This is a genomic window from Rhizobium sp. Root1203, from assembly GCF_001424945.1.
In the GTDB taxonomy this organism is placed as follows: domain Bacteria; phylum Pseudomonadota; class Alphaproteobacteria; order Rhizobiales; family Rhizobiaceae; genus Rhizobium.
The window spans coordinates 57,672-114,096 of sequence record NZ_LMCW01000010.1; the positions used below are offsets into that span (position 1 = coordinate 57,672).

Here is a 56,425-nt window from a genome sequence, read left to right on the forward strand (position 1 = left end):
CGCCACAAGCGGTGAGCCATTGAGAACCGTTTGGACGTACATCGGCAGGAATGTCGTCAAACCCATAATAGACATGCTTGCGAAAAAGACAGCCACGTTCGCGAATGCTATCGGTCTCTTCAGCCAGAGGTCGGGAGCGACCATGGGTGCCTCGGCGCGACGTTCCTGCCGGATGAAGGCGACAATCGCAGCGATGGAGACGACCAGGGCCACTGAGGCGGAACTGGAAACCGTGGTCTCCATTTCGGTCAATGCAATCATCAGGGCAGCAATGGATGTCGCAAAAAGTGAAGCGCCAAGAACGTCGATGGAGACGGCACGTGTCCGTTTTTCTTCATTCAGGAACAGCACGAACCCTAATGCCGCGAGAAGTCCGACCGGTACGTTGATCCAGAAGACCCATGCCCATGGGAGGTTGTGAATGATGAGGCTACCGAGAAGCGGTCCGACTACGGCGGACAACGCCCAGACGCTTGCCAGGTAGCCTTGAACCTTTCCACGCTGGTTGCCGGGAAACAGATCCGCGACGACAGTCATTGCGACAGGTTGAACTGCCCCTGCGCCGATTCCCTGCAAAAGACGAAAAGCGATCATCGACGGCATCGACCATGCAAACCCAGCAAGCACGGAGGCAGCCAGAAAGAGCATGATGCCAATAAGGATCATCGGCTTGCGGCCATAAATATCCGCGAGTATAGCGCGGCGATCTGGATGAGAGGCCGTATTGCCTCACCCAACAATGTTCCCAGAGGATAATGCCGTTGCCTCACTCGAATGTTCTTGAATGCCTCACGTGTTGCTACGCTCGTGTCCCCGCACCTGTAGCAAGGTGACGGAGGTAGCGAAGCCGCTCGCGAGCGCGCCCTCAATAGCGCTGTAGCGAGCGGGCGGCTTCGCGGGCGGCCATCATGTTTTCCGCAGGTTGTCGAAGGGCGACCTGGTGGTAAGAGTCTCACCGCACGACCTCTACTATTTCAGTCTGCGGCGCGGTATCGGCGAATGGACCGAACACCAGCGCATGGGCCTGTGTACTGCGCCAGATCTTCATTCGACGCTGCACGGTCCGAATGAGGCCGTCGGGATATACGCCGGGGTAATTGACCTGCAAGCGTTCAAGCAACTCTCGCGAAGTTCGCCAAGGCTCCGCCTCGAACCATTCCTCGAGTTCAGCAGTGACGGAGAGTAGAGGATCGGGCCTGCGCCGCTCTCGCTTGGCCGCTGGCTTGGAACGGGCAGTCGGTTTCACTTCACCATCACGCCAAGCAATCCGCAAGCCAGACAGAAAGTCTTCGAGCGGTAATGCCGCGCCGTCGGTAGCAGGCGAACTATCAGGCTTGTCAGCAATTTCGACCAATCTCTCTTGTGCCAGGCGTATGTCGCGGAGCAGCCGGACCGGATCGAGCGTGAGGTACTTCGCCTTGAGCCGAAGGCATGTATCCTCCGGCGTGCGTGCGTCGTCAAGCAGCCGCTGATAGGGCGTGGCGGGACGATGATAGCGCTTGATCACCTTGGCTCCGTCACGGTGTTTTTCCTTCAGCTTGAATGATGGCTGAAAAAAATTCACGAACAACCGCATGGAGGAATAAAGCTTGGCCAGCTCCCGTGTGGCTCGCAGCCCCTCGAAGCGTCGGTACCCAACGATCTTGCGCACGATCGCGCCATTCTTCTGCTCGACAAATGCCTGGTCGTTCTTTCGGTAGGGGCGGCAACGGGTGAGTTCGATATTATCGCGCAAGCAATACTCATGAACGCTCTCGTTCATGAACACACTGTCGTTGTCGGTGTCGAAGCCCAGCAGCGGGAACGGCAGCAACTTGCGCATTTCGGCCAACGCAGTGATCAGTACCGTTTGCTCGCGAACCAACAGCGGCGCGCATTCCGTCCAGCCTGTGGCTATATCGGTCAACACCAGCGTTTGCGAGAAGGCACCCTTCGCGTACGGGCCGGAATGAGAAACGAGATCAGCCTCGACAAAGCCGGGTGCGGGGTCATCCCAATCCGAGAACGTTCGAACGGGAACACTACGCCGAATCGCTGTTGATCCTTTCCGGCGCCGGGGACCCGTGGCGCTCGCTTTGATATCCTTGAGGACCCGATCAATCGTCGCTGGGCTCATCGTCAAAAGTTGCCGGCGCGTCTCGCCATTCATATCGCCATGTCCATGACGTTCCATCGCTTCAATCAGTGTTGGCAACAGGGGGTGTAGTCGCTTGCCGCAAATTCGATCCGACGCCTCCCAAACAACGACGAGTGCTGCCCGCACGTCATCGCCGTAAACCCAGCGCCCTGGCCGAGGACCACCCTTCGCGGTTCGCGTTCTCCTCGCAGCAGTCGCATCGCATGCTTGCGATGAAAACCCGTGAGCGCCACGAACTCGTCTAACATCCTCGCCTTCTCGGCCCGCCCGCCTAACGCATAGCGGCAACTGATCGCCGCCACCAATTCCGTACGTGTCGCCATGCTTACCTTCCTCATCACAGCTCCCGAGGTTGATTCGTCGGGAGCAATTTAGATGAGGCAATAACCCATTCTCAGGGAGCAGTTCAGGCGAGGCAATGCGATTCTCATCCTGATTGTCGCGCAGCACGCGAGCTTGCCGAAGACTACGGCCGTCACCGTCTGGGTCAATAGGAATGCTGAAAACACCCAGGAATACAGGTTTATTTGTCCAAGCTGAGCGGCGATCTGTGGCATCGCTGTTGACACGATCGTTGCTTCGATGGCGATCATCGCCATGCTAGCCATTATCGCGAAAACGACGAGGCCGCGATGGGAGGTTCTTTCCGACATGGATGGCTTTCAGGCTATGGCGGCGGGCCTGGGGAATGGCAATTGGCGCCGATGGTAAGGTCGTTGCCGGAAGCCCTAACTACTCCCGTCGGACTTGGCAAGCGCCTCGTCCACCAGGGCGGAAAGGGTGAGACGATGCCTCGAGAATTGGTTTCCTGCCTGCATTTCGTTATCTCGTCTTCCTCTTGTCGTGTTTGCGTCTGGGCCGCTAATTGCGAGCGGCTTGGCGCTTGATCTGCTCGATGGCGTCGTTGAAGCCTTTCGGAGTGCCGCTCGAGCCTGCAAGCTTTCCGACCTTCACTTGATCGATCGGCTTGCCGACCACAAGCTTCGGAACTGCTGCCGCGAAGCGCTGCTGTAGCTCGAGCGATTCCGGCACATAGGCATGTGGAGTTATCGTGACTGCGGTGATCACGCCGTCCTTCAAGGTTGCCTTGACTGTGATATGCGATGGCTGGCCGCCATACTCGCCGGTGGCGGTGTAGACCCCATCGGCATACTGTTGGGATTTTCGACCCTGCGCGTCGGCGGTCGACGAGACCATCAACATCAGGACCGAGGCGAGGAGGACTTTTCTGGGTTCACTGGTCACGAGCTTCCTATCAGGTGAAGACTTCGCCTTCGAAATTTTCAGACATCTCGGCGCTGCCGTCGGCAAACATTCGGACGAAGGAGAAATCGAATCTCTCAGTCAGACGCGAGGCTGGAGCGAAGAACAGCGCTGTCGCCAATCCATCCGCCGTCGCGGTGTCGTTCGATACGACCCATGTCGCGATGACATCCGTGACGGGCCTCCCGGTCCGGCCGTCAACCATATGGTGCTGGCCGTCTCCCCAGGCCCGACGGTTGACCGCCGAGGCGCATAGCGAGGAATTTCGCAGTCGAGCAACACCCACGATCAGCTTGGGATCAAGCGGGTGTTCGAGACCCACTTGAAGAAGTTCGCCGCCGCGGTGCTCGATATCGCCGCTGGCGTCCACGGTAAAGGCGTCAAAGCCCTCGTTAACCAGAAGGCGCGAAATCAGATCGACAAGATAACCCTTGCCGACCGCGCCAAGATCAATTGTCAGCGGTCTGCGACTTCGCAGTATGTTGCCGACCCTGAGGACATCTCGTTTCCATATCGGGCGTTCCGTCGCATACGCGGCGATACCGCCCGCCAGCGGCCTCAGGGAATAATGCCTGTCGTAGCCGAGCAGTTCGAGATCGCGACCGACAAGCGGATCGACCGCGCCATCTGTTGCGAGATGGTGTCGATCGTAGAGGTGGAACATGTCAGCGTCATCCGACGGAAACTCGAATGCACTTCCGTGCTCTGCCACGGCGATGCAACTGATCAAAGAGTCCTCCCGAAACCTGGAATAGGTCCGGTCAAACCGATCGGCGAGGTCGCGGATGCGCCGCCGGAGCTGTTCCCCCAGCTTGGTCTCGGAGTCGATGGCGAAGCGCGTCCCGATAGCGTCGAAGGCGAACTGGGACATCGGACGCTCCACTCCTACAGGCCCGTCATCTTGAGGACAGCTTCTGGCAGGCGCTCGCCCTGAACCTCGATCCCCGAAAGAGCAACATCGATCTCATGCAGGTCGACAGCAGTGAGTTCAAGTTCGACAGCTGCGAGATTTTCTTCGAGACGGTGCTGTTTCGTGGTTCCTGGGATGGGAACGATCCAGGGCTTTTGGACAAGCAGCCAGGCCAGTGCCACCTGGGCGGGTGTCGCGCTCTTCTTTGCAGCAATCGCCTTCAGCAGATCGACCAGCGCGAAGTTCGCCTTGCGGGCTTCCGGCGTAAACCGGGGAACGTGGTTGCGGAAATCGCTCGCGTCGAATTTGGTGTTCTCATCGATCTTTCCGGTCAGGAAGCCAGCACCGAGCGGGCTGAATGGCACGAAAGCGATCCCGAGTTCTTCGAGGGCGGGAAGCAATTCGGCCTCAGGTCCGCGCCAGAAGAGGGAGTACTCGCTCTGGACTGCCGTCACCGGATGGACTGCGTGCGCCCGACGGATGGTCCCGACGCCGGCCTCGGACAAGCCGAAGTGTTTGACCTTGCCAGCGGCGACGAGGTCCTTGATCACACCTGCGACATCCTCGATCGGAACAGCCGGATCGACGCGGTGCTGGTAGAAAAGGTCGATCCGATCGGTCTTCAGCCGTTTCAAACTCGCCTCGGCAACAGCCTTAATGTGTTCCGGCCGGCTATTCGTTCCGCCGCTGCGCTCGCCTGTTTCCAGATTGATGTCGAAGCCGAACTTGGTGGCAACAACAACGTCGTCACGGATCGGTGCGATTGCCTCGCCAACCAGTTCTTCGTTGACGAATGGGCCATAGGCTTCCGCAGTGTCGAACAGGGTGACACCTCGCTCATGTGCAAAGCGAATGAGCTTGATCATCTCAGCCTCGTCGGCCGGTGGACCGTAAGCGGAACTCATGCTCATGCAGCCGAGGCCAAGCGCGGAGACTTCAAGGCCTCCAATGCTCCGGGTTTTCATAGTTATCTCCTGGTGGTCTTTTGCTGACGCGGGCTGCCAAGCTGCAGCGCGCTGATGATGGAATCTTAAACCTTGTCGATCGTTTCGATAACATGCAGTAATCGGGATGAAGCTATAAGGAGGCCTAATGAATGGCGCAGGAAAACTTCAATGATCTCGTCGCCTTCGTAACAGTTGCCCGTGAGGAAAGCTTCACCAAGGCGGCTGCCAAGCTTGGGGTTTCCCAGTCCGCGCTTAGCCAAACCGTAAGAAGCCTTGAAGAGCGTCTTGGGCTCAGGCTGCTGACCCGAACAACCCGTCGTGTGTCTCCAACTGTAGCGGGGGAGCGTCTTCTTAAAACTGCGGGGCCAAGATTTGACGAAATTCAGGCTGAACTCACAGCATTAACGGAAATGCGTGAGAAGCCTGCCGGTACGATCCGGATCACGGCGGGCGAGCACGCGGCCGTCTCGATTCTCGCTCCGGCCCTCGAGAAAATCCTGCCAGACAATCCGGATGTAACTGTCGAAATCATCGTCGACTATGGCTTGACGGATATCGTCGCCGAGCGTTTCGATGCAGGCGTGCGCCTCGGAGAGCAAGTAGCCAAGGATATGATCGCGGTGCGCATCAGCCCTGAAATGCGCATGGCCGTGGTCGGCTCGCCCTCCTATTTTCGCCAGCACCTTTCGCCGGAGACTCCCCAGGACCTGACCGCCCACAATTGCATCAACATGCGACTGCCAACGCACGGAAACATATTTCCCTGGGAGTTTGAGAAAGACGGGCGCGAACTCAGGGTTCGCGTCGAAGGTCAGCTTGTCTTCAACAATCTGGTCATGAGGCGAGAGGCCGCGCTTCGCGGACTAGGCCTCACCTACATGCCCGAGGATCAGATTATGGCGTATTTGGACACAGGCGACCTCATCCGGGTTCTCGAAGACTGGTGCCCACCGTTTCCGGGCTACCACCTTTATTATCCCAATCGACGACATGCCTCCGCGGCCTTTGGGCTCATCGTGGAGGCTCTTCGCGTTAAGTCGTAGTGCGCTAATCATCGAAACGTGATTGATAAGCAGGCCTTATGAGACATGCAACTTTCTCCCTCTAATCCGATCCCGATCGCTGGAGTATCTTCACGGTCATAGCGCCATGGGGATGGACATCATGCTAATACCACTCCGAAAAATCACTCTCTTCGTGTTGATCGCGACCCAGCTCGCAGCATCGAGCTGTGGGTAGAGGCTGTCAACAAACACGAGGAGATGCCAAACTTGTCCATCTTCCTGAGATCGGCATCCACGGAAACACACACTTCATGTTCTCCGATCTGAACAACCTGGAGATCGCGGATCAGGTCTTGAAATTCCTGGATCAGATCTTGAAATTCCTGGGCGAGAAGCATCTCGACTGAGCGTCCGACGAGTAGCAAACCTCCTCAACCTCCGGAAACAATGAACCATTTGTTCCCGAATGCATTTCCAGAATTAGAGAGCAGAATAGGGTCATTTGTCAGCATCCGCCGATACCTACGCGCAAAACACCTCCACGGTGGTCGTCCCTGCAAGAGCGGACGAACCTCAGGACAGAGCAAAGATCCTTACCTCCCTCCCGATGCCATGAAGTTGCTCCATCCGGGAGACCGACTTTATGCCGCTGTCACGCAGAATCTCTAAAACCTGGGTATCGCCAACGATCGCCTCCGTCGTCAGGATCACGTTGGGATCAGCAAGGCCCTGTACGCGGGAGGCGATATTGACGGTCTGGCCGAAGTAGTCCTGCCGGTCGTTCAGGCTGACAGCGAGACACGGCCCCTCATGGATGCCGATTTTCAGGAGAAGATCGTCGCTGCCGTGTTCGGCATTTAGCCGAAACATCGCCTCACGCATCCGCAGTGCGGCCGCCACCGCGCGGTCCGGACTCGGGAAGGTTGCCATCACTGCATCACCTATCGTCTTGACGACCGCTCCGGCCTCGGTGGCGACGATCTCGTGAAGAACCCTGAAATGCGCTCGCACCAGATCGAAAGCGGCAAGATCTCCGACGCGCTCGTAGAGAGCGGTCGAGCCTCTCAAGTCAGTAAAGAGGAACGTCAAGCTTGTGATCTTGAGGCGCTGGTCGACGTCAATCGTGTCGGTTCGATAGATGTCCCGGAAGCTCTGGTTCGTCAGTAGGCGCTTGGCTGTCAAAAAAGGGCGCCTGCGGCCCAGCAGGTCGTGCAGATCCTCTCCCGCGATGCAGACGTTCGGTACCACTCTGCGATCCGTGTGATTCTCGAGAGTGAGCCGCAATACGCCAGGACGAAGAGTGAGCGTCTCGTTGAGCGCATGCGCCCGACCGATGACCATTGAGAGATTTTGACGTTCGTCGGTGGGCTCCCCCTTCACGTCGATGAACTGCGCCGAGTGTGTCACCGCATCGAAGATGATGACGAACTGCGCCGGCAATTGCACCGAGACGAAAGCCTTCTCGCCAGGATCCAGTTCGATTATCTCCAATAGGATGCGTCCGAATCTCGCTTCGAAGTCGTCAGGCAGATCGACTCCGGAACTGAAGAAGATCTGGCGATAGTATTCCAACGGAGGTAGCCGGTCGGGATCGTGGGCACCAATCCTGCGCACTCTCGGACTGACCGTGAACGTTACCTCGACCATCTCGTCGAGGGTTGGTTCGTATCCCGCCGCGCAGAGCGCGCAATGGTACGTCTCCTGGACGACCCCCTTTAGGGTTGCTCCGGTGTCCAGGACGCCTCCGCATCCTGGACAAAGGACATTCCAGGTCATCTCGAACGCGCCAATGCGGGCCGCATGTAGAAGCGCTGCGATCGTTTTCTCTTCATCGAGATGATGCGTATCGGCGAAGGCGAGCGCATTTATGCGATTGAGATCGCGATCCGAGCCACGCGTGACGACGTTCTCGATGCACTCAACCGTGTGAGGGTCGGCCGCCTGTCTTAGGCTGGCAAAAAGCATGTCAACTTCGCTCATCAGACAAATCTCTGCGCGCATAGCGTCACGACGCCAGTCCCGGCACTATAACACGGGAACCTCCTGATAGAAATCTCGACGCCTGGACGCGCCCGCTTCTTTGATCTACCAGGAGTTTCTGGGGGCGCATTTCGTCCGGACTAGCTCTGAGCGTATATGCGGGGAGAGTCGGCGAGGTTCTCACCATCACACCGGCCGGCGATAGGTCGATCCGGACCTGATGATCCCCTGCAGGTCGGCTACTGCTTTGGCACTGCGAGGGCGACGATTTGCTGTGAGAAACGATCCCATTCTCCGAAGATGCGGACGTGTCGTTGGGCGGGTCCAATCGGATCGCGCCTAGCGGCACCAACATCTCATCTTGCGGAGTTGGCGAGAGGTGACGTAAAGCCTAGGCCGGTTGACGGGTGACGCCGGGCAGTGGTTGCTTTTGGGAGAAAATAGTGGATATGACCGACAATATGCCGTCCGATATTTATGCAATCGCCGACATCCACGGGCGCGCCGACCTTCTCGAAGCAATGCTCCGCCATATCGCTGTCGCCTCCCGCGAACGCCGATCGAAGCCGATCGTGATCTTTTTGGGCGATCTGATCGACAGGGGGCCCCGGAGTCCGCATGTGCTTGATCTTGTGGCCTCGACACTTTCTCTCTATCCCGGCTCGCGACTGGTTTTGGGAAACCACGATTTTTACCTGCGCGCTTTGCTTCGCGAGGAACTCTCCTACGAAGACGCCGTCAACTGGATGGATTGGGGTGGGGTCGCAACCGTAAGCGCCTATTCCGATCGCCCGGTGCCTGATTTCAAGGGTATCGCCGCTGACATTCGTGACGCCTTTCCGCACCATTCCCATCTGTTGGAGAACGCGTTGACGTATAAAGAGATCGGTCGCTTCTGCTTTGTTCATGCTGGAATCCGCCCGGGAGTCCCGCTCAGAGCGCAGACTGATTACGACTTGCGATGGATACGCTCTGGTTTTCTCGACCATATGGACGCTTTCGACCATATAGTCGTGCATGGTCACACGATCACAAGCTCATTGCGCCCCGAAGTTTACGCCAATCGTATCGCGGTCGATACCGCAGCGTATCGAACCGGTCGCCTGAGCGCTGCCGTCATCCGGCAAGACACATTGTCCAATTTTATCTGTACGCATCTGATTGCGAACGGAGAGATCGCAGTAGAAGAGTGGTTGCCCTGACGCATCAGGTCAGGGCGTTCATGTTTCGTGCAGCCGCCCCGAAGCGCCGATTTCCAGCAGCTTGGAGGATGATCTTAAAGCCGCCGCCGTCGTTCAGCGATCATCGTTCATGGCGGCCAGCAGCACATCATTGATGCGCTCCTGCCATCCTGGACCCTCCGCCTGAAAATAGGCGAGCACGTCGCTGTCGAGTTTCAGGCAGACTTGCTCCTTGACGTTCGGTGGCGCTCGCCGCTCGACGGCAGGTGGTTCGGCCAACTTCTTTGCAGGTTTGAACAAGGCTTCCGCGGCGTCAAGGGGATTGATCGGGCGGCGTGGTGCTCGTGGCATGGTTCTCTCCAATGTCCCCATCGATTAGTCAGGTAGTCTCTCTCGACGAGCTTGTCCATGCTGTGGCCAACAATGACGTGAGTCAAAATGATCTCGACCCGACACGGTACATCTGGATTTCGGTCCGACGCTGGCGCGCGCGAAGCTCGGATCAATCTTTGCCTGGCTCGACAGCAGCTGCGTCGTCATCATCCGTGGCACCGACAGTCAACCGTGCAAACGCGACCTCGCCATCGGTGATGTAATGGTTAACCTTTCCCGTCACCAATCGTGAACCAGACCGGTGCCACGCGACATCCCCGACCACGCCCTTTACTCTCAGCTCATCGACTATGTAGTCCCGCTCGGCGTTTGTATCCGAATCGGTAGCATGTGTAACTTGGAACGTAAGCCAGGTTAGAGAAAGGCCGGTATCTCTGGTGCCCGCCCCAACCCACAGTACGGGCTCGTCGGGCGACGGCTTGTCCTTATTCAACCAGAAGCTCGTTGAATTCATGTCGTCCTCTGAATGGGCGAGACCAAGGGCCCAGAATCGGATGTGGTGGCGCTTGCGGGGGCTGTCGTCGATGGGCTCTTGGAATCCAATGTCCTGCCGTCGCCCAAAGAGATAGAAAGTGCTGAACGGTGCGGTGGGATAGGCAGAGCCCTTCAAAAACGCTCGGATCATTCGCAACGAGCTTGCGGTCCCCAAACGATCGGCGGTAGACCAGCCTGCTGTTGCAAAGGCCTCGCAGAGCTGTTGAAGAGTTCCTATGAGGACGACGTTGACAGGATCGCCGGCCAGGCCATCAGCGGCGATCGTATATCTGGGGATGACCCCCCGATGAAGCACCTTCAGATACAACCGGACCACGTTCGGTAGAATGATATACGCAGCCACGCCATATGTAACGCACACCGCAAGAACCCATGGCAGTCTATGGTCAGCCGTATCAAAAACGACGAACACTATCAGCCAGACGCTCAGGACCCCAAGACAGAAGACCAGAAACCTCTGGAAAAGGCGCGTCAGCAATCTCATAACGCTTTCTCCGTCTAGCGTCTGGCGAACCTGCCGTTCGTCAGGGGGATTTTACACGAAAGTCTCCGAATGACATCGCCGCTGTTGCTCGTTGCAGGCGACCTCGTTGTTCCTCCGCTGTCGTGCCGGCGTCGAGCAGTCCCTATGGCCCGGCCTTGCAAGTCACGCGGCGGCCAATGATGCATCGTACACCATCGTCGCAGCCGCGAGATCCGCCAATGCCGTGCCAACCGCCTTGTAAAGGGTGATCTCCTCGTTGGACTGGCGTGCATGGACGTCCCGCCGGCACAGTTCGTCAAGCCTTGCGCACACCATCTCGGCGGAAAAAACGCCAGCCTTGATGGGCTGGACGAGGTCACCAGCTTCATGAAGGGCTTCGGTGGTATCGATATAGACTGCAGATCGCCGCACCGCGTCGTCATCTGCTTCACGCATCGCCGGCGTGAAACCGCCGATCAGGTCCAGATGTGTGCCAGGACGCAACCACTCTCCCTTGACCAGCGGGGCCGTTGCCAAGGTTGCAGCACTGACGATATCGGCGCCACGGACCGCTCGTTCGAGGTTGTCTGCGACGGATACACTCAGCCCCTGTCGCTCGAGCTTTCGCGCCAGTCGTGCCGCGTTCTCCGCGTCGATATCCCATATCACGACGTGCTCAATTCGCCGAACCGCCAGGTAGGCATCTGGAAGCAGGCTTGCCACGCGCCCGGCGCCGATCACCAGCAATCGACTGGCATCCTTGCGCGCAAGATAATCCGCCGCGAGTGCCGATGCTGCCACTGTCCTGCGCGTTGTGATGGAATTTCCGTCGATCAACGCAAGCTGCTCGCCCGTTCTCCCGTCGTAGAGCAAATAGGTCGAGGTCAATCCGGGAATTCCGCGGGCCGTATTTCCGGGAAAGACAGTGACTATCTTGATGCCCAGATAGCTGGAAGCGCTCTGCGGATCATGCCATGCAGGCATCAAGAGCAGGGTCGCATCCGGATCCCCGTCGGTGGCTATCGTGTGGTGATGCCGTACCGGCACAACACAACCTTCCGCAAATGAGCGCCGCAAGGTTTCAATCAAAGGAGCGAAGGGAAGAAGGGCGCATGTAGCGTCTGCATCGAAGCTGCTGATTCGCGCATCAATCATGAAATAAACTCCCGTGGAATTTGACCGACCGTCATTCAATCCGTCGCAACCTGGATTCGACCGCCTTGGGCGGCCGGCGCTCAATGAACTGGAGCCTTCCGCTCGAGCATCCGTGCATACTGGGTGAGCGGATAGCAGAGCAGAAAGAAGATCACTGCGACCAAGCCATAGACTTTGAAGGGTTCGAAGGTCGCGTTGTTTATTGCGTTCGCGGTTCTCATGAGTTCCTCAAATCCGAGGATGGACGTCAAGGCTGTGCTCTTGATCAATTGCACGAGGAAGCCGACAGTGGGCGCACGCGTGATGCGAAAAGCCTGCGGCAAAATGATGAGCCGCAGCTCTTGCAGGCGGTGTAGTCCAAGGCTCGCCCCCGCATCCCACTGGCCGCGTGGTAGAGCTTCGACGCCGCTTCGCCATATCTCCGCCAGATAGGCACTGGCGTAGAACGTTAGCCCGAACACCGCAGCCGTCCACGGCTCTATTCGAAAACCCAGCATCGGCAACCCGAAGAACATCAGGAAGAGTTGCATCAGGAGCGGTGTTCCCTGAAACAGCGCGATATAGCCTGACGCGAGGCGGCGCAGCCAGGGTGCTTTCGATATCCGGCCAAACAGGATCACCAGGGCGACGGCAGCCCCGCCAACAAAAGCGGCGATCGACAGGAGAACTGTCCAGCGTGTCGCAAAGGCGAGATTGCGCAGAATATCCCAGAACGTGAACTCAATCATGATACCCCGGCTCCTAGAAACCTGCGCCCGGTGGCAATGAGCAACCGCCGAAGGCCAGCAGACATCGCAAGGTAGATCATCGTCACGACAAGATATGTCTCGAAAGAACGGAAGGTGCGCGCTTGCAGGAGGTCGGCCTCCTGCGCCAGCTCTCGAACTGAAATCTGTGAGACGACCGCCGATTCCAGCATCATGATGATGATCTGGCTTGTCAGCGCTGGAAAGATGATGGTGAGCGCCTGGGGTAGGACGACCTTAAAGAACACGTGCCGTGGCTTGAGCCCAAGGGCGCGTGCCGCCTCGCTTTGTCCCTTCGGTATCGCATCTAGCCCTGCGCCGACGACCTCGGTCGTGTAGGCCGCCATGTTTAGGGTCATGGCGAGTATGGCGGCGGTCACGGGATCGAGACGAATTCCAAGTGTGGGAAGTCCGAAGAAAATGAAGAACAGCTGGACGAGGAACGGGGTGTTGCGGATCACTTCGACATAGATGCCGACAGCCCGCCGCAGCCAGCCGTACCGTCCTCTTCGCGCAGCTGCACCGAAGACGCTGAGCACCGTGCCGAAAACGGTGGTGCAGGCAATCAGCATAAGCGTCATGCCGGCACCATAGGCAAGCGCTCCCGCGCTGTCCCAAAGCCAGTCGAATCCAAGGCTATAGGTCATCGCCGCTCCTTGCGCGCGTGGGAGCGCTCATTGTGGTCAGTCTTTGAGGTTTTCAGGATTGAGCGGTGTCTTCAGCCAAGCTTTGGAACTTGCATCGAGTTTTCCCTCGGCCACCATCTTGGCAACGGCGTCGTTGACCGCCTTCTTCAGACCTTCCTCACTCTTGCGCAGAGCGATATGCGAAGGCGAGGTCAGGAGCTGGAATTTCTGTTCCGGCTTCAATGCATCCTGGCGGGCGAGAACCTGGGCACCAACGTCGTTGCCGACGACCATCAACTGGGTTTGGCCTGAAATGAACGCCTGTATGACCGAGTTGTAGTTCTCGAAGCGCTGGATTGTTGCCGATGCCGGCGCGGCAGCGGTCAAAGAGGTATCTTCCAAGGTGCCCCGATTGACGGCAATCGTCTTGTCGGCCAGATCGTCCTTGCTGCTGATTGCGAGTGCCGCAGGGGCGATGACCGCGATGTAATATGGAGCGTATGCAGCCGCATAATCGAGGACTTCCGCGCGCTCCTTGGAATACCCCACGCTCATCAGGATATCCACGCGCTTGTCGTTCAGATAGGCGATCCGGTTTTGCCCGGTGACACTTACCAGGTTGAGTTTCACCCCAAGACTGTCGGCAATGTCCTGCGCGACATCGATGTCGTATCCCTTGATGCTCATGTCGGCGCTGGCCGAAGAGAATGGAGGGAAATCGGAGAATATGCCGACGCTGATCTGGCCGGAGGCCTTGATGTCGGCGAGTTGGTCGGCGTGGGCCGATAATCCCACAAGAGCAAAGGCAGCGACGGCAGCAGCCGTGCATAGTTTTCTATGAATTGTCATTTTTGTTCCCCTTTTTTGGTTTTGTGGATGGTTTGAATGAGGTTTATTTCCGCATCAGGCGGCGCGCGTGTGCGGATGGACTAAGCATCGCAAGACATAGAAGTTCGAACAGGACCTGGGCGGCTACCTGCGCCGTATTGGTCGTCGGGTCGTATTGCGGCGCGATTTCCACAACGTCACCTCCTACCAGGTTGATCCCTTGAAAGCCTCGCAACATGGCCAGAGCTTCCCTCGGAAGAAGGCCTCCGACCTCAGGCGTTCCAGTTCCAGGCGCAAAAGCAGGATCCAGGCTGTCAACGTCAAAACTGAGATAGGTAGGGCCGGATCCAACAACCTCGAGAGCTCGGGCGATCACAGCCTTGATACCCATTTCAGCGACCTCTTCGGCGTGTATAACCGTCATGCCGGAGGCGAAAGAGAATTCCCAGAGATACTCCCCACCGCCGCGAATGCCGATCTGGATCGTGCGTCGTGGATCAAGAACCCCGGCAAGTACGGCCTCCCGGAAGGGGGCTCCGTGATGAAATTTCGAACCCTCGTAAGGCCCCGCCGTATCGCAATGGGCGTCAATATGGATCATACCCACTGGCGCGTTGGCCGCAAGCCCCTTGAGGATGGCGCCGGAAATCGAATGGTCGCCGCCTACCGACAGAGGTATCGCCCTGGTGCCGGAAATCATGCGGTAGCACGCTTCGATGTCTGCGTGACATCCAGCGAGGTCAAAGCGGCTTCTCATCGGCACATCGCCGACATCGGCAACCTTCATCTTGCCCATGGGCGCAACCCGGAGGACGTGTTCATAGGGTCCAACCCGCTCGATTGCACGAACCGCCCGCGGCCCCAGGCGTGCGCCGGCACGATTGGTTACACCGAGATCCATTGGCACACCGATCAAGGCGACATCCAACGTATCGAGAACCTCCGGTCGCAGGCCATTTTCAATGAATGGCGCATCAAGGAAGGTTGCCGGATCCGCAAACGGCCACTTGCGGCTGTCGCCGTCCTTGAAGACGCTTGCGGCAACTTCGCGAAAGTGTGGATCTTGCATTTCGCCGCCGGCTGCGTTGCCGAAGCGGTTGCGCAAGTCCTCCAGAAAATCCTGGTCAATCGTCAAGATACGCTCCACGGTTCAGATATCGTGGCGCCATCATTCGCTTTGGGGAGAACCCTTTGGAACCTCGAAAATTCAAGAGCGACTATAACGATTCCTGATACCCACACGCTGCATGCCGACGAGATACAAGGGGCACATATTCAGAAAATGTTATAGCCTAGAGACGTTTTTCCCACTACCGCCGGCAACAACGCCCAAGCAGTCTTCCCTTCGAACAAGAGGCCGCATCGTGACGGCCACAACAAGGGAACTGACCATGTTGCACAATATGACACGTCGACGTTTCATGGGATCTGCCGTTGCTCTTGGAGCTGCCGGAACGATTGCGGGGCTTGCACGGCCGGTGGCCGCAGGGACCAGCGCAGATCTTACAGCAGTCGAATGGGGCGGAGACGTTGTCGAAGCCATGAAGCAGGTGGCGGCCGCGCAGAACGGCGCGACATTCAACTGGGTCCTTCATCAGGGTGGGGCGGGTGCGATCCTGCCAAAGATAAAAGCGGCTTGGCCAAACGTCGATTTTGACTACGTCGCCGGATGGGAAGGCTCTTTCAACAGCATGGTCAAAGAAGACTGGCTGGAGACCATCAACCCCGCAGACATTCCCAACCTTGCCGACATCCCGGAAAAAATTATCATTCGGGATGCCAAAGGCAACATAAAGGCCGTCCCCCGCGCAGTCGGCGGCATGTATTTCGGGGCTCGATCCGACACTGCGCCTCTGGTCATCAAGACGATCGACGATCTTCTGAGCCCCGACCTGAAGGGCGCCATATGCTGGCCTGGTCCGACGCAGAGCATGATGCTGCAGATCGTGGCCCTCGCGCTCCACGCAGGAGGCAGCGAAACCAACATGGAGCCAGGCTGGAAGCTCATGAAAGAGCTTGCAAAATCGGGAAATATTGGCCGGGTCGCCGTAACTGACATCGATTTTACCAATTCCCTGACGTCCGGGGAAACCTCGGTTGGCTTTTTCGCTGAACCCGGCTGGGCGGCGGTGGCGAAAAACTTCCCCGTTACGCGCTTTACCAAGGATGCCAATTTCAAGGCATTCCTCTATCAGAGCGGCTTCGGTGTCTTGAAGAATAGACCAAATACGAAGGCGACCCTGGACTTTGTCAACTTCGCCATCAGCCCCGAAATGAACGCGCTCTACGCGAAGGTGGCGGGCGAAGCGCCGCTCAATGCCAAGGCAATGACGCCCGACAATCTGAAGCATCTCGCCTTCACGCCCGACGAGTTCGCACGTTCGGTCTACGTTCCCGATTACAATGTCGTTCTTGAGCAGCAGGATGCCTGGTCCAAGCGCTGGGAGCAGGACATCGCGCCGTTGCTCTGATCAATAGCGATGAGGTTCTCGGGGGCGCCATCGTGCGCCTTCGAGAGTTTTTTCTGACGCGTGTTGAGCGAGAATAGGCTGTGATCATGAACAAAGCCATGCGGCGCTCTGCCGCCATTTCGATTTCGGACTACCGCGACACGGTCATCGCACTTGGGCCTGCCCTGGTCGTATTCGCCTTCGGTTTTCTTTCGCCACTGATCAACCTGGCCATCGAAAGCTTGAAGCAATTCACACCGGGACGCGTGGGTTCCGTCGAAGGCGCCGTATCAACGGTCCAGAATTATCACGAGCTCGCAAACCAGGCGTTCGTGAACGTCTTGGTCACGACATTCTGGATCGGTGGCGTGGCAGCAATCGTCGGGCAGCTCGTTGCTTTTCCTCTCGCTTACTTCATCGTGCGGCGGCTTTCACCGCGTATGCGTACAGTCACGCTTGGGTTTCTCATAACGCTTGTGCTGTCGAGCGTCTTGATCAAGACATACGCGATCGAACTGACTTTCGGCTCGGTCGGCATCCTGCGGCCGCTGCTTTTAAGCGTGGGCCTTTCGCCGAATAGCCGTGAGTACATCAATCTTGTCGTTATCGCGGGACTGGTTCACTCGATCATACCTGTCGCGACGCTGACGCTGATGGGGGCGATGCAATCGATCGATCCGCGCCTCCTCGACGCTGCCCAATCGCTCGGTGCGCCCGGTTGGAAAGCTCATCTGTCGATTACGCTTCCGCTCAGCCTTCCCGCGCTTGTTTCTAGCACCCTCGTTTCGCTGACTTTTGCGATCAGTGCCTTCGTCATACCGATGGTGCTCGGGAGAGGGCGTGTCCTGTTCGTGTCGAATGTGATCTACACGCGCTTCAGCGACATCGCCAACTATCCGAGTGGAGCTGCGATCTCGCTCGTCATGCTCGCTGCAGCGCTTTCGGTGATCGCGTTCATAACGTTTGCGCAATCGTGGAGGGGCTCGAGATGATCATCCGTTTTTCCGGCAAGCGATTTGGCGACGGGATCGCCAGTGTTCTCGCCTACGGGGTGATCGGGCTCGGAGCAGCGTTTCTTGCGGTACCGCTGGCGATGACGTGCCTGATGGCGTTCGACGCCCGGTCCTATCTCGGTCCGTTGCCGCCTCCGGCACTGTCGCTTCACTGGTTCGAAAAACTTGTCTCCCAAGCGGAGATTCTTACCAGCCTTCGCACAAGCATCATTCTAGCGGTGTTGACCACGGCCCTGTCGGTCTCGATCGGGACAGCTGCGGCAGTTGGCCTCGTAAGCCGGAGCTTTCCAGGAAAGGCGGCGCTGACGTCGGCCTTCCTGTCACCTTTGGTCGTCCCTCCCGTCGTTATCGGATTTGGCTTGCTGCTGTTCCTCTCAAAGGCCGGTATCACCAATGGCTTTGCGCGCATGCTTCTTGGCCACGTGATTGTGACCGCGCCCTATTGCATAAGAACAAGTCTTGCCAGTCTTCTTGGCAGCGACAGGCGATTGACGGAAGCTGCGATGGTCCTCGGCGCGACGGAGCGCCAAGCGTTCTGGACGATCACGATACCGCTTATGAAGACCGGCATTATTACCGGGGCGATCTTCGCGTTCGCCATTTCCATGGACGACGTTTCAATCAGTCTTTTCCTGAGTGACCCGTCCGCCACGACCTTGCCTGTCACGCTTGTCAGCAACATGCGCGCTGCCTTCGATCTGACGATAGCTGCTGCAGCTGTGGTCTTGATGGCGGCAACTGTGCTGCTGATCGTTATCCTCGACCGGCTCGTCGGATTCGACAACGTCGTCGGCCAAGGTCTGTTTCGTTCATGAGGAGAGTACGATGATGTCTGCCGTTGAATTTCGAGGCGTCGGCAAGCGCTTCGGCGATACCGTCGCGCTCGGTGACGTATCCTTTTCTGTGGCGCCCGGCGAAACGATCGCGCTGCTCGGTCCGAGTGGTTGCGGCAAGACTACGATCCTTCGTCTAATCGCAGGATTTGAGCGGCCCGATAGCGGCACGATCACTATCGCGGGCAAGTCGATGGCCGGATTGAAACCTTACGAGCGCAATGTCGGTCTGCTGTTCCAGCACTACGCTCTCTTCCCGCATATGACAGTTGAACAGAATATCGGCTACGGGCTTCGCCACCGCGGCCACCCGACAGCAGAGATCCCCGCACGTGTTGCCGAAATGCTGGAGCTTGTGCAGCTATCGGGTTTCGGGCATCGACGTCCACATCAGTTGAGCGGGGGACAGCAGCAGCGCGTAGCCTTGGCGCGAGCTCTTGCGACACATCCCAGTCTCCTCCTCCTCGACGAGCCCCTATCTGCCCTTGATGCCAAGCTCAGGCACGAACTGCGCACCGAGCTGAAGGACGTTCTCGCTGCGGTCGGTTCAACCGCAATCGTGGTAACCCACGACCAGGAAGAAGCGATGAGCCTCGGGGAGCGCATATTTGTCATGAGCCGGGGCGCCATCATGCAGTCGGGCAAACCCGACGATGTCTACTGGCGTCCCAGTTCGCGCTTCGTTGCAGATTTCATGGGGAGAGCAAACTGGATCAGGGGATCCATCGTCGCTTCGAATGGAGCACTGTCCAGGTTTCGTTCTGACGCCGGGTGGGAATTTCCGGTTGCTTCACCCGGCAACAGAGGCAGCGTGCACGAGGTTTGCGTGCGACCCGAGAGCGTTGAGATATCGTCCTCGGCCAGCCCGACACCTAGCATGACAGGGCGGGTTGCAGAGATCGTGATGCTCGGTGCCTTCAGACATGTCTTCGTAGAACTTGCCAGTGGCGATCGCGTCGTCTCAGCCTGTCAGAACCGTCCGGACATTTCATTCGAGCGCGGGCAGGAGGTGGGTGTTTCCATGCCGCCACAAGCTTGCGTCCTGTTTGAGCGATAGGCGCGCAATTGCGGGCGCGACATGAAGCGAGCGTCTGACCCGCGAAACCCGGCTGCCCCGAAGCCGCAGTTGCGCCTGGACTGGAGATCGTTCAATGTCGCGCGCGGATGTGGATGTCACAAACGTCTAAACCAGCCGGGACGCTGTAGACACGCGACCCGTAGTACAGGCGAAAACGCGGTTATTCATGCTTGATCTCGACTCTTATCTGTTGCGGGCATTCCTGACGGTCGCAGAAATCGGGACCGTCAACGGCGCGGCGGCAAAACTGCATCGAACCCAGGCGGCGGTCAGCATGCAAATCCGTAAACTGGAGGAGCTTGTTGGCGTCACGCTTTTTTCCCGGTCTTCCAAAGGACTGGAACTGACGGCTCATGGTCAGATCATGGTCGCCTATGCGCGCGAGATCGTGTTGCTCAGTGACGAGGTCGGACGAAGACTGACGGGAAAGATGATCGAAGGCCGGATCCGCCTGGGGGTCGTGGAGGATTTCGCAGCCAGCCGGTTGATCGATATCCTTCGTGACTTCAGAGTTCAAAATCCGAAGGTGGACATCGACATTATTGTTGAACCAAATCGACGTTTGGCTGACATGTTCGAAGAGGGAAAACTCGATCTGGCGGTTTGCGATATTACCGTTCTCAGCAGGAAGCCCATCCTGATCTGGACAGAATATCTGACCTGGGCTGTGAGATCGGATTTTGTCGTTGATGCGAGCAGGCCTCTGCCGGTCATCATGTTTGACGACAGCTGCCCCTGGAATGTCCGGACCATAGCGACCTTGTCGCAAAGAAACATAAAATGGAAAACCGCGTGCGTTGCATCGACCCTCGTTGCGATGGCCACAGCCGTGCGGGTAGGAATCGGTATCGGCCCGATGCTTGCAGCCACGATTCCCGAGGGATGTCGCGCGCTCGACAAGGCGACGGATCTCCCTGGTGCCGTGCGCATCGAGATCGGTTTTTATGCACAGTCGGATGCGTCTGACGGCGTGCGGTATCTCGTTGAATTCGTCTCGCGACATACTGCGATGGCCGACCGGCCTTAAGGTCCCGTTATACCAGCAAAAAATAAATCGCCCTATTCAAGGGCCGCGATAGACTCCAGTTTGTCTATTCGGCGGGTTTCTGCCCGCAGCCGAATGAATCAGGGATTGCACGAACATGACGATGGGGAGAGCCGCTTCGGACGAGTTTTCTCCGGTCCAAACGATACAATTCATCGGGCTGACTGCCACCGATGCTGCGGGCGCTGGAGTTGGCGCGCAAACGAAAGAGATACTGCATCGCATCGACAACCTGCTCAGGGAGGCAGGAACAGACAAGTCGGAACTCATCCACGCCAATATCTGGCTACGCAATATCAAATCATTTTCCGAAATGGACGCAATTTGGGACGCATGGGTGGTGCCCGGTGGAACACCTCGCCGCACGACATTCGAAGACCGGGGTCTGCCCCGCTCGTGTGATGTGCGAGTCGACCTGGTTGCGTGGCGTCGAACAGAGGAGCATGACGGATAGACTGTCGTTTGCTGCTGCCTTGAAAATGGCGTTGGACCATATCTTTGCGCGGAGAGAAACAGCAAAGGTCGCCCCGAGGAGCAGCATCCGACGATCTGCTGGTGCACCGAGCTGTTCGACCCACTTGTCACGACTGTTTGGCAGTCGAGCATCTCAGGGCATGTTCCTTCTTTGGGCCGCGTCCGAAGACGAAGATGCTCGCTGCGGCCGACAGCCAGGCGGCGATCGCGCCGTAGAGCATAACCCAGCCAAAACCCTGCTGCAATGCCGCATGAACGACGGTATTCGATAGGCCGTGATCGGAAGACAGCATGCCGCCGGCTGATATTTTTTCCGCGAGCATTCGGAGATCGGTGTCGGAGACTTGACCGAGAAGAGAGCTTTGCAGCGAGGACAGCACGCCCTCGACAAGTATGAGACCCATGAGCGCGATGTTGATCGCGAGCGAAATCATTCGGGCGCTGGTGTCGATGCCCGAGGCCATGCCGGCTCGCTCTGCAGCGACCGCGCCGGTTGCTGCGTTGGTGACAGTTGTATTAGTGAAGCCAAGGCCGATGCCCGCCAACACGCAACCTGGCAGCATTGTCAGCCAGCCAGCGTTGGAAACGCTGCTGCCGAGCTTCATCATCAGGAAGCCGAGACCGATCGTGAACAAGCCGGCTGGAATGACGATCCCCGGACGCAGGCGAAGCATCAGGCGTTCAGCAAAGGGCGGCACAACGAGAGGTGGAAGCGTGTAAGCCAGCAAGGCGATGCTTGCCGCCACGCCGTCATATCCGAGGCCGGCCTGAAACCAGATTGGCAGATAAATCATGAACGGCCAGAAGCTGACGTTCATGCCGGCCGAGCCCAACAGTGCACCGGAGAAACTGCGGATGCGAAACACCGAAAAATCGAACATTGGCCGGGCGCTTACTCTTTCGGCGATCACGAACCCGATCAGACTGACGATGGCGATGCCGAGGATCGACAGGGCCGTCAGGCTGGCAAAGCCGAGTTCGGGGCCTTGGGTAATGAAATAGGCGAGGCTAAAGACCGCGGCCGACAAAGTGACAATGCCAGTTTTGTCAAGGCTATCGGCATTTGGATCGCGTGATTCCTGCACGCCGGCAAGCGCAAGCGCCATCGTCACCCCCGAAAGCCCGACGTGGACGAGAAATACCCATTCCCAACTCAAGACCGCGACCGTAGCGCCACCGACGATTGGGCCAAAACCGAGGCCGACCCCAAAGATTACGCCCCACCAGCTGAATGCGATCCCGCGCTGGCGGCCGGATTGGAACTGATGTGACAAAACGGCGATCTGGCAGATGAGCATTGCGCCGCCGGCCATACCCTGGAGTACGCGGGCAATGATCAATATCGAAACGTTGTCGGTCAGCCCGCAGATCAACGAGGCTAAACCGAACGCGCCGATACCGGCGAGGAAGATCCGCTTGCGTCCGTAGCGGTCGGCCAAAGTGCCAGCGGCCATCAGAACCGTTGTGACGGCGATGGTGTAGGCGTTCATAATCCATTGCAGCTGTTTGAAATCCGCGTCGAGCACTTTCTCCAGCGTCGGAAGGATTGCCGGAATGCTTGAAATTTCGAGGCCAAACATCAGCGATGAGAAGCAGACGGCTGCAAGCGCCAGTGCGCTGCGGCAGGTGACGGGTTGGTGCATATTCATGATCTTCCGATGTGGAGCGGAGCACGAGGAAGGCCAGTTTTCGCCATTCTATATGCTCCGCACGCATTGATATCGTGTAGGCAGGAGCACTCTACTTGGTACTTGATCACAACTAAATTATATGATTGGCTATTTCAGAGATAACAAAAACGGATAATAGCGATGGCGACGCTGGATATAGACTCGGTTCGGTCCTTTGTCGCGATTGCGGATTTTCAGAGCTTTACTCGCGCGGCGGAGTTCCTCGGAAGCACGCAAGGGGCGATCAGTGTAAAGTTGAAACGGCTCGAAGATAGGCTCGGTGTCAGGCTGCTCGAGCGGACGCCGAGGCAGGTTCGGCTTTCGGCGCAGGGTGCTGCATTTATCGAGGGCGCGCGTGAGTTTCTCGCTGCCCATGAACGCGCTCTGTCGGGGTTGTCGTCGACGCGGCGCCGATTTGGACTTGGCATCGCTGCTCATGTCGCCGGACCTGAAGTGCCGACATTGCTGGCGCGTCTTTATGCCCATGACCCCGGCCTCTGCATTGAGGTGCGGCTTGAAACGTCGAGAAACTTGCTTGGCGCTTTTGAACGGGGAGAGCTTGATGCCGTCATCATCCGGCGCGATGAGGACCGGCGCGACGGCGAGACGCTTGGGCCGGAACACTTCGGCTGGTTCGCTTCACCCAGTTTTGGACGCGCGCCAGGCGAGCCGCTTCGGCTGGCGGCGCTTGCGCCGCTCTGTGGTGTTCGTGATATCGCCACCCGCGCACTTGATGGCGTTGGTGTTCCTTGGGTCGAGGTTTTCGTCGGCGTCTCGACTGCCGTTAATGCGGCAGTCTCCGCGGGATTGGCCGTTGCCCCGTTCTCCTGTCGCCTCGCGCCCGCAGATACTATTGAAGTGAGCAAGCGCTTCGACCTGCCGCCGCTTCCGTCTTCGGAAATTGTTCTTCACTCGACCTTGACCGATGCGCGCTCCCGTAAAGCCTTGCAAACGCTTGCCGCTGCTTTCAGGGAGCGGCACGCGACGTCGATCGAAGCCGGGACCTCGGCTGAGAAGACCTGGCCGAGGATCGAGCTCTCGGCCTCCTGACCGCTGGGCGCTCAAAGCCGCCGGCTGCCCTCAGTGGCTTGGATTTCGGCATATCCCTGAATTGAGGGCAGGCCCGTTCCCTATCGACCTGAAGCTTGTTGAGACGCTCGCAATCCAGGGTTCCAGACGTTCACCGAGCGAAGCGCTACGGCGGCGCATGCCCGTCCGTCACGCGCTGCGTAACATTCCCGAACCAATAGCAAGCCGCAATTTCCAAAGTTGCCCATTGCATCGACTTGGATACTAATATACTACTTACCTAAGAGTGAGGCGGCGACCGGCGAGGCAGTCGTCAGAGGGAAGGATCTTGACGTGACGGGACAGACATCGTGAGCGACGTCCGCAAGAAGCGATCATTGGCAGGTGTCACCGATCTTTCGCATCAGCGCGCTGCCGCGCCGCGCGCAGCAACGCTCGTCTACAGTGCCCTCCGCGACGACATTATTTCGCTCCGCCGCAAGCCGATGGATCTTCTCAACGAGAAAGAGCTCGAAGCGCAGTTTGGCGTTAGCCGCACGCCCATTCGCGAGGCCATGCTGCGGTTGTCAGATGACGGGCTTGTCGATGTGTTTCCACAGTCCGGCACGTTCGTTTCCCGCATTCCGCGGCGCGCCCTCTACGAAGCTATCCTTGTGCGCAAGGCGTTGGAGGATACAACTGTCTCGATCGCCGTAGAAAAGATAACACCGCCAGGCATTCGCGCGCTCGAGCGCAATCTTGCCGATCTCAGCGCCTGCGTTCGCGACGATGATGTTGCGGTCTTCCATGTCGTCGATAACGACTTCCACAAGCTGATCAGCGACATCGCCGGCTTCCCCGGAATCTGGGCCATAATTCAGCAGGTGAAGGTTCACAGCGACCGCTACCGCCTTCTGACGCTGCCGCAGGAAGGTCGTCTGGCCCGCGTTATTGAAGAGCATTCCGTTGTCGTCGACTGCATAAGGAAGGGCGACAGGGCCGGAGCCGCCTCGGCCATGGGGTTCCACCTCGGCAAGCTGTTGCACGAGGTCGAGACGTCCGAAATCTGGGATCCCAAATATTTCATCGAGGATTCGAAAACTCCGTTGGCATCCGTAGACCGCAAGGAAAGAAATCAATGAAAATCGAAGTCCGCCACGCCTCCCATCCCGAGGCAGTCCGTGCTTTCGACACCGAGACGCTCCGCCGTCACTTCCTGGTCGAGACCGTCTTTTCGCAGGGCGAGATCCGGCTCACCTACTCGCACTACGATCGAATGGTGATCGGGGGTGCGACCCCGCTCGGCGCGGCGCTGGCGCTTGGTGCTCCGAAGGAGATCGGCCAGGAGACCTTTTTTTCCGAGCGTGAACTAGGGGCTCTGAACGTCGGCGGCGAAGGTCGCGTGATCGTCGGTGGCAAGGCATACGATCTTGCCAAGTATGACTGCCTCTACATCGGGAAGGGCGCCAAGGATGTCACCTTTGAGAGCGCCGATGCGGCAAATCCCGCCAAGTTCTACCTCGTCTCGACGCCCGCTCATGAGACACATCCGACCGTGCTCTTGACCCGCGACAAGGCCCGTCACCTAACGCCGGGCGAGGCCGCGACAGCCAACAAGCGCTCGATTTACCAGTTCATTCATCCAGAGGTTTGTCAGTCCTGCCAACTCACCATGGGCTTTACAATGATCGAGCAGGGAAGTGTCTGGAATACCATGCCGTCTCACACGCACGACCGGCGGATGGAAGCCTACCTGTACTTCGATCTCGAAAAGGAGCAGCGCGTGTTCCACTTCATGGGCGAGCCGCAGCAAACCCGCCACATGCTGGTCGCCAACGAGCAGGCGATCATCTCGCCGCCCTGGTCGATCCATTCGGGTGCCGGGACCAAAAACTACAGCTTCATCTGGGCGATGGCCGGAGACAACAAAAGCTTCACCGACATGGACCATATCGCCATTGCGGATCTGAGGTAGCACGATGGCCGCCAATCCATTTGACCTCTCTGGCCGGACCGCTCTCGTTACCGGCGCCAATACGGGCATAGGGCAGGGCATTGCTCTCGCACTCTCCGAGGCCGGTTGCTCGATCGTTGCCGTCGGTCGCTCCTCGATGGAGGAGACCGAGGCACTCGTTACCAAGGCTGGTGTCCGCTTCCACGCCATCAAGGCCGACCTTGGCAGCATCGCCCCGGTCAAGGACATCGTCTCCGAGACCCTTCGCGTATCGGGCCGCCTGGACATTCTCGTCAACAATGCCGGCGTCATCCGCCGCGCCGACGCGGTCGACTTCACCGAAGAAGACTGGGATGCGGTAATCGACACCAATCTGAAGACGGCTTTCTTCCTGTCGCAGGCAGCCGGCCGGCACATGATCGAGAAGGGCAGCGGCAAGATCATCAACATTGCATCGCTTCTCTCGTTCCAGGGCGGCATCCGAATTCCGTCCTACACAGCGTCGAAGAGCGGCCTTGCCGGCATCACGCGGCTGCTCGCCTGCGAATGGGCGGGCAAGGGCGTCAACGTCAACGCGATCGCGCCGGGCTACTTCGTCACCAACAACACCACGGCTCTGCGCGACGACCCGGATCGCAGCGCTGCCATCCTGGCGCGAATTCCCGCCGGACGCTGGGGCATGCCGTCGGAGCTTGGCGGTGCAGCGGTGTTCCTGGCGTCGAACGCATCCGACTATATCCATGGCACCGTGATCCCCGTCGATGGCGGTTGGCTCGCGCGGTGAATGGCTGACTGAGTTCGCGCGTCCGCTGGCCGCCTGGGAGGAGACATGCAGTACCAGTTCGATTTTGCGGCGCTGATGCCCTATTGGCGGGATTTCCTGTCGGGCGCGCTGACGACAATCGAGATCACGTTGTTTTCGGTGGTGATCGGCCTTGCGATCGGCATTGCCTGCGCCATTGCCCGCCGCTCCCATGTGGCCGTTTTGCGTGCAATCGTCGGCGTGTACATCGAAGCGGTGCGCAACACGCCGTTCATCGTCCAGATCTTCTTCATCTTCTTCGGCCTGTCTTCCGTCGGATTCCGTCTGCCCATCATCGCGGCCTCGGTGTTTGCGATGGTGATCAATGTCGGGGCATACACCGCAGAAATCATTCGCGCGGGCATGGATTCGATCCATCCGAGCCAGATCGAGGCGGCCGAGGCGCTCGGACTTTCGAGGTTCCAGATCTACCGCGACATCATCCTTCTGCCGGCGATCGAGCGCGTTTATCCCGCTCTGTCCAGCCAATTCATCCTGATGATGCTGTCGACCTCGATCTGCTCGCAGATTTCTGCCGAAGAACTGACTGGCGTTGCCAACAACATCCAGTCGAACACCTTCCGCTCGCTGGAAACCTATTTCGTTGTCGCTTTTCTTTATATCGCAATTACCTACCTGATGCGTGTCGCCTTCTTCGGGATCGGCCTCATCGCATTCCCGCGCCGCCGTCGGCTCGGGCTCGGAGTGTGAGGTGACGATGCTCGGCGCGTTTTCAACCAATCACCTCTTTTACCTGCTGGACGGTCTGCTTTGGACCGTGGTGCTTTCGGCACTCGCCTTTATCCTTGGCGGCATAGCTGGTTTCTTCGTCATGCTCATGCGCATCTCGCGCTTGCGCTGGCTGCGGCGCACGGCGCTGGTCTACATCCAGATCGTCCAGGGCACACCGCTCCTGATTCAGATGTTCCTCCTCTATTTCGGTCTCGGTGTCTTCGGTATTTCGGTGCCGCCGCTTGTCGCCGCCGGCCTCGGCATGATGGTCTATTCGAGTTCCTATCTCGGCGAAATCTGGCGCGGATCGGTGGAATCAATCGCCAAGACGCAGTTCGAGGCCGCCGAATGCATGGGGCTGACACGCTGGCAGGCGCTGCTTGACGTCATCCTGCCGCAGGCCCTGAAGATCGCCACGCCGCCGACGGTCGGCTTCCTCGTGCAACTCGTCAAGAACACCTCGCTCGCCTCTGTCGTTGGCTTCCTTGAACTGACGCGCGCGGCCCAGGTCATCAACAACTCCCTGTTTCAGCCCTTCCTGGTCTTTGGTATCGCAGCGCTTTTTTACTTCTGCGTCTGCTACCCGCTGTCGGTCTGGAGCCGTTCGCTTGAGAGGAAACTCAATGTCGGCCGCCGTTAAACTCACCAATGTCGTCAAGCGCTTCGGTGCCTTGGAGGTGCTGAAAGGCGTCTCGTTTGAAATCAACACTGGCGAAGTCGTCGCGTTGATCGGCCAGTCGGGCTCCGGCAAGAGCACAGCCCTCCGCTGCATCAACCGGCTGGAAACGATCCAGGATGGAACGATTGAAGTCTGCGGTCACCGCGTCGAGGATCCGAAGCTCGATCTGCGAGCCCTGCGCCGCGACATCGGCATGGTGTTCCAGAGCTACAATCTCTTCCCCCACATGACGGTCGCTGAGAACATCATGCTTGCGCTTCGTCGCGTGAAATCGATACGCAAGGAAAAAGCCTTTGAGATCGCCAGACAGGTTCTCGCCAAGGTCGGCCTGTCGGAAAAGATCGACAACTACCCCGAACAGCTCTCCGGAGGCCAGCAGCAGCGCGTGGCGATTGCCCGTTCGCTCGCCATGCAGCCAAAAGTAATGCTGTTCGACGAAGTAACATCGGCGCTCGACCCGAAACTGACCGGCGAGGTGCTGAGGGTTATGGAAGATCTGGCGCGAGGCGGGATGACGATGATCGTCGTCACCCACGAAATGGGCTTCGCCAAGCGCGCCGCCAATCGTGTCATCTACATGCATACCGGAAAGGTTTGGGAGACGGGTGGGGCTGATATCCTCTCGAATCCGCAAACTCCGGAATTGAAGGAATTCATGGCCGAAGAGCTTTGAATCTGAGGAGGAGTACCTGCGCCAAGCGCAGCATCAATCAGGTAAACGAGAGAGGAGTCTCATATGCCGACAAAGTTGATTTCGAAACTGGCTTTTATCGCAGGAGCGAGCCTGTTAGCGCTGGCATCGGCTGCAAATGCGGACGTGCTCGACAATATCAAGAAGGCGGGCAAGGTGCGCATCGCGGTGGCGATGGGTATTCCGGAATACTCCTTCGTTGACGAAAACCTGAAGCCAACCGGCTCGGACGTCGAAACCGCAAAGCTGATCGCACATGATCTCGGCGTGGAGCTGGAACTGGTCGAAATTACCAATGCCGCCCGTGTACCGTCAGTCCAGACCGGAAAGGCCGACATGGTCGTTTCGTCCCTCGGCATCACCGAGGAGCGCAAGAAGGCGATCGACTATTCCGTTCCTTACGCAACTCTGGCCCTCGTCGTTGCCGGACCGGCCGACGTTGCAATCAAGGATTATACAGATCTGGCTGGCAAGCGCGTCGGCGTGACGCGGGCGACAACGAACGATCAGGATATCACCGCAAAGGCCAAGGATGCCGATATCGTCCGCTTCGAAGACGATGCGACGCTGATCACCTCGGTTGTTTCCGGCCAGGTCGATATCCTGTCGAGCCAGTCGGCGGTCATAAACGGCATCAATAAGAAGATGGCGAGCAACCCGCTGCAGCTGAAGTTCACGCAGAAAGAGACCAATCTCGGCATCGGTATCCCGAAGGGCGAAAATGAGTTGAAAGGCTGGCTCGATCAGTGGGTGAAGGTAAACTTTGACAACAAGGTTCTCCGTGACATCTACCGCAAGTTCCACAACGCCGAACTTCCGGACGACCTTACAGCGCGCCAGTAGTTGCAACGAGAGCGCCGCGGCCGTCGGCCCGGCGCTTTCAAGCGGACAACGCCGAGCTGGCCGGCCGAGCCGAAGCGGCTTCCGTCGTCGCCACCCTAGGCGGGCGCTGGATGAGATCACGTTCGGACAGGTTGGGCGCTCGCCTGCCAATTCGTTGGCCACAAGGAGAAACTGGAAAAATCCTCGTGTTCGCCATCCCCGTCGCGTCCAGTTGACACGACCGCGATCTCGGAAGGTGAATGATGTTATGTGGCCTTTGTTCCATGACTGAGATAACCAGGCGGCCCATCTTGGTTGTGCATTTGGCAAGTATGGGCCATGCGGTATCTAGGCCTTTTCCGAAATCCGCAACACATGTGCCGTGCGCGACTCTACAACAGCGGATGACTTTTAGGATTTCGTGGGTAGTGCCCGCCTCTTCGAACTCTGCCAGTAGCTTATCGGCCTCAGTCCTAATGCTGCCTGCCATCTCCGCCAATCCTTGTTCAAAAGGCGCTGCGCGCCGCTGCCGAAAGCGACCTTTCGGGCAGGTTCAAGCGGCTTGCTCCGGTGATCACGCGTGAACGCAGGCGGCGGGCCTTTCGTGCCGAGCAGTCGTTCCCCATTTCCGAATTCGGCCACAAGGCCTTCGATCAGAGCGATCTCATCGGCCGCTTGATCGTCCTGGTAGATGAACCGCCATTCTACCCGATAGAGCGCCCATGCGGTTTTCCGATCGATGCGGCAGGCACGATTTCAGCTGTCATGTTCCTACTCCCGCCTCCCAAAGTTCCTTTTTTCTCGATTTCGCAGCAGGCGAGACACAGCCGACGATCCGGCAGATACTTGTCCTCGCCTTTCACGACTTGCTGGCCGATCTTGAGGACGACTTCCGACGGCTTGCCGCAACGCTGGCAAGGGCCATCCTTTACTCCTTGGCCTTTCCGAGTTCTTCTACCGGAACACCGAGAGCGCTCGCCAGTGAATGTCGTCCGAGATCAGGCATTGCTGCCAGTCCGGCGGCGACGGCTTCCTGCCACGATTTCCCTCGTTCCCAAGCCTCAATGTAGGCATCGGCAAGCATGTCGCCTTGGCGGGTCTCCACGAGCGCCTGTGAGAGCAGCGAGGCTTGCAGGAGGTCCTTGTCTCGGTGGCTGCTTGGCCCGCTTATCGGCCTCCACAGCTAAGTCCACCACATGATCCCACAGGAACGCATCGATGAGGTAATCGGCACCATCAAGCTTCATCTCGACCGGGACCCACAGCTCGCGGGCTAGATTTTTATTCTCGGGTTCGATCCGATCGACGACCTTTTCGAACACGCGGTTTGCTATCTCAACGAGAGCGGCTCTTTCGTCTGCCTGCAATGGCTGCGCTTCAATTGCGGCATGGAGCCCGGGGATCAGGAAAAGTTCGCCAGACAAGTTGTTGCGTTCGCCGACGTCGCCGAACCGCCCGTTCACCGCCGCAGCGATAGAGGTCAAGCATGCGTCGGACGATGCGATCATAGGGCAGTAGCGCGAAATTTCGGTCTCCACCGACTTCTGAGAGGGATGTCGCACACCACAGTTGCGTTTTGATCGAAGCCGTCATTTGATGTGCACGTTGGTCACGGGGAGACAAATGGACGGCACTCATCTGTTCGAGCTGGTGATCGCGATGTTTCTTGCGATCATCGCACTGCATTATCTCGCCCATCGACTGGGGTTGCCGCCTTCCGTCGCGCTGCTTGCAGGCGGTGCCACTCTGGCCTTCGTCCCTGGGCTGCCAGCTATCACCGTCGATCCCGAGCTAGTGCTGGTCATATTCCTTCCGCCGCTTCTGTTCGACGGTGCCTGGTCCATCGCTGTCGATAGGCTGAAACGCCACATGTTCGGCATTGCCTCGCTCGCAGTCGGTGCCGTGCTCTTCACAACCGTGATCGTGGCTCTTGTGACCCATGTTCTCATGCCGTCGTTGCCGTGGGCCGCCTGCGCGGCGCTCGGGGCCATCGTCTCTCCGCCGGATGCGGTGTCGGCGCGTGCGGTCCTGGAGCACGTTCGCCTGCCGCGACGCCTTCAGATTCTGCTGGAAGGCGAGAGCCTGCTGAACGACGCGAGCGGATTGGTCCTCTTCCGGTTCACGGTCGCCGCCGCAGCGACGGGAGCGTTCAGCACAGGCAGCGCTGCTGGGACCTTTGTTCTACTTGCCGTTGGAGGTGCCATCGTAGGTAGCCTCGTCGGCTACGCTTGGGTCAAGCTTGTCCGGCGACTACGTGACGACTACCTTATGATCGCCGCGACGACGCTGCTTTGCTGGGTCGCCTATCTGCTCGGAGAGCAACTTCATGTGTCCGGTGTTATCGCCACTGTCACAGCGGGTCTGATAGCCTCGTGGCACCAGCACACCGTGATGTCGGCGGCGACGCGCATGCGGGGCACATCCTTCTGGACGGTTCTCGTCTTCCTCATGGAGGCGACTGTCTTCATTCTGATCGGTCTATCGCTGCGCGACATCGTCGACCGCGGCGGCGGTTTCGGCGCGCTGATCGAAACCATGGCGTTTCCGGCACTTGCAATTCTTGTCGCGCTTGTTGTGGCCCGTTACCTGTGGGTCTTCGGCACCGATCTCGCGATCAGGCTGGCGAACAGACTGCGACTTGCAAGATCGGTTCCGCTGGGACCGAGGGCCGCGACGGTTCTCGGATGGGCAGGCGTCCGCGGCGTGGTCACACTTGCACTCGCCCTGAGCCTGCCCGACGACTTTCCCGGGCGAGACTTTATCCTCGTCATGTCGTTTGCCGTGATCATGGGGACGGTGCTCGTACAAGGCACGACACTTGGAACTATAATCTCCTGGGCTGGTCTGGGAGAAGCTGAAGCCGAGCGTGCGCCGATGACGATGAGCCAGGCGGAAGCGGCAATGGCTCAGGTTCAGTTCTCAAAGGTCAAAACTCTGGCCTACAATGGTGAAGGCAATCTGATCCATCCGCAACTGCTGAAACGGTACGAGCACCGAGCGACGGCCATCGTCGACTATGCCGAACGCACCGACGACTACGCGCCGATGCTGCATGCTCATTTCGACGTCGTTCTGGAGGCGGTTGCCGTCGGTCGAACAGAACTCATACGGCTACATCGCTCAGGGCAGATCGATGACGAGACCCTTCGCGAACTCGAGCGGGATCTCGACCTGGAAGAACTGAGCGCCATCTCCGCAAAGGCCTGAAACTGGCCTAATTCCCGCTGACTAACAGTCTCCATTGGCCCGCAGGCATGAGAACCGAGTGCCACAGCGATCTCCCTCGGCATCCACAAGGCGGTCGCATCCAGGCGCCGATATGCGCCGTAGCCGGCGAACGTCACGCTTGCCCCATGCTTCTTGAGCAACTCCGCGCGGACATAACTACCTTATCGTCCACACGCCGGGCACTCGACCTCGATGATCGGATCCCGCGCGTCATTAGGCAGTGCGTCAATGGCAATCCGTCACGAGCGACAAAAATCTTTTCAATAAAGCCGGTGACTTTACGAGATTCGGCTACGTCACTGATTCATCGAAACAATCTTCAATCCAACTAAAATAATGGGATCGTTTTCCTATTTTTGGGCGTATTGACTCTGATTTCCGGAAGGAACAGAAAGGGAACAATCACAGTCAAGCGACATGATGTCGTCAATGTCAACGCGATCTGAACAGGATTCGTGATCGATGTCCGCTGTCCGCGAGCACGTCATAGCCGATCTTCGGGCACGCATCAGCGCCATCGAGAGCCATGCAGTGAAGAAGCGCGGATGCCTGGAGTTCGGCGTTCCGGAGATCGATGGTGCACTCCCGGGAGGCGGGCTCGCCCATGGCGCATTGCACGAGTTCGCTGGCGGCGGGGCAGGTACAGTCGACGGGGCAGCCGCAGCCCTGTTTGCCGCCGGAATAGCCGCGCGGACGAAGGGGCCGATCGTCTGGTGCCTAACACGGCCGGACCTCTTCTTCCCGGCTCTGGCGCAAGTGGGCCTGCATCCCGACCGGGTGATCTTCGTCGAGTCCGACAAGGAAGAGGACGTGCTGGCGAACATGGAAGAGGCGCTGGCGCACGGAGGTCTCGGCGCCGTGGTCGGCGAACTCGTCCGGCTTCCAATGACTGCCTCGCGCCGTCTGCAGCTTGCGGCCGAACGCACGGGAACCCTGGCGTTGGCGGTCAGGCGATGGCGACGGCAGACTGAAGCGAATGACTTCGGCCAGCCGACGGCCTCGACGACGCGGTGGAGGGTCAGTGTGCTGCCGTCCGAGGCGCTTCCGGTTCCCGGTGTCGGTCGGGCGAGGTGGTTGCTGGAATTGATGCGCGTGAAGGCGGGCGAGTGTGCTGAGTTTTGCGTAGGAGCATGTGATGACAAGGGTCGTATCGATCTATCTGCCCGACCTGCCGACGGATCGCATTCGTCGAGCCGATCCATCTATTCCGGCTGAACAGGCGATCGCGGTGATCGCAAAGTCGGGATCGAAGCGCTGGGTCTCCGCTGTCGACGATGCGGCGAAGAAGTCAGGCGTCCATGTCGGCATGCAAGCCGCCAAGGCTCAGGCGCTTTTCCGTGGGCTGACGATGATCGACGCGGATCCTGCTGCGGATGCCGCCGCACTCGAACGGATCACCTTCTGGGCACTGACGCAGTATTCGCCGATCGTCGCCGTCGATGGTCATGATGGCCTCGTTATGGACACTGAAGGTGCCGACCATCTTCAGGGTGGCGAGGAGCCAATGCTGGCACGTATCGCCAACCGGTTCCGCGCCAAGGGGCTGGCTGCGCGGGTGGCCATCGCCGACACATGGGGCGCGGCAAACGCATGCGCCCGCGCGGTCACCCGCGAAGTCGTCATTGTTCCCAGAGGCGAAACCGTAAGAGCGGTCGAGAAGCTTCCGCTCTCGCTGCTCCGGCTGCCCGACAAGGTCGTCGGAGATCTTCGAACTCTCGGCTTCAAGACTGTCGGTGAACTCGCCAATACACCGCGCGCACCGCTGACCCTTCGCTTCGGGCCGGAAATAGGTCGCCGCTTGGACCAGATGTTCGGCCGAATGCCGGAGCCTATCGATCCCATCCGCACCGACGAACTGATCGAAGTCAGCCGTTCGTTCGCCGAACCCATCGGTGCCGCCGAGACCATCAACAAGTACGTGGGCCGACTGGTCGTCCAGCTTGTCGCAGAACTGCAGAAGAAGGGTCTCGGGGTTCGCCGGACGGATCTCATCGTCGAGAAAGTCGACGGCACCCGGCAGGCAATCAGGGCAGGGACCGCCAAGCCTGCGCGCGATGTCGCCTGGCTCACGAAGCTCTTCAAGGATAGAACCGAGAAGATCGAACCCGGCTTCGGCATCGAGAAACTCACGCTCGTCGCCGTGATGTCCGAGGTGCTCGATGAGACGCAGACGTCGTCATCGCTCGTCGAGGAGGAAGTGATCGACCTCACGCCGCTGATCGACATCTACGGCAACCGCGGTCAACGCGTCTATCGCGTCGCCCCCGTAGCTTCCGACGTTCCGGAACGTTCGGTTCAGAGGATCGGCGCCGCATCCGACCCAGTGGAGGCCGCTTGGGTCAATCACTGGAAGCGACCCGTCCGCCTTCTGGCACGACCGGAGCAGGTCGATGTGATGGCGCTGATGCCTGACCATCCTCCTGCTTGGATCATGTGGCGTGGTAAGCGCCGCAAGGTGAAGAATGCCGACGGCCCTGAGAGGATCTTCGGCGAATGGTGGGAACGCAACTCCGAAATGGCCGCTGTCCGCGACTACTTCGTCATTGAGGATGATACGGGCGAGCGTCTGTGGATTTTCCGTTCTGGCGACGGCGTGGATCCCGAAACCGGGAACCATCGGTGGTTCATGCACGGGATATTCGGCTGATGAGATACGCCGAACTCCAGGTCACGACGCATTTCTCCTTTCTGCGCGGGGCGAGTTCGGCGCAGGAACTGTTCCAGACCGCGAAGTTGCTGGGGATCGATGCTATCGGGGTCGTCGATCGGAATTCGCTTGCCGGGATCGTCCGTGCGCTCGAAGCGTCTCGATCGACTGGGATCCGCTTGGTCGTCGGCTGCCGTCTCGATCTGCAGGACGGGATGTCGATCCTCGTCTATCCGACGGATCGCGCCGCCTATTCCCGGCTGACCCGCCTCATTACGTTGGGGAAGTCCCGCGGTGGCAAGAACAACTGCATCCTGCACCTTGAGGACGTCATCGCATACTCGGACGGGATGCTCGGCATTCTCGTGCCGGATATGCCGGGCGATGTTTGCGCGGTCCAACTCCGAAAGATGGCGGAGATTTTCGGCGACAGGGCATATCTCTCGCTCTGTCTCCGGCGGCGGCCGAACGACCAACTGCGCCTCCATGAGCTTTCGAACCTTGCAATGAAGTTCAGGGTGAAGACGGTCGTCACGAACGACGTGCTCTTCCACGAGCCGGGCAGGCGGCAACTTCAGGACGTCGTCACCTGCATCCGGCACAATACAACCATCGACGCGGTCGGTTTCGAGCGCGAGCGCCACGCCGACAGATATCTGAAACCTCCCGAGGAGATGGAGCGGTTGTTCTCGCGCAATCCGGAAGCGCTCCGGCGAACGATGGAGATCGTCGACCGCTGCAAGTTCTCGCTCGAAGAGCTGACCTACCAATATCCAGAGGAAGCCATTGTGCCAGGCAAGACCGCTCAGGAATCCCTGGAGCACTACCTCTGGGAATGCGTGCCGATCCGATATCCAGAGGGCCTCCCGCCCGACGTCCTGAAGACCGTCCGTCACGAACTCGACCTGATCCAGAAGATGAAGTATGCGCCTTACTTCCTGACCGTCTTCAGCATCGTCAAATATGCCCGCAGCCAAGGTATTCTGTGTCAGGGGCGCGGATCGGCGGCGAATTCGGCCGCCTGCTACGTCCTCGGCATCACGAGCATCGACCCGAGCACGAATGATCTCCTGTTCGAGCGCTTCGTATCGCAGGAACGGGACGAGCCGCCGGATATCGATGTCGACTTCGAGCATGAGAGGCGCGAGGAGATCATCCAATGGATCTACAAGACCTATACGCGAGAGAAGGCTGCTCTCTGTGCGACGGTCACCCGGTATCGGGCGAAGGGTGCGATCCGGGATGTCGGCAAGGCGCTGGGATTGCCCGAGGATGTGATCAAGGCTCTGTCGTCCGGCATGTGGTCATGGTCGGAGGAGGTTCCTGATCGCAACATCCGCGACCTCGGCCTGAACCCCGACGACCGCCGTCTTGCACTGACCCTGCGGCTGGCACAACAGCTCATGGGCGCGCCGAGACATCTCGGCCAGCATCCTGGCGGCTTTGTGTTGACGCACGACAGATTGGACGATCTCGTACCGATCGAACCCGCGTCGATGAAGGATCGCCAGATCATCGAGTGGGACAAGGACGATGTCGAGGCCCTGAAATTCATGAAGGTCGATGTGTTGGCATTGGGTATGCTCACCTGCATGTCGAAGGCATTCGACCTCATCCGCGAGCACAAGGAGGTCAATCTCGATCTTGCAAAAATCGAGCAGGAGGACCCGAAGACCTACGCAATGATCCGGAAAGCGGACACGCTTGGAACCTTCCAGATCGAGTCCCGCGCGCAGATGTCGATGTTGCCGAGGCTTAAGCCAAAGACGTTCTACGACTTGGTGATCCAGGTGGCCATCGTGCGGCCGGGACCGATTCAAGGTGACATGGTGCATCCATATCTTCGCAGACGCGAGGGTAAAGAAAAGGAGGAATACCCGACGCCCGAGCTGGAAGCTGTCCTCAAGAAGACGCTCGGAGTGCCGCTGTTTCAAGAATCCGCGATGCGCGTGGCGATGGTCTGCGCCGGGTTCACGGGCGGGGAGGCCGACCAGCTGCGGAAAAGCATGGCTACCTTCAAGTTCACGGGCGGCGTCTCGCGGTTCAAGGACAAGCTGGTGTCCGGCATGATCAGGAATGGCTACACCCCGGAGTTTGCCGAGAAGACGTTCGGGCAGCTCGAAGGGTTCGGGTCCTACGGTTTCCCGGAAAGTCATGCGGCATCGTTTGCTCTCATCGCCTACGCGTCCAGCTTCGTGAAGTGTCACTATCCGGATGCGTTCTGTGCCGCTCTGTTGAATTCCCAGCCCATGGGTTTCTATGCTCCCGCGCAGATTGTCGGATGTGCCAAGAACCATGGCGTGCAAGTTCTCCCAGTGTGCGTGAACCGATCTCGCTGGGATTGCACGCTTGAACGCGTCGGCAACGGCGACCGCCACGCAGTCCGTCTCGGAATGCGGATGGTCAAGGGACTGGCCGTCGCCGACGCCGCCCGCATTGTCGCCGCCCGGATGAACAATGAATTCGAGAGCATCGACGACATGTGGCGGCGTTCGGGCGTCCCGTCCGAGGCTCTGAAGCAGCTCGCCGATGCCGATGCCTACCTGCCGTCTCTGAAACTCGAACGCCGTGACGCCATCTGGGCGATCAAGGCTTTGCGCGACGAGCCGCTGCCACTGTTCGCGGCCGCTGCCGAGCGCGAGATGAAAACGATCGCCGAGCAGCAGGAACCGGAGGTCGCACTCCGGCCGATGACTGACGGACACAATGTCATCGCCGACTACAGCCACACGGGGCTGACGCTGCGCGAGCATCCGCTCGCTTTCCTTCGGAAGGATCTGCAGAAACGAAACATAGTCACGTGCTCGGAGGCAATGAACGCCCGTGATGGCCGCTGGCTCATGACCGCGGGTCTCGTCCTCGTCAGGCAGAAGCCAGGATCGGCGAAAGGCGTGATGTTCATCACCATTGAGGACGAGAGTGGTTCTGCCAACCTTGTGGTCTGGCCATCGCTGTTCGAGAAGCGCCGCCGAGTGGTGCTCGGATCGTCGATGATGGCGATCAACGGGAAGATCCAGAGGGAAGGCGACGTCGTCCATCTCGTAGCGCAGCAGCTATTCGACCTCTCCGGAGACCTTTCAGGACTGGCGGATCGCGATATCGATTTCAAGCTTCCGACGGGCAGGGGAGACGAGTTCGCCCACGGCGGCGGGCCGGATCCACGCGACAGGCCGAAGCCTGCGGTTCAGCCGCGCGACATCTTCATTCCAGATCTGCATATTGACACCTTGAAGGTAAAGGCGAGGAATTTCCACTAGGGGTTTTGTCGCCTCGCTGTGCAAACGGGAGCCGCGACTCGACGGTTTCCATAGCTCAAGAACTTGCTACAGCATCCCCCTCGACTTCAACGAGCAGATCCGGTCGCACAAGACCGGAAACGATCACGAGCGTGGAACTGGTTTTACGTGTCCGAGATGAGCCTTTCGAATTTCGGCGAAAGTTGGAAAGTCGTCACGGTTCGTCAGAAATACGGTCGTCTTGACCAAGTTCTCGAACGTCATGCCCGCCTCATTCTATACGGCTCGCAAGTCGATGAAAACCGCATCTGATTGGGCCGCGATCCCGGGTAGGACCTTGCCGACCTCATCGGCACCCGATCACCGAGGTGATGTCGGCACGGCAACTCCGATCTGCTCGAGTATCAACGGAGATGGGATTTCCGTCCCAAACCCGTTCAGAACCGAGCATCTTCAAGTGCGCAAAATGGATCGACTGGATTGTTGCGGTTCCAAGGCACCCGACCCAGAAGTGCATCAACGACGGCACGTTGCATCGTCTCCGTGGTCGTATACGCATTAATGTAGGTCGGCACTCGCGGAGCATCATAGAGAAGATATGGATAGCCGAACGAAATCATGACCGTCGGAATGTCATGCCAGTACCGGCGCATGGCTTCGCCAAAACCGCCGGTGAGCTTCAGCCAATCTAGGAATACACGGCCACGCGTGAGGAGTGTCTCATCACCGAGAATATAAAGAACCAGATCAAAATTCCGGGGATCTGGATTACTATTCGGCGTATGAACCGTAACCTGAAACCCCTCTTGGGCCAGCACCGCAGGAAGCGCGAATTGCAATGGCTCACGTAGGAAAGGAATGACGATATCGCCGGAAAAGACCAAAACGCGCCTGTGATGCTCCAAGCTCAGCGGTAAGGTTCCCCTGACATCTTTGACGAGAGTTGGGATGCGGCGGGCCAGTGTTTCAGAAAATGCTACATTGGCGGTGTGGTCAGTGGTCGGTACGGTTTGCGGTCTGTGCAGGCCGATCGCGGCCTTTAGACCGAGTTGCCGTATGAGTGCCTCGTCGATGCGCGATGCAGTCAAGCGACCATCGGCCAGCGCAGTTTTCAGGTATTGGATATCTGCTTCCCAGTCGTCGGAAAAAAGGATGACATCGCAGCCGGACGCGATGATTTCGGGTAGATGTTCTGAGCGCTTCGACCACGATCCAAGCCCTGCCATCGGTGTGGCGTCGGAGACGATCACCCCATTGAAGCCAAGACGTTTGCGCAGAAGCTCTTCATTGAGAAGGCGGCTGATTGAGGCAGGCCGGAATGCTTCTTGCCCGGCGTCTTCGAGAAACGAGCGTACGAATGCCGGGAAAGCAATATGCGCGGACATCACCGATAACACGCCGGCATCAATCGCACGGCGGTAGAGGCGGCCAAAGCTGTCTTCCCAGGTTTCCAGATCAAGTGGATTGACAGTGGTCACAAGATGCTGATCGCGATCATCAAAACCTTCCCCTGGCCAGTGCTTGACGGCAGACGCAACCCCGTATCGCTGAAACACCTCCATCTGCCGGATCGCGTGCCGCTCGATCGTGGCGACGTTGGAGCCAAAGCCACGGGTTGCCACGATCGAACTCCTGAAGGCGGCGTTGATATCAAGGACTGGCGTGAACGACCAATTGATGCCCGAGGTGCGAGCTTCCTGCGCCATGATCCTGCTGACTTCTTCGGTCGCGGCCACGTCATCGAGCGCCGCAAGTCCCAATGGATTGGGCATCTCGGCCGCACCTGTTAGGCTGAGCCTACTTCCTTCCAGATCTGCGGAAACGAGTAGCGGCACGGAAAGCGCATCGTTCAGCCTCGCTATGAGTGCCCGCTCGGTCTCAGCGTCCGCGCCGCTGAAACGGGTAATACTTCCGGGCCGGAAGAGCATTATGCGCTCTATCTCGGCGGGATCGTTACCGAAGAGCACAAGGTTGAAGAGTTGCGAAAGCCTGTCATCCTCTGAAAGACCTGAGAGGGTTTTCCTGACCCACTGGATGTCTTGCTCATCGAGATTGTATGGCGCGCGCCTGAGGTCATCAAATGTCATTGCCTTCAGCCTTCGTTTATTTGGTCGGGTCGGTCCAAGTAACTGACTGTGAGTTCACACTTAATCGCGAATTTCGAGCTTCGAGAGGTTAACCGTTACGACGGATTTGCGCGAGAAGTTTCTGGCGGAAGACTTCGGCGGGCGTTTTGTAACCGAGGCATTTGCGTGGTGTCGCGTTCAGGTGATTGCAGATCTCGGTGAGATCGAGCGCTTCTGGATCTGAAGCCTTAATTTAACCGCAACATTGTCATCGGATCGGTCGCCGGGATGCGACCACAAATAGCGCATCCCCGCTCGAAACGTTCTCAGAACACGATGTTGTCGGCGGATCAGATTCACCTTGTTCGTGTCCTTGCCGCCCATCCAGACCGAGAACCCGCGACGGAGGAAGTCGGCAGCTTCCGTCTCTGATCGCACGCGGATGGCGTTGCTAGCCAGGTGCTGGGCGCGGCCAAGCTTGGGGTCGGCAAGCGGGAACGTGCCGTCACCGTAGCGGTGGGGAACGGACGACCACGGAAGCGAGCTACGGACTCCGGGACAGCGGTGCAATATCCGTCCTCCCGGAGTGCCTTTTTTGGCGATTTCTAAACCGATTGGGCTGCGAGGGAGATCTCCGCGGCTGATCAGCGTTTTTCGGCGAAGGCTTCGGTAAACTCCGCCACAATCGCCTTGATGAGGCGCCCCGTGATCCTGTCCTTCTGCCATAGCGCGGTCATCTTGACAGGCGAGGGCCGCCATTCCGGCAAGACCCGGACGAGGTCGCCAGCGGCCAGCGCGCGGTCGATCATGAAATCCGGCAGGTTGGCGACGCCCAGACCTGAGACCGCAGCGTCGATGAGGATAGTCTGACGATTGGCGGCGAAGCCGATCTTGGGATGCACCTTCGCCAGGTTGCCATCGTTGTCTCTCACATCCCACTCGACCAGATCGCGCCCGATCGCCAATGCGGGAACGGCGTTGAGGCCCGGCCCCCGTTAACCTTTGCTTAATTTCTACTTTGACTTTTCGCCTTTGAAATCGATAACTCACGCCACGGTGATGCGCGTGCCAGCGTCGAATGGAGACCTTGTCCAGGAAACAGTAGTAGGATCCGTCACGATACGAGAAAGCCCCGATTCCGGCAGCAACTCCGGACATCCCATGAAGTTTCGCCTCTCGAAAGTCTGCAGGGAGGTAGTGTCTCCAGTAGGCACCGAAGCCATCCTCGAAATCGCGATCCTCCGCACGATGTCGTTTGCTTTCAAGAGCTCCCGAGCATCAATAAAGGCAGACGCGACGGCTGCTACTGGATCACTTGGGATCGCCGGCGTGCATCAGTCTCCTCTGGCGTCAGCCCCATGAAGGCGGTAATCCACCGCCTTCCCCCGTGACATGAGCTCCAGTCTCAGTCGATGGCCCCCGATTGTTGCGTCTTACGCAATAAAATAGAAATTATTAGCGCAATTGTAGTTGAGCGGATCTGACGGCAGTATCCATCCATCAGACGAACACAGTGTCGCCTGAAGCTTTCAATGACGAAGTCGCAGGACGCAAGATGACTGAGAATTTCACTTCCATGACGCGCCGAGGCGCATTGCTCTCCGCTGGCGCTGCTGTCGCCGCCGCGGCCACTTCCCCCGCTTTCAACTTCGCAGTGAATGCTGCGCCCACCGCCAACAATACAACCGAAGGACAAAAGACAATGGCCTATGTGACCACCAAGGACGGCGTTGAGATCTTTTACAAGGACTGGGGTCCGAAGGACGCGCAACCGATCGTCTTCCACCATGGCTGGCCGCTGTCGTCGGACGACTGGGACGCGCAGATGCTGTTCTTCCTGTCGAAGGGTTTTCGCGTCGTCGCCCATGATCGCCGTGGCCATGGCCGCTCCGCCCAGGTCGCAGACGGTCACGACATGGATCACTACGCGGCCGACGCCTTTGCCGTCGTCGAGGCGCTGGACCTAAAGAATGCCGTGCATATTGGCCACTCCACTGGTGGCGGCGAGGTTGCGCGGTATGTGGCAAAGCATGGTCAGCCCTCCGGCCGCGTCGCCAAGGCAGTCCTGGTCTCCGCCGTGCCGCCGCTGATGCTGAAGACGGATGCCAATCCTGAAGGTCTGCCGATCGAAGTCTTCGACGGTTTCCGTTCGGCACTCGCGGCCAACCGCGCGCAGTTCTTTCGGGATGTTCCGGCAGGCCCGTTCTACGGCTTCAACCGTGATGGCGCGACGCCCCTGGAAGGCGTGATCCAGAACTGGTGGCGGCAGGGCATGATGGGCGGTGCCAAGGCTCATTACGACGGGATCAAGGCCTTTTCGGAGACCGACCAGACGGAAGACCTGAAGGCGATCACTGTCCCGACACTCGTCCTGCACGGCGAAGACGACCAGATTGTTCCGATCGAGGACTCGGCGTTGAAGTCGGCCAACCTTTTGAAGAACGGTTCGCTCAAGACTTATCCGGGCTTCTCGCATGGCATGCTGACGGTCAATGCCGATGTGCTGAATGCCGATCTTCTGGCGTTCGTGCAGTCCTGACCGAACTTTCTCGGAGCCGCGATGCGAAAGCGATCGCGGCTCCGATCTCGTGAGACGCGTGCTTTATTTCGGAACAAGATGATGATGCTGACACCGGAGCTTGTTGCCTTGACGTTGCGAGACGTCCTGGACGATGGCCCAGAACCGGGCTGGACACCACTCTCCGAGGCGGAACTTGACTGTCTCGTCGACAGGATTGAACGAGAGGTAGACGGCGAACCGATTTGGGTCTTCGCTTATGGTTCCCTTATCTGGAATCCTGAGTTCAAGCCGATAGCCCGAATGCGAGCATCCGCATATGGATGGCACCGATCGTTCTCGCTGAGGATCGAACGTTGGCGGGCAACCAGCGAACAACCAGGCCTGATGATGGCTCTCGAACGCGGCGGGCGGTGTGATGGCGTGGTACTCCGGTTATCGGAAGAGCGTCGCCGCCAGGATCTCCGTGCGCTCGTGGCGCGCGAGCTCAAGTACCACGAAGTCGCCGACATGGTCCGGTGGGTTCGTGTGCAGACGCCTGAAGGCATGAAGAACGCCCTGACGTTCTGGGCAAGTACGAGACGATCCGGCCTCACCAAGCCATTGCCGATCCCGACCACCGCGGAGCTCATCGCAAACGCCTGCGGGCAAGGCGGATCGTGCGCGCAATATCTGCACAACACGATCGTTGATCTTGAGGCCGAGGGGATCCGAGACCGAAACCTCTGGCATCTGCAGGCGTTCGTGGCCGAGCGGATCAAGGCAAAGCAAGCAGCCTGAGGTCGTCGTCCTAACTGAGCGTCAATCCAGCATGACCATGTGCGCCGGGACCTGCTCTTCGAAGAACTTCGAGAAGGATGCGATCCGGGGTGGCAGGGCCTGATATGGGGGATAATAAAGCGTCAGCCACAACTCTGGGGGTGCCCACCCTTTAAAGACCTGTACTAGGCGTCCGGTGCGCAGGTGTTCGGCAATGTGAAACCCCGGTAGCATGGCAACGCCCGCACCGTCGGCGGCCATGTCCGCCAGAACCTCGCCACTATTGGCGCTGAAGGCCCGACCTGCCGAAATCGTCATGCTGGATCCACCATCCGACAGCACCCAGTTCTCGCGCCGGCTCTCACCGCTATAGGCGAGGCAGTCATCGGGTGTCAGTTCGTTCGGGTGCTGCATTTCGACGAACCTGCTGCCGGGAGCAGCGATCAGGATCCGCGGCACCACCCGGATCTTGCGCCAGATCGTAAACTTGTCGGACGGCTGGGACGAGATGCGGATCGCCAGATCGTAGTCGTCGTCCACGATGTTCACCAATCCATCGGACAGCGAGATCTCGAAGCTCATCTTCGGATATCGTTCCTTGAATCCTGAAAGGATCGGCGGCAGCACTGCCTTGCCGAACCACGTTGGCGCACTAATCCGAAGCCGTCCCTCATCGGCCTTGTGCGCGTTCATCACCTCGCGCCGAGCGTCTTCGAGCGCCTTCACCGCGGGCTGGATCTGCGCGGCAAAGATCGCGCCATCGGTCGTCAGGGAAACCTGCCTCGTGGTGCGCACAAAGAGCTGTACGCCGAGTTCTGCCTCGAGCGCGGCGATGGCACGCGTGACGGCTGCGGGTGTCATGTCCAGTTCGCGGGCTACCTGGGCGAAGTTCCGCTTCTCGGCGGCAAGCAGGAAGGTTCGAAGGGCTTTGTAATCGTTCATATCATTGTTTCAAATTTGGCAATTCAATCACAAGAAATATTGCAATTCTGCGCGGTGATCAATGGGCCTACATTCATATCAACACTTGAACACCCAACGCTGATTGAAAGGCACTGACATGATCAAGGACATCAAGGGACTTCACCACGTAACTTCGATGGCATCGGACGCGCGGCAGAACAATCGCTTCTTCACCGACACGCTGGGTCTGCGCCGCGTCAAGCAGACGGTCAACTTCGACGATCCGAGCGTCTACCACCTGTACTACGGTGACGAGAATGGTTCCGCAGGCACGGTGATGACCTACTTCCCATTCCCGAAACTGATGCTTGGTCGTCCGGGCGTGGGTGAGGTCAGTGAGACGCAGTTCTCGGTTCCAAAGGGCTCGCTGAAGTTCTGGCAGGATCGCTTCGCGGCTCAAGGTGTCGACGGTCTAGAAACGGATACTGTCTTCGGCGCCAACCGTCTTCGCTTCATGGGCCCAGATGGCGACGGTCTTGCGCTGATCGAGTCCGCCGACGACAACCGCGCGCCATGGCGGGCGGATGGAATTCCCGACGATGCGGCCATCCGCGGTTTCGCCGGTGCTCGCTTCAGCCTGCATGACACCGCAGCTACGGAAGAGCTTCTCGGCTTCATGGGTTACCAGCGCGCCGAGAAGGAGGGCGACGTGACTCGCTTCATCATCCCCAATGGCAACGGAGCGGATTCGATCGATCTCGCATCCCTGCCGAAAATGCCCTTCGCGCGTCAGGGGGCGGGATCGGTTCACCACATCGCCTTCGCCGTCGATAACCGTGAGAAGCAGCTCGAGGTGCGCAAGGCCTTAATGGACACGGGGTATCAGGTCACGCCCGTCATCGACCGCGACTATTTCTGGGCGATCTACTTCCGCACGCCGGGTGGCGTTCTGTTCGAGGTTGCCACGAACGAGCCGGGCTTCAATCGCGATGAAGACACGGCTCACCTTGGGGAAGCGCTCAAGCTACCGGGCCAATATGAAGCTTTCCGCGATCAGATCCAGGCAAATCTCGAGCCACTGGCTGCCTGACAATACCCCTCAAAACTGATGGCATTTCGTATTTTGGACGCCGCACACATAAATTTCGATGGAGAGATGACAATGGATCAATTGGGAGCGATCAGAGCCTTTGTTCGCGTCGTCGAGGCCGGATCCTTTGCAAAGGCTGCAGACACGATGGGTGCGCCACGGTCGACCGTGAGTAAGCTTGTTCAGGATCTCGAGGCAAGCTTGAGCCTCAAGCTGCTCGAACGCACGACACGTTCAGTCACCGTGACACCTGAGGGAGTTGCTTATTACGAGCGCGCCATTCGCCTGATCGCCGATTTCGACGAAATGAACAATGAGGCGACCCGTGGGCGCCTAGCCACCAGGGGAAAACTTCGGGTTGACGTAGGAGGGACCTTCGCGAATGCGATTCTGATCCCTCGGTTGCCAGAGTTTTACGCGCTCTATCCAGAGATCGAGCTGCAGCTTGGTGTAACAGAACGTCAGGCCGACATCGTCGAAGAGGGCATAGACTGCGTCATCCGTGCCGGCGATCTGCCCAACGCATCTCTCGTTGCGAGGAAGTTATGTAGCGTTGAGATAGTGACCTGCGCAACCCCGTGGTACCTCGAAAAACACGGCGTGCCAGCTTCGCCATCGGATCTGCAGCGTGATCATATTTTCGTGCAGTACTTTTTTGCACGTAGTCTGAAAGCTGCACCCGTTCGACTGATGAAAGGCGATGAGAAAATAGAGATCTACAGCCCCATCAAGCTCTCCACCAGTGATGCCACGGCGCATTTGCATGGAATATTAGCAGGACTGGGTATCGGGCAGACATTTGAGTTCTTGGCACGGCCCCATATCGCTCGTGGCGCCCTGGTCCCAATCATGAACGATTGGGCGCCACCACGTTATCCTGTTCACATCGTAAGGCCAGCGGGCCGGTTTCCTAGCGTTAAGTATCAGGTCTTTGCAGACTGGGTTGCGGGCGTGTTTTCTGCCTACGACGATGATACCGGCACACCGTAGTGGCTTTGTCCATATCCATGGATAGTTACTCCACAATGACGGGCTTCTCCCATCTCTCCTTCGAATATATTCCCACGGCTGATTTGATCCATCGTCGGACAGCGCGGAGTGGGTGATGGGCCTATCCTGTGTGGGAGTGTGCCGTGACATGGCGGTCGTCTCCTGGTTCGGCGGCCTATAAAATTGAAGCAACGGTTGTTGAGAGTAAGCAGAAGACAAAGTAATCGCCAATGGAACCCCTGCGCGTAGAGCGTACTCACCATCTAGTCGCGTCAATGCTCAATGGCAGACTGCCACGCATGTCACGGCTCACACCCCGCTCTCCTGTCGTCCACGGGCCGTCTCGCCCCAAGCGAATTCGGCCAAATCGCTCCACGCCGAATAGCGTGAACAGCGACACTGCAACCTACCTCAGGGCCTCCTGTCCGAATGATTGTGCGACGTCCGCAGGTCAACCGAACGTCAGTAATTATTGCGATAAAGGCAACTCATTCGCAATTAATATTGCAATTTTGCATGAGTGCAAATCACGCTACGTTTCCTTTCAGCAGCCGAGGCAACGAGTGAACGGAAGCATCGGTTTCGACCTACTCAGGGCCTTATGAGGCGTGTTCCAGGACATGGTGTCCGTTCGACAGGCCCTGCCAAGTTTATAACCAGCCGCATTAGCGGTCCAAACAACCGAAGAGGAAAATCTCATGTCCAAGCTCGAAGTTCTCACTCCCGCCAACAGCCAGTTGATTTTCATCGACCAGCAACCTCAGATGGCTTTTGGCGTTCAGTCGATCGACCGCCAGACGCTTAAGAACAACGTCGTCGGTCTGGCCAAGGCAGCAAGGATCTTCAACATCCCGACGACCATCACCACCGTCGAAACAGAAAGCTTCTCCGGCAATACCTTCCCGGAACTTCTGGCGGTCTATCCGGAGAACGACATTCTCGAGCGCACCTCGATGAACTCCTGGGACGACCAGAACGTGCGCGATGCGCTGGCGAAGAACGCGGCAAACGGCCGCCGGAAGATCGTCGTCTCCGGTCTGTGGACGGAAGTGTGCAACACAACCTTCGCACTCTCGGCTCTGCATGATGTTCCGGATTATGAGATCTACATGGTCGCGGATGCTTCCGGCGGCACGTCCTCAGACGCGCACAAATACGCGATGGACCGGATGGTTCAGGCAGGCGTGATCCCGGTCACCTGGCAGCAGGTCCTGCTCGAGTGGCAGCGCGACTGGGCCCGCAGGGAAACCTACGATGCTGTCACCACCCTCGTGAAGGAGCATTCCGGCGCATACGGCATGGGCATCGACTACGCCGTCACGCATGTCCACGGTGGCGAAGAACGCGTCAAGCACGGCAAGCGCATCGGCCCAAATCCCGCCAATTAAGGGTCTGGCCAGACCGCTCCGATAACCCGTCGGAGCGGTCTTTCCGTAATCGTGAAGGACAACCAATGAAAATCTATCTCCTGTCTCTCGGCGCAGGTCTGCTGGTCGGCATCGTGTACAGCCTCCTGAACGTCCGCTCGCCGGCTCCGCCTGTCATCGCCTTGGTCGGCCTTCTCGGCATTCTCGTCGGTGAACAGATCATCCCTTTCGCAAAGACCTTGTGGAGCAGGGAGCCAGCAGGCGTTTCATGGATTCATCAGATCAAGCCGCACATGTTCGGCCACCTACCGAAGGGCAGCGATCGGATCGACCTCGCCCATCAGGCAGAGGCGAAAGCGGAGGAGCGGAGCTGATGACGACTCGTCGATCCTTTCTTGGGGGCGCGTCGAGCCTGGCGTTCTCGAACCTCTTCTCCCCGGCGAAAGCCGCCGATGCCAACCAGACCGGAGTAGACACCATGCATCCCGACCTGATCCTCCATAACGGCCGCGTGACGACCCTTGACCGGGCCAATCCAAACGCCACGGCGATCGCCATCAAGGATGGCCTGTTTCTCGACGTCGGATCCGACAGCGAGATTATGGCGCTGGCTGGTGCCAACACGAAGATCGTCGACCTCAGGGGCAAGCGCGTCCTGCCGGGCCTGATTGACAACCATACTCACGTTATTCGCGGCGGCCTGAACTACAACATGGAACTGCGCTGGGACGGCGTGCGCTCGCTCGCAGATGCCATGGGCATGCTGAAGCGCCAGGTGGCGATCACGCCCGCGCCGCAATGGGTGCGCGTCGTCGGCGGATTCACTGAACATCAGTTTGCCGAAAAACGCCTGCCGACGATCGAGGAGATCAATGCGATCGCTCCCGATACCCCGGTCTTCCTGTTGCATCTCTACGACCGGGCACTCCTGAATGGCGCGGCGCTGCGCGCCGTCGGCTACACCCGCGATACGCCGAACCCGCCGGGTGGTGAAATCACCCGTGATGCCAATGGCAATCCGACTGGCATGCTGCTGGCCAAGCCGAATGCAGGCATTCTCTACTCGACGCTCGCCAAGGGGCCGAAGCTTCCTCTGGACTATCAGGTAAACTCGACCCGCCACTTCATGCGCGAACTGAACCGCCTTGGCGTTACCGGAGTGATCGACGCGGGCGGCGGCTTCCAGAACTATCCGGACGACTACGAGGTCATCCAGAAGCTGTCGGACGAGAACCAGATGACGGTTCGTCTTGCATACAACCTCTTCACGCAGAAGCCCAAGGAAGAGAAGCAGGATTTCCTAAACTGGACGCAGTCGGTCAAATACAAGCAGGGCAACGACTATTTTCGCCACAACGGTGCTGGCGAGATGCTGGTCTTCTCCGCTGCCGACTTCGAAGACTTTCGCCAGCCGCGCGCGGAAATGGCACCGGAGATGGAGGGCGAGTTGGAAGAGGTCGTCCGGGTTCTCGCCGAGAACCGCTGGCCCTGGCGCATGCATGCCACTTATGACGAGACCATCTCCCGCGCGCTCGACGTGTTCGAGAAGGTCGACAAGGACATTCCGCTCGAAGGACTGAACTGGTTCTTCGACCATGCCGAAACCATCTCGGATCGCTCGATCGACCGCATCGCCGCACTCGGCGGTGGCATCGCCACTCAGCATCGCATGGCCTATCAAGGCGAATACTTCGTCGAGCGATACGGTCACGGCGTGGCCGAGGCTACGCCGCCGATCCGCCGCATGCTCGACAAGGGTGTGAATGTCTCCGCAGGCACCGATGCGACGCGCGTTGCTTCCTACAATCCATGGGTTTCGCTGTCGTGGATGGTCACCGGCAAGACTGTCGGTGGAATGCAACTCTATCCGCGAGCCAACTGCCTCGACCGGGAGACCGCGCTGCGCATGTGGACTGAGAAGGTCACGTGGTTCTCCAATGAAGAGGGCAAGAAGGGCCGCATCGAGAAGGGCCAGTTCGCCGATCTGGTGGTGCCGGACAAGGACTTCTTCTCCTGCGCCGAGGACGAGATTTCGTTCCTCACCTCGGAACTGACCATGGTCGGCGGCAAGATCGTCTATGGCGCAGGCGACTTCAAGACGCTCGACGAGAACGACATCCCGCCCGCGATGCCCGACTGGTCTCCCGTGCGCAAGTTCGGCGGCTACGCGGCCTGGGGCGAACCGGAGGGCGCGGGCGCTCGATCCTTGCGCCGCACCGCCATCTCCACATGCGGATGCGCCAGCGATTGCGGCGTGCACGGCCACGACCATGCCGGAGCTTGGACCTCCAAGCTTCCAATCGCCGACCTCAAGGGATTCTTCGGCGCATTCGGTTGCTCCTGTTGGGCCGTCTGACGAGCCTGGCTCGGGTGGCATCCAGCCACCCGAGCATCACTTCATAATTGCCCATTTTGCAATTAAATCGAAACTATTGCTGCAATTGTTGGCGCCGCTGCAACCAGTCAATATCGCTCCATCAAAAGCAGCCGCTCGCGGCGTACATGCAGGAGCAGATTATGACCCACCTATCCCCCACGTCGAACCCGATCCTAAGCGGCCTGACGCGCATGTTGGCCTCTCCGATCACGCGAACCGTTTCGCTGCTCGCACTCTGCGCTGCCTACATACAGGGTCCGCTTACCAAGATCTTCGACTTCAACGGCGCACTGACTGAGATGGATCATTTCGGTCTTCATCCTGCCGCATTCTTCGCAGTCGCCGTCATCGTGTTCGAGCTGACGGCTTCAGCCATGGTGGTATCGGGCTTGTTTCGCTGGCTCGGAGCGCTGGCGCTCGCTGGCTTCACGCTCATGGCAACGTTCATCGCCCTCCGTTTCTGGGAGATGGCTCCCGGCATGGACCGCATGATGGCGACCAACGCCTTCTTTGAACATGTTGGCCTCGCTGGCGCATTCCTCTTCGTCGCCGCATTCGACCTCACCAAGGGAGCAGGCAAATGAGCGCTGCAAAAGCATCCGGCGGAACCTTCGCGCCACTCGCACAGCCTGTGTTCGCGGTTCTCTGGATCGCCACCGTCCTTGGCAATACCGGAAGCTTCATGCGCGACGTCGCAAGCTCCTGGCTGATGACGGATCTTTCGGCATCGCCGGCCGCAGTCGCCATGGTCCAGGCGGCCGGAACCCTGCCGATCTTCCTGCTTGCCATTCCTGCGGGCGTTCTCACCGACATCCTTGATCGCCGCAGGTTCCTGATGGCCGTCCAGTTCCTGCTGGCATCCGTCAGCATCTCGCTTATGGTCCTGTCCCAGACGGGCATGCTGTCGGTCAGCGCGCTGATCGGTCTGACCTTCCTCGGCGGCATTGGCGCTGCTCTGATGGGACCGACATGGCAGGCCATTGTTCCCGAACTGGTCAAACGCGAGGATGTCAAGAGCGCCGTGGCGCTGAACTCGCTCGGCATCAACATTGCCCGCTCCATCGGGCCTGCCGCGGGCGGCCTGCTTCTTGCAGCCTTTGGAGCCGGGATTACCTACGGCGCGGATGTCGCAAGCTACGCCGTGGTCATCGCAGCTCTGGTCTGGTGGCCACGGGCGAAGAATGCAAACGACGCGCTTCAGGAGAACTTCTTCGGTGCCTTCCGTGCCGGACTTCGCTACACCCGCTCCAGCAGGCCGCTGCATGTCGTCCTCCTACGGGCTGCCATCTTCTTCGCCTTCGCCAGTGCCGTCTGGGCGCTCCTCCCGCTCGTCGCCCGGCAACTGCTCGGTGGGGATGCCAGCTTCTACGGCATCCTGCTTGGTGCGGTCGGAGCTGGTGCGATCGGTGGAGCCTTGGTCATGCCGTGGCTTCGCGAACGCCTGAGCTCGGACGGTCTGCTTCTTGGCGCAGCATTGATCACCGCAGTTGTCTTGGGTGTCCTGTCGCTTGCCCCGCCGAAGATCGTCGCCATCATCGTTCTTATGTTCCTCGGGGGCGCATGGATCACCGCCCTGACCACGCTCAACGGCGCAGCGCAGGCTGTTCTACCCAACTGGGTGCGCGGTCGTGGTCTTGCTGTCTACCTGACCGTCTTCAATGGTGCGATGACTGCCGGAAGCCTCGGATGGGGTGCTGTCGCCGAAGCTGTCGGGATCCAGTCCACCTTGCTCATCGGAGCCGCCGGACTGCTTGTGGCCGGGTTCATCATGCACCGCGTAAAGCTTCCTGCAGGCGATGCCGACATGGTGCCGTCCAACCACTGGCCTGAGCCGCTTGTCGCGGAACCCGTTGCCCATGACCGTGGTCCGGTTCTGATCCTGATCGAGTACAAGGTCGAGAAGCAGCACCGCAGCGCATTCCTGCACGCCATCGATCATCTTTCCAACGAACGCCGCCGTGATGGTGCCTATGGCTGGGGTGTCACCGAGGACTCGGCTGACCCGGAGAAGATCGTCGAAGGGTTCATGGTGGAATCCTGGGCTGAACACCTGCGCCAGCACAAGCGCGTCTCCAATGCCGACGCCGACCTCCAGGGCAAGGTGCTCGCCTATCATGTTGGTCCGGACAAACCCGTCGTACGCCATTTCCTGACGATCAATCGACCCGGTGCAGCTTAACGAAGACTTTGGGTGGGGCGGCGGCTTCGGCCGCCCTGCCCATTATGCCGCCACGCGCAATGAACTCGAAACAATTGATGCAATTGTTGAAGCCGGCATCCGGCGTCAAAACTGGAGCCACGTCGCGAGCAACGTCGCGGCATCTAACAAAAATAGAGGTCATGAAATGAAGCTTCCCTCCCTTCCTACCCTTCTGAGTTTCAATGGCGGCTACGTCGATACGCTCGGCTTCCTGGCTCTTTCAGGTCTTTTTACTGCGCATGTCACAGGCAACTTCGTGACCTTGGGCGCAACGATGGCCCATGGCCTTGGCGGAGCATTGTCGAAGGTGCTGGTCCTGCCGATGTTCTGCCTTGTCGTCTTCGCGTCCCGGCTGGTTTGCCTGAAACTTCAAAACCGGAATCGCTCCCCCGTCCGGCCCATGCTGGTCGTAAAATTGATCCTGCTCGCCGCGGTAGCGGCCATTGCCATGGTTTATGGTCCATTCCACGGCGACGAGAATGGCGTTACGTTTGCAGTTGCGATGACACTGGTGTCGGCAATGGCCATACAGAACGGTCTTCACCGGTCCCATCTGTCGAAAGCGCCGCCGACCACCTTGATGACGGGTACGACGACACAGATCATGCTCGATCTTGCCGACATCCTTGCCAACTCGAAAGCCCAGGAAATCACCGTCGCAAAAGCACGGGTGAGAAAGATGGCCACCGCTGTCGTGACGTTTGCCATCGGATGCGGCGCCGGAGCGGCGGGCTACATGTTCAGCCCTGCGGCCGCCTTTAGCCTGCCAGCTATAATCGCCGCCGTTGCCCTCTTCGCCAGCACGTCAGGTGCCGAACCCAACTAACAGAAACCGCGCGTCGGGACTTTTCAGATTTATTACAGAGGATACTGAGATGGACATTGGTACTGAAGCGAGCGGTCTCGCCAACCTGATCGCTCCCGTGTTGAAGCCGCTTGCAACCGGGCTCGAATTTTTCGGGGTCGGGGTAATCCTGATCGGCGTGGCCCTGGCGACGGCCGGATACGTCCGGGATCTGCTCTCGTCCGGACAACGCAATGCCTATGAGCGCTATCGCGCCAATCTCGGGCGGGGGATATTGCTTGGGCTCAAAATCCTGATAGGGGCCGATATCATCGCCACCATCATTGCTCCTCTGACGTGGGAAAGCGTCGGCCTTCTCGGGCTGATCGTCCTCATTCGAACTTTCCTGAGCTTTTCGCTCGAGGCCGAGATCGATGGTCAGTGGCCGTGGTCGAGGAATGCCCAGCGTGGCGCTAATACCCCTTGAACGAAACAACCCTCAGCGATGGCAACCGATAGCGGATGCTGCAGCCGAAGACGGCCACTCCAGTTATCACCCTTGTCCACTGCGGAACGTGGATCCCGGCGAAGAACATAAGCTCTTTGCTTTCGTCGCGCCCGAACCAGGCATTCGGGACTTTCCCTCCCGGCGCCGACCGTAAAGTGTCGAGCTTTTTGTAGGGCAGGGAGGCTTGGACGACGTTTGCGGCGCGCTTCTGGCAGATACTGATAGAGACCAAGCCCATAATCTTCCTTGCTGTAGATGAAGCGATAGATTGTCTCCTTGCAAACGCGAACACGACTGACGCCGTCCGACAGCAGGCGTCCGGCAATCTGTTCGGGAGACCAGCGAGCCTCCAACTGGTTGATGATCTCTGTTCGCAAATTCGGGTGACGCCGCAGCTTTTTCAGCCGGCGACGTCGGTCCTGCTCAATGTCGTTCGCAACCGTGCTGCAGTAGCCGTCGTAGTCCGGCAGTTCACGATCGCGAAACGTGTTGCGCTTGATCTCGCGGTAAATCGTCGAGCGATGACGGCCAAGCCGATCTCGCTTACCGGAACTTTTGCCGCCACCAGGTGATGCAGGCGTCGGCGATCGGCGAGGGTGATCTGCGTACAGCATCCAGACATGCCAAAATCTCCATAGTGAAGCCATTGTAATCATTGGCATGTCGCACTTGGAAATAGAATGTACCCGGCTACATCAATGTGGCGGCAGGGTTGGAATGTCCGTTTGTGTGCAATGTAGAAGTGTCACTTTGGGCGCGCCTTCAGCCATTTAGAAATGCGACACTCGGCATGTCCACTGCGCTGAGGCAAGCCCCCGACCGGACCGGCTGGGCCGGGTTGTAAGGGAAGGGCGGGGGCGGGTGAGATGCTCCCCTTCGGCTTTAGCTTGGACAGTCGGAGCAGCCAGTCATTCCGCCGCATCGAGGTCAGGGAGCGCCTGTCGCCGTCGGGCAATCACGGCTGGATCCCTCCCGAAATCCGTCCGCTTGCCTGGCTTGCGGCCACGTTTGACGTAGCCAATCTTCTCGCTGTTGGTCTTCACCTTCGGCGGCAATCGCTGATCCTGCTGGTCTTTGATATAGGCAAGAACGTCGCCGAGCCGCTTGTTCTCGGTGATCGCCGCATGTGTCACCCGCTGGTCCTTGTCGAACACCCGATACGGCAGCGAATGCCCCTTCCAGCGCACCTCCAGCCGGCCATCAGCGAAGGCATAGGTCTCGACATAACGGCCAACCAGCCCACGCGTCACATCACCTTGAGCCGGTCCAACGCGAGATTCACCGGCCGATGCAGATTGTCAGATCGGGCAGGGGCAACTGCAAACCGCGCGTTGTAGCCTTCCATGAAAGTGGGCATAGACGCATTGCCCGCCTGCATGTCGCTGATCCCGGCCAACCGCATATCCTTGATCAATCGGTCCTGCAATGTCCGGTTCATCCGCTCGACGCGGCCCTTGGCCTGCCTTGAATTTGCGCAAAGAATCTTGATGCTTAGCTCGCAAAGCACCCGGCCGAACTGGGTCATGCCCTGACCGCCCTTGGCATCCTTCTTGGCCACCCGGAACACCGAATGCTTGTCGGAATAAAAGGCAACGGGAGCACCGTGATCCCGCAAATAAAGCTCCAGCGCCTCGAAGTAGCTGAAGGCGCTTTCCGATCGCACGAACCGCAACTGCATCAATCTGCCGGTCGCATCGTCGATGAACACCAACAGCGTACACGGTGGCCCACGATCTTCGAACCAGCGATGCTTGGAGCCGTCGATCTGCACCAGCTCGCCATAGGCCTCGCGTCGCAATCGTGGCTGATGAAACGTCCGCCGCTACTTGCGCGACAGCCAGATGCCGGCCTCCGTCATCCATTGCCGCAACGTCTCACGCGACACCGTCAGCCCATCGCGCTCGGCAAGCTTCTCGGCTGCCAAGGTTGGACCGAAATCGGCATAGCGTTCTCGCACGATCGCCACAGCATAATCGCGAAGCCCATCGCCGATCCGGTTGTTCGACGGCCGGCCGATCGCCTTGTGCCGGATCGACGCCGCGCCACCCGTGCTGATCCGCTCCAGCAACCGGCGAACCTGGCGCTCGCTCAAGCCCAGAACATGCGCCGCCGACACCAACGTCATCCGGCCGGCGATGACCTTCGACAAAACTTCGATCCGCTGCAGATCACGCTCGCTCATCGCAATCAGTCCCATCGGCAATCTCCCACGTCCTCAAAACGCGGGGAGAGTGACATTCTAACTTTGCAGAATCAGGACACTTTAACTTTGCGGTGCTGGTTCCAGATCGAATGCAACGCAGTTCAGCAGCCTACCTGAGGGTGCCCTCCAAAGCCAATAGATGCTGGCTGAAGATCTCGGTCGGCGTCTGA

48 protein-coding genes and 7 pseudogenes (1 of these 55 running past the window's edge) are annotated in these 56,425 nt (G+C 58.8%); 32 read left to right on the plus strand and 23 right to left on the minus strand.

Annotated elements, in window-relative coordinates:
• The 6 genes and pseudogenes from ASC97_RS09690 to ASC97_RS09715 form a co-directional block, all read right to left on the minus strand.
• Positions 1-696 carry the 5' portion of an MFS transporter gene (locus ASC97_RS09690; protein ID WP_338012521.1) on the minus strand. 576 nt of this gene lie to the left of the window's left edge, so the window shows 696 of its 1,272 coding nt (coding positions 1-696); its start codon is at positions 694-696; the stop codon falls past the left edge of the window.
• Positions 697-952: 256 nt separating this feature from the next.
• Positions 953-2,475 (minus strand): annotated as a pseudogene (locus ASC97_RS09695) (transposase).
• Between the two features lie 111 nt (positions 2,476-2,586).
• Positions 2,587-2,790 (minus strand): annotated as a pseudogene (locus ASC97_RS35205) (MFS transporter); the annotation flags it as partial.
• Positions 2,791-2,998: 208 nt separating this feature from the next.
• A complete protein-coding gene (locus tag ASC97_RS09705; RefSeq protein ID WP_244481436.1) occupies positions 2,999-3,382 on the minus strand; it encodes an FMN-binding protein in 384 nt (127 codons plus the stop codon).
• Between the two features lie 10 nt (positions 3,383-3,392).
• Positions 3,393-4,271, minus strand: a complete 879-nt coding sequence (locus ASC97_RS09710) for an FAD:protein FMN transferase (protein WP_057468149.1) — start codon at positions 4,269-4,271, stop codon at positions 3,393-3,395.
• Between the two features lie 14 nt (positions 4,272-4,285).
• Positions 4,286-5,275 carry an aldo/keto reductase gene (locus tag ASC97_RS09715; protein ID WP_057468150.1) on the minus strand — a complete coding sequence of 330 codons (990 nt, stop codon included), beginning with the start codon at positions 5,273-5,275 and terminating at the stop codon, positions 4,286-4,288.
• A 131-nt stretch (positions 5,276-5,406) separates the two neighbouring features.
• Here ASC97_RS09715 and ASC97_RS09720 point away from each other — a divergent pair, with 131 nt between their 5' ends.
• Together ASC97_RS09720 and ASC97_RS32820 are read left to right on the plus strand one after the other, a co-directional pair.
• The gene (locus tag ASC97_RS09720; protein WP_057468151.1) at positions 5,407-6,300 is read left to right on the plus strand and encodes a LysR family transcriptional regulator; all 894 of its coding nucleotides are present in this window, start codon (positions 5,407-5,409) and stop codon (positions 6,298-6,300) included.
• Positions 6,301-6,483: 183 nt separating this feature from the next.
• Positions 6,484-6,668 (plus strand): annotated as a pseudogene (locus tag ASC97_RS32820) (hypothetical protein); the annotation flags it as partial.
• A 166-nt stretch (positions 6,669-6,834) separates the two neighbouring features.
• Here ASC97_RS32820 and ASC97_RS09725 read toward each other — a convergent pair.
• Positions 6,835-8,241: an adenylate/guanylate cyclase domain-containing protein gene (locus ASC97_RS09725; protein ID WP_057468152.1), complete on the minus strand. Its 1,407-nt coding sequence runs from the start codon at positions 8,239-8,241 to the stop codon at positions 6,835-6,837.
• 449 nt (positions 8,242-8,690) lie between these two features.
• Between ASC97_RS09725 and ASC97_RS09730 the strand changes: the two genes are divergently transcribed.
• Positions 8,691-9,443 carry a metallophosphoesterase gene (locus tag ASC97_RS09730; RefSeq protein WP_057468153.1) on the plus strand — a complete coding sequence of 251 codons (753 nt, stop codon included), beginning with the start codon at positions 8,691-8,693 and terminating at the stop codon, positions 9,441-9,443.
• A gap of 93 nt (positions 9,444-9,536) precedes the next feature.
• On the opposite strand, the gene ASC97_RS09735 is transcribed toward ASC97_RS09730, so the two are convergent.
• The 7 genes from ASC97_RS09735 to ASC97_RS09765 form a co-directional block, all read right to left on the minus strand.
• On the minus strand, positions 9,537-9,773 hold the full coding sequence (locus tag ASC97_RS09735; protein WP_057468154.1) for a BrnA antitoxin family protein: 237 nt from the start codon (positions 9,771-9,773) through the stop codon (positions 9,537-9,539).
• Between the two features lie 151 nt (positions 9,774-9,924).
• Positions 9,925-10,794 (minus strand): LssY C-terminal domain-containing protein, encoded by an 870-nt coding sequence (locus ASC97_RS09740; protein WP_057468155.1) that lies wholly within the window; start codon positions 10,792-10,794, stop codon positions 9,925-9,927.
• Positions 10,795-10,956: 162 nt separating this feature from the next.
• Positions 10,957-11,928 carry an ornithine cyclodeaminase family protein gene (locus tag ASC97_RS09745; RefSeq protein ID WP_057468156.1) on the minus strand — a complete coding sequence of 324 codons (972 nt, stop codon included), beginning with the start codon at positions 11,926-11,928 and terminating at the stop codon, positions 10,957-10,959.
• A gap of 80 nt (positions 11,929-12,008) precedes the next feature.
• Complete coding sequence (locus ASC97_RS09750) at positions 12,009-12,656, minus strand: amino acid ABC transporter permease (RefSeq protein ID WP_057468157.1); 648 nt, start codon at positions 12,654-12,656, stop codon at positions 12,009-12,011.
• Positions 12,653-13,321: an amino acid ABC transporter permease gene (locus ASC97_RS09755; RefSeq protein WP_057468158.1), complete on the minus strand. Its 669-nt coding sequence runs from the start codon at positions 13,319-13,321 to the stop codon at positions 12,653-12,655. The genes ASC97_RS09750 and ASC97_RS09755 overlap by 4 nt, the downstream gene beginning before the upstream one ends.
• Positions 13,322-13,357: 36 nt before the next feature.
• A complete protein-coding gene (locus tag ASC97_RS09760; RefSeq protein ID WP_057468159.1) occupies positions 13,358-14,149 on the minus strand; it encodes a transporter substrate-binding domain-containing protein in 792 nt (263 codons plus the stop codon).
• Positions 14,150-14,192: 43 nt separating this feature from the next.
• Positions 14,193-15,263: an agmatinase gene (locus ASC97_RS09765; RefSeq protein ID WP_057468160.1), complete on the minus strand. Its 1,071-nt coding sequence runs from the start codon at positions 15,261-15,263 to the stop codon at positions 14,193-14,195.
• 256 nt (positions 15,264-15,519) lie between these two features.
• On the opposite strand from ASC97_RS09765, the gene ASC97_RS09770 reads away from it, so the two are divergent.
• The 6 genes from ASC97_RS09770 (at position 15,520) to ASC97_RS09795 (ending at position 21,001) form a co-directional block, all read left to right on the plus strand.
• On the plus strand, positions 15,520-16,599 hold the full coding sequence (locus ASC97_RS09770; protein ID WP_057468161.1) for an ABC transporter substrate-binding protein: 1,080 nt from the start codon (positions 15,520-15,522) through the stop codon (positions 16,597-16,599).
• 86 nt (positions 16,600-16,685) lie between these two features.
• Positions 16,686-17,570, plus strand: a complete 885-nt coding sequence (locus ASC97_RS09775; protein WP_057468195.1) for an ABC transporter permease — start codon at positions 16,686-16,688, stop codon at positions 17,568-17,570.
• Positions 17,567-18,406 (plus strand): ABC transporter permease, encoded by an 840-nt coding sequence (locus ASC97_RS09780; protein ID WP_057468162.1) that lies wholly within the window; start codon positions 17,567-17,569, stop codon positions 18,404-18,406. The genes ASC97_RS09775 and ASC97_RS09780 overlap by 4 nt, the downstream gene beginning before the upstream one ends.
• A gap of 10 nt (positions 18,407-18,416) precedes the next feature.
• Positions 18,417-19,481, plus strand: coding sequence for an ABC transporter ATP-binding protein (locus ASC97_RS09785; RefSeq protein ID WP_057468163.1), 1,065 nt, complete (start codon positions 18,417-18,419; stop codon positions 19,479-19,481).
• Positions 19,482-19,668: 187 nt separating this feature from the next.
• Entirely contained in the window at positions 19,669-20,529 is an 861-nt protein-coding gene (locus ASC97_RS09790; protein WP_057468164.1) for a LysR family transcriptional regulator, read from the plus strand.
• A gap of 115 nt (positions 20,530-20,644) precedes the next feature.
• Positions 20,645-21,001: a Rid family hydrolase gene (locus tag ASC97_RS09795; protein WP_057468165.1), complete on the plus strand. Its 357-nt coding sequence runs from the start codon at positions 20,645-20,647 to the stop codon at positions 20,999-21,001.
• A gap of 127 nt (positions 21,002-21,128) precedes the next feature.
• Here the strand turns inward: ASC97_RS09795 and ASC97_RS09800 are convergent, their stop codons facing one another.
• Complete coding sequence (locus tag ASC97_RS09800; RefSeq protein ID WP_057468166.1) at positions 21,129-22,670, minus strand: MFS transporter; 1,542 nt, start codon at positions 22,668-22,670, stop codon at positions 21,129-21,131.
• Between the two features lie 162 nt (positions 22,671-22,832).
• On the opposite strand from ASC97_RS09800, the gene ASC97_RS09805 reads away from it, so the two are divergent.
• The 8 genes from ASC97_RS09805 to ASC97_RS09840 all read left to right on the plus strand — a co-directional run bounded on the left by ASC97_RS09805 (position 22,833) and on the right by ASC97_RS09840 (position 29,400).
• A complete protein-coding gene (locus ASC97_RS09805; protein ID WP_057468167.1) occupies positions 22,833-23,741 on the plus strand; it encodes a LysR family transcriptional regulator in 909 nt (302 codons plus the stop codon).
• 329 nt (positions 23,742-24,070) lie between these two features.
• Positions 24,071-24,841: a GntR family transcriptional regulator gene (locus ASC97_RS09810; protein WP_057468168.1), complete on the plus strand. Its 771-nt coding sequence runs from the start codon at positions 24,071-24,073 to the stop codon at positions 24,839-24,841.
• Positions 24,838-25,674: a 5-dehydro-4-deoxy-D-glucuronate isomerase gene (gene kduI / locus ASC97_RS09815; RefSeq protein ID WP_057468169.1), complete on the plus strand. Its 837-nt coding sequence runs from the start codon at positions 24,838-24,840 to the stop codon at positions 25,672-25,674. The genes ASC97_RS09810 and kduI overlap by 4 nt, the downstream gene beginning before the upstream one ends.
• A gap of 4 nt (positions 25,675-25,678) precedes the next feature.
• Positions 25,679-26,437 carry a 2-dehydro-3-deoxy-D-gluconate 5-dehydrogenase KduD gene (gene kduD / locus ASC97_RS09820; RefSeq protein ID WP_057468170.1) on the plus strand — a complete coding sequence of 253 codons (759 nt, stop codon included), beginning with the start codon at positions 25,679-25,681 and terminating at the stop codon, positions 26,435-26,437.
• Positions 26,438-26,482: 45 nt separating this feature from the next.
• Positions 26,483-27,166 (plus strand): amino acid ABC transporter permease, encoded by a 684-nt coding sequence (locus tag ASC97_RS09825; RefSeq protein WP_057468171.1) that lies wholly within the window; start codon positions 26,483-26,485, stop codon positions 27,164-27,166.
• 7 nt (positions 27,167-27,173) lie between these two features.
• Positions 27,174-27,827, plus strand: a complete 654-nt coding sequence (locus ASC97_RS09830) for an amino acid ABC transporter permease (protein WP_057468196.1) — start codon at positions 27,174-27,176, stop codon at positions 27,825-27,827.
• Positions 27,811-28,539 carry an amino acid ABC transporter ATP-binding protein gene (locus tag ASC97_RS09835; RefSeq protein WP_057468172.1) on the plus strand — a complete coding sequence of 243 codons (729 nt, stop codon included), beginning with the start codon at positions 27,811-27,813 and terminating at the stop codon, positions 28,537-28,539. Before ASC97_RS09830 ends, ASC97_RS09835 begins: the two co-directional genes overlap by 17 nt.
• Positions 28,540-28,602: 63 nt before the next feature.
• Positions 28,603-29,400: a transporter substrate-binding domain-containing protein gene (locus ASC97_RS09840; RefSeq protein WP_057468173.1), complete on the plus strand. Its 798-nt coding sequence runs from the start codon at positions 28,603-28,605 to the stop codon at positions 29,398-29,400.
• A 1,040-nt stretch (positions 29,401-30,440) separates the two neighbouring features.
• Here ASC97_RS09840 and ASC97_RS09845 read toward each other — a convergent pair.
• Positions 30,441-30,863 carry a hypothetical protein gene (locus ASC97_RS09845; protein WP_156390341.1) on the minus strand — a complete coding sequence of 141 codons (423 nt, stop codon included), beginning with the start codon at positions 30,861-30,863 and terminating at the stop codon, positions 30,441-30,443.
• A gap of 139 nt (positions 30,864-31,002) precedes the next feature.
• Here ASC97_RS09845 and ASC97_RS09850 point away from each other — a divergent pair, with 139 nt between their 5' ends.
• From ASC97_RS09850 to ASC97_RS09865, 4 genes are all read left to right on the plus strand, one after another.
• Complete coding sequence (locus ASC97_RS09850) at positions 31,003-32,586, plus strand: Na+/H+ antiporter (protein WP_057468175.1); 1,584 nt, start codon at positions 31,003-31,005, stop codon at positions 32,584-32,586.
• Positions 32,587-33,069: 483 nt separating this feature from the next.
• Entirely contained in the window at positions 33,070-33,822 is a 753-nt protein-coding gene (locus ASC97_RS09855; RefSeq protein ID WP_057468176.1) for an ImuA family protein, read from the plus strand.
• On the plus strand, positions 33,743-35,254 hold the full coding sequence (locus tag ASC97_RS09860; RefSeq protein ID WP_057468177.1) for a Y-family DNA polymerase: 1,512 nt from the start codon (positions 33,743-33,745) through the stop codon (positions 35,252-35,254). Before ASC97_RS09855 ends, ASC97_RS09860 begins: the two co-directional genes overlap by 80 nt.
• Positions 35,254-38,511 (plus strand): error-prone DNA polymerase, encoded by a 3,258-nt coding sequence (locus ASC97_RS09865; protein WP_057468178.1) that lies wholly within the window; start codon positions 35,254-35,256, stop codon positions 38,509-38,511. The genes ASC97_RS09860 and ASC97_RS09865 overlap by 1 nt, the downstream gene beginning before the upstream one ends.
• A 416-nt stretch (positions 38,512-38,927) precedes the next feature.
• Here ASC97_RS09865 and ASC97_RS09870 read toward each other — a convergent pair whose 3' ends face one another.
• The 3 genes and pseudogenes from ASC97_RS09870 to ASC97_RS09880 form a co-directional block, all read right to left on the minus strand.
• Positions 38,928-40,577 (minus strand): glycoside hydrolase family 3 protein, encoded by a 1,650-nt coding sequence (locus ASC97_RS09870; RefSeq protein ID WP_057468179.1) that lies wholly within the window; start codon positions 40,575-40,577, stop codon positions 38,928-38,930.
• Positions 40,578-40,665: 88 nt separating this feature from the next.
• Positions 40,666-40,806, minus strand: a pseudogene (locus ASC97_RS33890) (IS30 family transposase); the annotation flags it as partial.
• Between the two features lie 394 nt (positions 40,807-41,200).
• Positions 41,201-41,488, minus strand: coding sequence for a LysR substrate-binding domain-containing protein (locus tag ASC97_RS09880; protein WP_244481437.1), 288 nt, complete (start codon positions 41,486-41,488; stop codon positions 41,201-41,203).
• A gap of 770 nt (positions 41,489-42,258) precedes the next feature.
• On the opposite strand from ASC97_RS09880, the gene ASC97_RS09885 reads away from it, so the two are divergent.
• Both ASC97_RS09885 and ASC97_RS09890 read left to right on the plus strand, forming a co-directional pair.
• On the plus strand, positions 42,259-43,095 hold the full coding sequence (locus tag ASC97_RS09885; RefSeq protein WP_443216737.1) for an alpha/beta fold hydrolase: 837 nt from the start codon (positions 42,259-42,261) through the stop codon (positions 43,093-43,095).
• Positions 43,096-43,176: 81 nt separating this feature from the next.
• A complete protein-coding gene (locus ASC97_RS09890; RefSeq protein WP_156390342.1) occupies positions 43,177-43,854 on the plus strand; it encodes a gamma-glutamylcyclotransferase in 678 nt (225 codons plus the stop codon).
• Positions 43,855-43,875: 21 nt separating this feature from the next.
• Here the strand turns inward: ASC97_RS09890 and ASC97_RS09895 are convergent, their stop codons facing one another.
• Positions 43,876-44,775: a LysR family transcriptional regulator gene (locus tag ASC97_RS09895; protein ID WP_057468182.1), complete on the minus strand. Its 900-nt coding sequence runs from the start codon at positions 44,773-44,775 to the stop codon at positions 43,876-43,878.
• A gap of 118 nt (positions 44,776-44,893) precedes the next feature.
• Here ASC97_RS09895 and ASC97_RS09900 point away from each other — a divergent pair, with 118 nt between their 5' ends.
• The 9 genes from ASC97_RS09900 (at position 44,894) to ASC97_RS09940 (ending at position 54,031) form a co-directional block, all read left to right on the plus strand.
• Positions 44,894-45,826: a VOC family protein gene (locus ASC97_RS09900; RefSeq protein ID WP_057468183.1), complete on the plus strand. Its 933-nt coding sequence runs from the start codon at positions 44,894-44,896 to the stop codon at positions 45,824-45,826.
• Positions 45,827-45,898: 72 nt separating this feature from the next.
• Positions 45,899-46,816 (plus strand): LysR family transcriptional regulator, encoded by a 918-nt coding sequence (locus tag ASC97_RS09905; protein ID WP_057468198.1) that lies wholly within the window; start codon positions 45,899-45,901, stop codon positions 46,814-46,816.
• Positions 46,817-47,514: 698 nt separating this feature from the next.
• The gene (locus tag ASC97_RS09910; protein WP_057468184.1) at positions 47,515-48,204 is read left to right on the plus strand and encodes a hydrolase; all 690 of its coding nucleotides are present in this window, start codon (positions 47,515-47,517) and stop codon (positions 48,202-48,204) included.
• Between the two features lie 65 nt (positions 48,205-48,269).
• Complete coding sequence (locus ASC97_RS09915; protein WP_057468185.1) at positions 48,270-48,557, plus strand: XapX domain-containing protein; 288 nt, start codon at positions 48,270-48,272, stop codon at positions 48,555-48,557.
• The gene (locus ASC97_RS09920; RefSeq protein ID WP_057468186.1) at positions 48,557-50,539 is read left to right on the plus strand and encodes an amidohydrolase; all 1,983 of its coding nucleotides are present in this window, start codon (positions 48,557-48,559) and stop codon (positions 50,537-50,539) included. The genes ASC97_RS09915 and ASC97_RS09920 overlap by 1 nt, the downstream gene beginning before the upstream one ends.
• 161 nt (positions 50,540-50,700) lie before the next feature.
• Complete coding sequence (locus tag ASC97_RS09925; RefSeq protein ID WP_057468187.1) at positions 50,701-51,144, plus strand: DoxX family protein; 444 nt, start codon at positions 50,701-50,703, stop codon at positions 51,142-51,144.
• Positions 51,141-52,739 carry an MFS transporter gene (locus tag ASC97_RS09930; RefSeq protein ID WP_057468188.1) on the plus strand — a complete coding sequence of 533 codons (1,599 nt, stop codon included), beginning with the start codon at positions 51,141-51,143 and terminating at the stop codon, positions 52,737-52,739. The genes ASC97_RS09925 and ASC97_RS09930 overlap by 4 nt, the downstream gene beginning before the upstream one ends.
• Positions 52,740-52,905: 166 nt before the next feature.
• Positions 52,906-53,586, plus strand: coding sequence for a YoaK family protein (locus ASC97_RS09935; RefSeq protein ID WP_057468199.1), 681 nt, complete (start codon positions 52,906-52,908; stop codon positions 53,584-53,586).
• A gap of 49 nt (positions 53,587-53,635) precedes the next feature.
• Positions 53,636-54,031, plus strand: a complete 396-nt coding sequence (locus ASC97_RS09940; protein WP_057468189.1) for a DUF1622 domain-containing protein — start codon at positions 53,636-53,638, stop codon at positions 54,029-54,031.
• A 67-nt stretch (positions 54,032-54,098) separates the two neighbouring features.
• On the opposite strand, the pseudogene ASC97_RS35215 reads toward ASC97_RS09940, so the two are convergent.
• The 3 pseudogenes from ASC97_RS35215 to ASC97_RS09955 all read right to left on the minus strand — a co-directional run.
• Positions 54,099-54,191, minus strand: a pseudogene (locus ASC97_RS35215) (SOS response-associated peptidase); the annotation flags it as partial.
• 49 nt (positions 54,192-54,240) lie between these two features.
• Positions 54,241-54,674 (minus strand): annotated as a pseudogene (locus ASC97_RS32830) (transposase); the annotation flags it as partial.
• A gap of 286 nt (positions 54,675-54,960) precedes the next feature.
• Positions 54,961-56,249: pseudogene (locus tag ASC97_RS09955) on the minus strand (ISNCY family transposase).
• Positions 56,250-56,425: the final 176 nt, after the last annotated feature.

Coding starts and splice junctions, on each gene's coding strand:
- ASC97_RS09710 (WP_057468149.1), bottom strand. CDS start 4,271: ATGTCCCAGTTCGCCTTCGACGCTATCGGGACGCGCTTCGCCATCGAC.
- ASC97_RS09715 (WP_057468150.1), bottom strand. CDS start 5,275: ATGAAAACCCGGAGCATTGGAGGCCTTGAAGTCTCCGCGCTTGGCCTC.
- ASC97_RS09720 (WP_057468151.1), top strand. CDS start 5,407: ATGGCGCAGGAAAACTTCAATGATCTCGTCGCCTTCGTAACAGTTGCC.
- ASC97_RS09725 (WP_057468152.1), bottom strand. CDS start 8,241: ATGAGCGAAGTTGACATGCTTTTTGCCAGCCTAAGACAGGCGGCCGAC.
- ASC97_RS09730 (WP_057468153.1), top strand. CDS start 8,691: ATGACCGACAATATGCCGTCCGATATTTATGCAATCGCCGACATCCAC.
- ASC97_RS09735 (WP_057468154.1), bottom strand. CDS start 9,773: ATGCCACGAGCACCACGCCGCCCGATCAATCCCCTTGACGCCGCGGAA.
- ASC97_RS09740 (WP_057468155.1), bottom strand. CDS start 10,794: ATGAGATTGCTGACGCGCCTTTTCCAGAGGTTTCTGGTCTTCTGTCTT.
- ASC97_RS09745 (WP_057468156.1), bottom strand. CDS start 11,928: ATGATTGATGCGCGAATCAGCAGCTTCGATGCAGACGCTACATGCGCC.
- ASC97_RS09750 (WP_057468157.1), bottom strand. CDS start 12,656: ATGATTGAGTTCACGTTCTGGGATATTCTGCGCAATCTCGCCTTTGCG.
- ASC97_RS09755 (WP_057468158.1), bottom strand. CDS start 13,321: ATGACCTATAGCCTTGGATTCGACTGGCTTTGGGACAGCGCGGGAGCG.
- ASC97_RS09760 (WP_057468159.1), bottom strand. CDS start 14,149: ATGACAATTCATAGAAAACTATGCACGGCTGCTGCCGTCGCTGCCTTT.
- ASC97_RS09770 (WP_057468161.1), top strand. CDS start 15,520: ATGTTGCACAATATGACACGTCGACGTTTCATGGGATCTGCCGTTGCT.
- ASC97_RS09775 (WP_057468195.1), top strand. CDS start 16,686: ATGAACAAAGCCATGCGGCGCTCTGCCGCCATTTCGATTTCGGACTAC.
- ASC97_RS09780 (WP_057468162.1), top strand. CDS start 17,567: ATGATCATCCGTTTTTCCGGCAAGCGATTTGGCGACGGGATCGCCAGT.
- ASC97_RS09785 (WP_057468163.1), top strand. CDS start 18,417: ATGATGTCTGCCGTTGAATTTCGAGGCGTCGGCAAGCGCTTCGGCGAT.
- ASC97_RS09790 (WP_057468164.1), top strand. CDS start 19,669: ATGCTTGATCTCGACTCTTATCTGTTGCGGGCATTCCTGACGGTCGCA.
- ASC97_RS09795 (WP_057468165.1), top strand. CDS start 20,645: ATGACGATGGGGAGAGCCGCTTCGGACGAGTTTTCTCCGGTCCAAACG.
- ASC97_RS09800 (WP_057468166.1), bottom strand. CDS start 22,670: ATGAATATGCACCAACCCGTCACCTGCCGCAGCGCACTGGCGCTTGCA.
- ASC97_RS09805 (WP_057468167.1), top strand. CDS start 22,833: ATGGCGACGCTGGATATAGACTCGGTTCGGTCCTTTGTCGCGATTGCG.
- kduI (WP_057468169.1), top strand. CDS start 24,838: ATGAAAATCGAAGTCCGCCACGCCTCCCATCCCGAGGCAGTCCGTGCT.
- kduD (WP_057468170.1), top strand. CDS start 25,679: ATGGCCGCCAATCCATTTGACCTCTCTGGCCGGACCGCTCTCGTTACC.
- ASC97_RS09825 (WP_057468171.1), top strand. CDS start 26,483: ATGCAGTACCAGTTCGATTTTGCGGCGCTGATGCCCTATTGGCGGGAT.
- ASC97_RS09830 (WP_057468196.1), top strand. CDS start 27,174: ATGCTCGGCGCGTTTTCAACCAATCACCTCTTTTACCTGCTGGACGGT.
- ASC97_RS09835 (WP_057468172.1), top strand. CDS start 27,811: ATGTCGGCCGCCGTTAAACTCACCAATGTCGTCAAGCGCTTCGGTGCC.
- ASC97_RS09840 (WP_057468173.1), top strand. CDS start 28,603: ATGCCGACAAAGTTGATTTCGAAACTGGCTTTTATCGCAGGAGCGAGC.
- ASC97_RS09850 (WP_057468175.1), top strand. CDS start 31,003: ATGGACGGCACTCATCTGTTCGAGCTGGTGATCGCGATGTTTCTTGCG.
- ASC97_RS09855 (WP_057468176.1), top strand. CDS start 33,070: ATGTCCGCTGTCCGCGAGCACGTCATAGCCGATCTTCGGGCACGCATC.
- ASC97_RS09860 (WP_057468177.1), top strand. CDS start 33,743: ATGACAAGGGTCGTATCGATCTATCTGCCCGACCTGCCGACGGATCGC.
- ASC97_RS09865 (WP_057468178.1), top strand. CDS start 35,254: ATGAGATACGCCGAACTCCAGGTCACGACGCATTTCTCCTTTCTGCGC.
- ASC97_RS09870 (WP_057468179.1), bottom strand. CDS start 40,577: ATGACATTTGATGACCTCAGGCGCGCGCCATACAATCTCGATGAGCAA.
- ASC97_RS09885 (WP_443216737.1), top strand. CDS start 42,259: ATGGCCTATGTGACCACCAAGGACGGCGTTGAGATCTTTTACAAGGAC.
- ASC97_RS09890 (WP_156390342.1), top strand. CDS start 43,177: ATGATGCTGACACCGGAGCTTGTTGCCTTGACGTTGCGAGACGTCCTG.
- ASC97_RS09895 (WP_057468182.1), bottom strand. CDS start 44,775: ATGAACGATTACAAAGCCCTTCGAACCTTCCTGCTTGCCGCCGAGAAG.
- ASC97_RS09900 (WP_057468183.1), top strand. CDS start 44,894: ATGATCAAGGACATCAAGGGACTTCACCACGTAACTTCGATGGCATCG.
- ASC97_RS09905 (WP_057468198.1), top strand. CDS start 45,899: ATGGATCAATTGGGAGCGATCAGAGCCTTTGTTCGCGTCGTCGAGGCC.
- ASC97_RS09910 (WP_057468184.1), top strand. CDS start 47,515: ATGTCCAAGCTCGAAGTTCTCACTCCCGCCAACAGCCAGTTGATTTTC.
- ASC97_RS09915 (WP_057468185.1), top strand. CDS start 48,270: ATGAAAATCTATCTCCTGTCTCTCGGCGCAGGTCTGCTGGTCGGCATC.
- ASC97_RS09920 (WP_057468186.1), top strand. CDS start 48,557: ATGACGACTCGTCGATCCTTTCTTGGGGGCGCGTCGAGCCTGGCGTTC.
- ASC97_RS09925 (WP_057468187.1), top strand. CDS start 50,701: ATGACCCACCTATCCCCCACGTCGAACCCGATCCTAAGCGGCCTGACG.
- ASC97_RS09930 (WP_057468188.1), top strand. CDS start 51,141: ATGAGCGCTGCAAAAGCATCCGGCGGAACCTTCGCGCCACTCGCACAG.
- ASC97_RS09935 (WP_057468199.1), top strand. CDS start 52,906: ATGAAGCTTCCCTCCCTTCCTACCCTTCTGAGTTTCAATGGCGGCTAC.
- ASC97_RS09940 (WP_057468189.1), top strand. CDS start 53,636: ATGGACATTGGTACTGAAGCGAGCGGTCTCGCCAACCTGATCGCTCCC.